General features: G+C 67.4%; 41 protein-coding genes and 2 tRNA genes. 21 read left to right on the top strand and 22 right to left on the bottom strand.

The features are described 5' to 3' along the window. Nucleotides 1-152 precede the first annotated feature (152 nt). Together L1280_RS15485 and L1280_RS15480 are read right to left on the bottom strand one after the other, a co-directional pair. Complete coding sequence (locus L1280_RS15485; RefSeq protein ID WP_253583297.1) at nucleotides 153-656, bottom strand: CarD family transcriptional regulator; 504 nt, start codon at nucleotides 654-656, stop codon at nucleotides 153-155. A gap of 146 nt (nucleotides 657-802) precedes the next feature. Beyond that, nucleotides 803-1546 (bottom strand): HesA/MoeB/ThiF family protein, encoded by a 744-nt coding sequence (locus L1280_RS15480; RefSeq protein WP_253583295.1) that lies wholly within the window; start codon nucleotides 1544-1546, stop codon nucleotides 803-805. A 69-nt stretch (nucleotides 1547-1615) separates the two neighbouring features. Here L1280_RS15480 and L1280_RS15475 point away from each other — a divergent pair, with 69 nt between their 5' ends. Genes L1280_RS15475 through L1280_RS15465 form a run of 3 tightly spaced genes read left to right on the top strand, consistent with a single transcriptional unit; the run spans nucleotide 1616 to nucleotide 6088 of the window. Further along, nucleotides 1616-2182: a glycerol-3-phosphate acyltransferase gene (locus L1280_RS15475; RefSeq protein ID WP_253583293.1), complete on the top strand. Its 567-nt coding sequence runs from the start codon at nucleotides 1616-1618 to the stop codon at nucleotides 2180-2182. Beyond that, entirely contained in the window at nucleotides 2179-4272 is a 2094-nt protein-coding gene (locus L1280_RS15470; protein WP_253583292.1) for a hypothetical protein, read from the top strand. The genes L1280_RS15475 and L1280_RS15470 overlap by 4 nt, the downstream gene beginning before the upstream one ends. Before the next feature lie 49 nt (nucleotides 4273-4321). After that, the gene (locus L1280_RS15465; protein ID WP_253583290.1) at nucleotides 4322-6088 is read left to right on the top strand and encodes a stalk domain-containing protein; all 1767 of its coding nucleotides are present in this window, start codon (nucleotides 4322-4324) and stop codon (nucleotides 6086-6088) included. Nucleotides 6089-6187: 99 nt separating this feature from the next. Here the strand turns inward: L1280_RS15465 and L1280_RS15460 are convergent, their stop codons facing one another. The 3 genes from L1280_RS15460 to L1280_RS15450 are packed head-to-tail and all read right to left on the bottom strand — an operon-like array spanning nucleotide 6188 to nucleotide 8270. Continuing rightward, the gene (locus L1280_RS15460) at nucleotides 6188-7033 is read right to left on the bottom strand and encodes a 4-(cytidine 5'-diphospho)-2-C-methyl-D-erythritol kinase (RefSeq protein ID WP_253583288.1); all 846 of its coding nucleotides are present in this window, start codon (nucleotides 7031-7033) and stop codon (nucleotides 6188-6190) included. Next, nucleotides 7030-7707 (bottom strand): 2-C-methyl-D-erythritol 4-phosphate cytidylyltransferase, encoded by a 678-nt coding sequence (gene ispD / locus L1280_RS15455; RefSeq protein WP_253583286.1) that lies wholly within the window; start codon nucleotides 7705-7707, stop codon nucleotides 7030-7032. Before ispD ends, L1280_RS15460 begins: the two co-directional genes overlap by 4 nt. After that, nucleotides 7704-8270, bottom strand: coding sequence for a UbiX family flavin prenyltransferase (locus L1280_RS15450; RefSeq protein ID WP_253583285.1), 567 nt, complete (start codon nucleotides 8268-8270; stop codon nucleotides 7704-7706). Before L1280_RS15450 ends, ispD begins: the two co-directional genes overlap by 4 nt. Before the next feature lie 112 nt (nucleotides 8271-8382). Here L1280_RS15450 and L1280_RS15445 point away from each other — a divergent pair, with 112 nt between their 5' ends. From L1280_RS15445 to L1280_RS15420, 6 genes are all read left to right on the top strand, one after another. Next, a complete protein-coding gene (locus tag L1280_RS15445) occupies nucleotides 8383-9609 on the top strand; it encodes a cytochrome P450 (protein WP_253583284.1) in 1227 nt (408 codons plus the stop codon). 6 nt (nucleotides 9610-9615) lie between these two features. Then, on the top strand, nucleotides 9616-10779 hold the full coding sequence (locus L1280_RS15440; protein ID WP_253583282.1) for a YbfB/YjiJ family MFS transporter: 1164 nt from the start codon (nucleotides 9616-9618) through the stop codon (nucleotides 10777-10779). 11 nt (nucleotides 10780-10790) lie between these two features. After that, complete coding sequence (locus L1280_RS15435) at nucleotides 10791-11393, top strand: single-stranded DNA-binding protein (protein ID WP_253583281.1); 603 nt, start codon at nucleotides 10791-10793, stop codon at nucleotides 11391-11393. A gap of 4 nt (nucleotides 11394-11397) precedes the next feature. Then, a complete protein-coding gene (locus L1280_RS15430; protein ID WP_253583279.1) occupies nucleotides 11398-12159 on the top strand; it encodes a metallophosphoesterase in 762 nt (253 codons plus the stop codon). A 100-nt stretch (nucleotides 12160-12259) separates the two neighbouring features. After that, a tRNA-Asp gene (locus L1280_RS15425) sits at nucleotides 12260-12335 on the top strand. A 3-nt stretch (nucleotides 12336-12338) separates the two neighbouring features. After that, nucleotides 12339-12414, top strand: a tRNA-Phe gene (locus L1280_RS15420). Between the two features lie 58 nt (nucleotides 12415-12472). On the opposite strand, the gene L1280_RS15415 is transcribed toward L1280_RS15420, so the two are convergent. The 10 genes from L1280_RS15415 to L1280_RS15375 all read right to left on the bottom strand — a co-directional run bounded on the left by L1280_RS15415 (nucleotide 12473) and on the right by L1280_RS15375 (nucleotide 23461). After that, complete coding sequence (locus L1280_RS15415; RefSeq protein WP_253583278.1) at nucleotides 12473-13711, bottom strand: site-specific integrase; 1239 nt, start codon at nucleotides 13709-13711, stop codon at nucleotides 12473-12475. Between the two features lie 143 nt (nucleotides 13712-13854). Then, nucleotides 13855-14031 carry an excisionase family DNA-binding protein gene (locus L1280_RS15410; RefSeq protein WP_253583277.1) on the bottom strand — a complete coding sequence of 59 codons (177 nt, stop codon included), beginning with the start codon at nucleotides 14029-14031 and terminating at the stop codon, nucleotides 13855-13857. Between the two features lie 410 nt (nucleotides 14032-14441). Further along, nucleotides 14442-14579: a hypothetical protein gene (locus L1280_RS15855; RefSeq protein WP_371922926.1), complete on the bottom strand. Its 138-nt coding sequence runs from the start codon at nucleotides 14577-14579 to the stop codon at nucleotides 14442-14444. Next, complete coding sequence (locus L1280_RS15405; protein WP_253583275.1) at nucleotides 14576-15301, bottom strand: hypothetical protein; 726 nt, start codon at nucleotides 15299-15301, stop codon at nucleotides 14576-14578. The genes L1280_RS15855 and L1280_RS15405 overlap by 4 nt, the downstream gene beginning before the upstream one ends. After that, nucleotides 15298-16401: a transposase gene (locus L1280_RS15400; RefSeq protein WP_253583274.1), complete on the bottom strand. Its 1104-nt coding sequence runs from the start codon at nucleotides 16399-16401 to the stop codon at nucleotides 15298-15300. Before L1280_RS15400 ends, L1280_RS15405 begins: the two co-directional genes overlap by 4 nt. Nucleotides 16402-16656: 255 nt before the next feature. Beyond that, nucleotides 16657-20058 (bottom strand): DEAD/DEAH box helicase family protein, encoded by a 3402-nt coding sequence (locus tag L1280_RS15395; protein WP_253583272.1) that lies wholly within the window; start codon nucleotides 20056-20058, stop codon nucleotides 16657-16659. Between the two features lie 33 nt (nucleotides 20059-20091). Continuing rightward, complete coding sequence (locus tag L1280_RS15390) at nucleotides 20092-21309, bottom strand: restriction endonuclease subunit S (protein WP_253583270.1); 1218 nt, start codon at nucleotides 21307-21309, stop codon at nucleotides 20092-20094. Nucleotides 21310-21324: 15 nt separating this feature from the next. Next, on the bottom strand, nucleotides 21325-21681 hold the full coding sequence (locus L1280_RS15385) for a DUF86 domain-containing protein (RefSeq protein ID WP_253583269.1): 357 nt from the start codon (nucleotides 21679-21681) through the stop codon (nucleotides 21325-21327). Then, complete coding sequence (locus tag L1280_RS15380) at nucleotides 21671-21985, bottom strand: nucleotidyltransferase family protein (RefSeq protein WP_253583267.1); 315 nt, start codon at nucleotides 21983-21985, stop codon at nucleotides 21671-21673. Before L1280_RS15380 ends, L1280_RS15385 begins: the two co-directional genes overlap by 11 nt. Before the next feature lie 9 nt (nucleotides 21986-21994). Further along, nucleotides 21995-23461, bottom strand: a complete 1467-nt coding sequence (locus L1280_RS15375; RefSeq protein ID WP_253583265.1) for a class I SAM-dependent DNA methyltransferase — start codon at nucleotides 23459-23461, stop codon at nucleotides 21995-21997. Between the two features lie 317 nt (nucleotides 23462-23778). Here L1280_RS15375 and L1280_RS15370 point away from each other — a divergent pair, with 317 nt between their 5' ends. Genes L1280_RS15370 through L1280_RS15355 form a run of 4 tightly spaced genes read left to right on the top strand, consistent with a single transcriptional unit; the run spans nucleotide 23779 to nucleotide 27400 of the window. Continuing rightward, the gene (locus L1280_RS15370; RefSeq protein ID WP_253583264.1) at nucleotides 23779-24477 is read left to right on the top strand and encodes a hypothetical protein; all 699 of its coding nucleotides are present in this window, start codon (nucleotides 23779-23781) and stop codon (nucleotides 24475-24477) included. Nucleotides 24478-24502: 25 nt separating this feature from the next. Continuing rightward, nucleotides 24503-24910, top strand: coding sequence for a TerB family tellurite resistance protein (locus tag L1280_RS15365; RefSeq protein WP_253583262.1), 408 nt, complete (start codon nucleotides 24503-24505; stop codon nucleotides 24908-24910). Continuing rightward, nucleotides 24910-26832 carry a WD40 repeat domain-containing protein gene (locus L1280_RS15360; RefSeq protein ID WP_253583260.1) on the top strand — a complete coding sequence of 641 codons (1923 nt, stop codon included), beginning with the start codon at nucleotides 24910-24912 and terminating at the stop codon, nucleotides 26830-26832. The genes L1280_RS15365 and L1280_RS15360 overlap by 1 nt, the downstream gene beginning before the upstream one ends. A gap of 13 nt (nucleotides 26833-26845) precedes the next feature. After that, a complete protein-coding gene (locus L1280_RS15355; protein WP_253583259.1) occupies nucleotides 26846-27400 on the top strand; it encodes a hypothetical protein in 555 nt (184 codons plus the stop codon). A gap of 43 nt (nucleotides 27401-27443) precedes the next feature. Here L1280_RS15355 and L1280_RS15350 read toward each other — a convergent pair whose 3' ends face one another. Genes L1280_RS15350 through L1280_RS15340 form a run of 3 tightly spaced genes read right to left on the bottom strand, consistent with a single transcriptional unit; the run spans nucleotide 27444 to nucleotide 38534 of the window. Further along, on the bottom strand, nucleotides 27444-28535 hold the full coding sequence (locus L1280_RS15350) for a hypothetical protein (RefSeq protein ID WP_253583257.1): 1092 nt from the start codon (nucleotides 28533-28535) through the stop codon (nucleotides 27444-27446). Nucleotides 28536-28542: 7 nt separating this feature from the next. Beyond that, nucleotides 28543-31173, bottom strand: a complete 2631-nt coding sequence (locus L1280_RS15345) for a DEAD/DEAH box helicase (protein ID WP_253583256.1) — start codon at nucleotides 31171-31173, stop codon at nucleotides 28543-28545. Beyond that, the gene (locus tag L1280_RS15340; protein WP_253583254.1) at nucleotides 31170-38534 is read right to left on the bottom strand and encodes a sacsin N-terminal ATP-binding-like domain-containing protein; all 7365 of its coding nucleotides are present in this window, start codon (nucleotides 38532-38534) and stop codon (nucleotides 31170-31172) included. Before L1280_RS15340 ends, L1280_RS15345 begins: the two co-directional genes overlap by 4 nt. Nucleotides 38535-38931: 397 nt before the next feature. Between L1280_RS15340 and L1280_RS15335 the strand changes: the two genes are divergently transcribed. Next, nucleotides 38932-43776: a RecQ family ATP-dependent DNA helicase gene (locus L1280_RS15335; protein ID WP_253583253.1), complete on the top strand. Its 4845-nt coding sequence runs from the start codon at nucleotides 38932-38934 to the stop codon at nucleotides 43774-43776. A 41-nt stretch (nucleotides 43777-43817) separates the two neighbouring features. On the opposite strand, the gene L1280_RS15330 is transcribed toward L1280_RS15335, so the two are convergent. Then, the gene (locus L1280_RS15330; protein ID WP_253583251.1) at nucleotides 43818-44390 is read right to left on the bottom strand and encodes a hypothetical protein; all 573 of its coding nucleotides are present in this window, start codon (nucleotides 44388-44390) and stop codon (nucleotides 43818-43820) included. Between the two features lie 320 nt (nucleotides 44391-44710). On the opposite strand from L1280_RS15330, the gene L1280_RS15325 reads away from it, so the two are divergent. From L1280_RS15325 to L1280_RS15310, 4 genes are all read left to right on the top strand, one after another. Then, a complete protein-coding gene (locus L1280_RS15325) occupies nucleotides 44711-45328 on the top strand; it encodes a hypothetical protein (protein ID WP_253583249.1) in 618 nt (205 codons plus the stop codon). 155 nt (nucleotides 45329-45483) lie between these two features. After that, entirely contained in the window at nucleotides 45484-45975 is a 492-nt protein-coding gene (locus L1280_RS15320) for a hypothetical protein (protein WP_253583248.1), read from the top strand. Nucleotides 45976-46311: 336 nt separating this feature from the next. Beyond that, the gene (locus L1280_RS15315) at nucleotides 46312-47202 is read left to right on the top strand and encodes a hypothetical protein (protein WP_253583246.1); all 891 of its coding nucleotides are present in this window, start codon (nucleotides 46312-46314) and stop codon (nucleotides 47200-47202) included. Nucleotides 47203-47788: 586 nt separating this feature from the next. Continuing rightward, a complete protein-coding gene (locus L1280_RS15310) occupies nucleotides 47789-48118 on the top strand; it encodes an OB-fold nucleic acid binding domain-containing protein (RefSeq protein WP_253583244.1) in 330 nt (109 codons plus the stop codon). Nucleotides 48119-48359: 241 nt separating this feature from the next. On the opposite strand, the gene L1280_RS15305 is transcribed toward L1280_RS15310, so the two are convergent. Both L1280_RS15305 and L1280_RS15300 read right to left on the bottom strand, forming a co-directional pair. After that, nucleotides 48360-49607 carry an adenylate/guanylate cyclase domain-containing protein gene (locus L1280_RS15305; RefSeq protein ID WP_253583243.1) on the bottom strand — a complete coding sequence of 416 codons (1248 nt, stop codon included), beginning with the start codon at nucleotides 49605-49607 and terminating at the stop codon, nucleotides 48360-48362. 3 nt (nucleotides 49608-49610) lie between these two features. Continuing rightward, nucleotides 49611-50318 carry a hypothetical protein gene (locus tag L1280_RS15300; RefSeq protein WP_253583241.1) on the bottom strand — a complete coding sequence of 236 codons (708 nt, stop codon included), beginning with the start codon at nucleotides 50316-50318 and terminating at the stop codon, nucleotides 49611-49613. A gap of 540 nt (nucleotides 50319-50858) precedes the next feature. Between L1280_RS15300 and L1280_RS15295 the strand changes: the two genes are divergently transcribed. From L1280_RS15295 to L1280_RS15285, 3 genes are all read left to right on the top strand, one after another. Beyond that, entirely contained in the window at nucleotides 50859-52382 is a 1524-nt protein-coding gene (locus L1280_RS15295; protein ID WP_253583240.1) for a hypothetical protein, read from the top strand. Nucleotides 52383-53142: 760 nt separating this feature from the next. Then, nucleotides 53143-54063, top strand: coding sequence for a tyrosine-type recombinase/integrase (locus L1280_RS15290; protein ID WP_253583239.1), 921 nt, complete (start codon nucleotides 53143-53145; stop codon nucleotides 54061-54063). Next, nucleotides 54060-54653, top strand: coding sequence for a hypothetical protein (locus L1280_RS15285; RefSeq protein WP_253583237.1), 594 nt, complete (start codon nucleotides 54060-54062; stop codon nucleotides 54651-54653). The genes L1280_RS15290 and L1280_RS15285 overlap by 4 nt, the downstream gene beginning before the upstream one ends. Here L1280_RS15285 and L1280_RS15280 read toward each other — a convergent pair. Beyond that, nucleotides 54562-55125: a helix-turn-helix domain-containing protein gene (locus tag L1280_RS15280; RefSeq protein ID WP_253583236.1), complete on the bottom strand. Its 564-nt coding sequence runs from the start codon at nucleotides 55123-55125 to the stop codon at nucleotides 54562-54564. The two genes, L1280_RS15285 and L1280_RS15280, sit on opposite strands and share 92 nt — an antisense overlap. Nucleotides 55126-55731 lie beyond the last annotated feature (606 nt).

Genomic DNA, 55731 nt, shown 5'->3' with positions numbered 1-55731 from the left:
GTCGTAACAAGGTAACTGTACCGGAAGGTGCGGTTGGATCACCTCCTTTCTACACGCTCCGCTCCTCTTCCCACCCCCCTGGCCTCACCGCCAGATCAATCCACGCTGACCTCGTCCCCCCGGCTCCACCGGGGGGACGCGCCTTTTGGGTGTCAGTGAGGGGTCTCGGTCCAGGCGTGGTCGAGAAGAGAACGAACGTCGCAGGCATAGGGGTCTTCCAGGCCACGCACCTCCTGCTCCAGCAGCCGAATCGCGCGGCGCAGGGCTTGCCGGTCGAGGTCGGGCAGGCCGCGCTCGACATTCCAGCGCCGCAACTCGCAGGTCAGGGTGGCGAGTTCGTAGGGATCACCGCCCGCCAGAATCTCGGTCACGCGGCGGTGCCGCGCCGCCCACTGCCGGGGCAGATTGAGGGTCTGACTGTCTTGCAGGTGCCCCAGCAGCGTGGGGAGTTCGGCGGTGGTCAGCGCCGCGCGGAGGCCCGCACTCCGGGGCGAGTCGACGGGCACATACGCCTGACTCGCCGTATTGGGAAACTCGATGCGGTAGTAGGCCAGCAGCTCGCCCGCGACCGGGCGCTGGCAGGTGTCCCGCACGACCCCCAGGCCGTAGGGCGGGAGGACGACACGGTCACCGGGCTGAAAGGACGCTGTCTTCAAGGCGAATCACCCCTGGTCGGAGAGGACGCGGCGCCCCCGGCCACCGCAGCAGACAAAACCCAGCGCAGGGCTGGGCGGGGGGTTCAGGTTGGGCACAGGTGGCTGCCGGGCCGAGGCCCGAAGACAGTCACGCAGCGAAGCATGGGTCACAGTTTAGCAGAGGACGGCGCCCCTTCCTGACGCAGCCCCAGGGTCCGCACCCCCGCCGTCAGGCCGTCGAAGGTCCACAGGCGCCCCCGCAGCGGCTCGCCGACTCCGCCCAGCACCTTGAGCACTTCGAGCGCCATGACGTGCCCAACGACGGCGGGCACCGGACCGAGAACCCCCGCTTCCGCGCAGGAGAGGGCGTCGGCCGGGTCGGGGAAGATGTCGCGCAGGCCCAGGGAAGGGCCAAAGACGCTGACCAGCCCCGAGGTGCCGCTCGCCGCACCCCAGACCCACTCGCGCCCCTGCGCCGTGCAGGTGTCCGCGATGAGATACCGCGTATCGAAGTTGTCGGTGGCGTCCACCACGAGGTCGGCCCCCGCGATCAGGGCGGCGGCATTGGCCTCGTCCAGGGCGGGAACGGTCTCCACCTGCACCCAGGAGTTGAGGGCCTGAAGTCGCTCGGCGGCAGCCTGCGCCTTGGGGCGTCCCAGGTCGTGACTGCAAAAGTGCGTCTGGCGGTGCAGGTTGCTGAGGTCCACCGTGTCCCCGTCCGAGACCACCAGACGCCCCACCCCCGACCCGGCAAGGTGGAGCAGCACCGGCCCCCCCAGCCCCCCCGCGCCCACGACGAGCACGCGGGCCGCCTTCAGGCGTTCCTGCGCTCCCGCCTCCAGCCATTCGGGCACCAGCAGGGGACGCGAGTAGCGGCGCAGTTCCTCGCGGGTGAGGGGGTCCGGGGTCATGGATAGAGTCTAGAGGGCCGGGCCTGGGGCGGCACCGCGAGTGCTCGCCGCACTAGACTGCCCGCTGACATGTCGTTCCTCGTCCTCGTGCTGTCTTATCTGCTCGGCTCTTTGGTGGCCGGGGTGCTGTATTCGCGGGCGCGGGGGGAGGACATCCGGGACCGCGACTTGCCGGGCGGCAGCGGCACCTTCCGGCAGTACGGGCCACGGGCGGCCCTGCTCGTGGGCGTCCTCGACGTGCTCAAGGGGGTTGCCGCGGGCGTGCTCGCGCGGGCGCTGCTGCCGGAGGCGACCTGGGTGGGCACCCTCGGGGTGGTGCTGGGGCACTGCTATCCGGTCTTCTTCCGGTTTCGGGGTGGGGGCGGCATCGCGCCGCTGCTGGGAGCGCTCGCGGTGGTCGCGCCCGTGACCCTGGGTGGCACCCTGCTCGCCGCACTGGTTCTCATCCCGCTGTACCGGGCCACCCTGCAACGCCGGGTGGGGCTGAATGCCGTGCCGGTGGCGACGGCGCTCACCCTGCCGCTGGGCCTGTGGCTGGCGACCCGGACGGGGGGCCTGGCCGACCTGCTCGCCGGGGGCAGCGTGATGGCGCTGCGGGCCGCGCACCTGCTGGCCGGGCGGGGAGGGCGCGGGTGAGGGGGACAGGGCGCGTCCTGCTGCTCGCCCTCGCCCTGCTGGGGAGTGGGGCGGGGGCCGAGCCGGTCGTGGAGGGCCGCACCCTGCGCGAAGAGGACGGGGCCACCCTGCGTTGGGCGCGGAGTTTTCCCGAGGCGCTGGGGGAACTCAGCGTTCCCGCGAGCCTTGGGGACACGGTGTACCTGGGGGTGGGTCCCGTCGTGTACGCCTTCGGGCCGCAGGGACAGACGCTGGCCCGCTACGACCTGCCCGCCCCGGTCAGCACCCTGGACTCGTCCGGGGGCAGCCTGAGGGTCAGCGTGCGCGGCGACGGGTACGAGGAACGCTTCACCCTGACGCCCGTGCAGGGCGGCGGCGGAGTGCAGGAGCGGGTGGTGTTTCCGCCGGACCCCGCGGTGACGGGCTGGCTGCGCCGGGCGGCGGCCCTCCCCCCCGAGGAGGCGCTGGCGCAGGCGGTCGCGGAAGACCCCCTCAACCCCTTTTTGGCGCTGCGCGAGGCGCGGGCGGCACGGGGCAACCGCCTCGCGGAACTGCGGGCGGTGCGGCGGGCGCTCTCGGTGGAACTGCCCTTTCCGGCGTGGGTGCAGCTCGCCGCCGACCTCGACGCATTGGGGTTTCCGGCCGCCGCCGACGTGGCCCTCGACCGGGCGCGGCGGGACGCGGCGGCGCGGGGCTATGACCCGGAAGTGCGGGTGGGCCGGGGGGCACTGGGGGCCTACGGCAATCCCAGCGGCTATGTGGGCACCCTGCTGGCGCAGGGGCGGCTGGCGCGGGCGGACGTGTGGCTGCGCTACCTGCGCGACCTGCACCCCCGCTTCGAGGGCGGCGACGCGCTGTACGCCCGCTACGCTGACCTGCTCGAGGCCCAGGGCCGGGGCGGCGAGGCCGAGGAATGGCGGCAGTTTCGCCGGGAGCTGCGGGCGGGGACCCTCTACAACCTGGGGCCGCAGGCTCCCGACCTCGTGCGGGCGGCCACCCGCACCCTGACCCTGGCGCTGCTGCTCGCGCTGGGGGCGGCCCTGCTCGCCCTGACCGCGCGGGCGTGGCGGGCGCAGGGTGTCCAGACCCGCCCGCTGGGAGGGCGCTGGCGCGGCTGGCGGCGACCCCTGCTGCGGCTGCGGCACACCTCCGTCCTGTACGCGACCTGGACCGAACGGCTGGGACTGACCGTGCTGGCGGCCGGGCTGGCGCTCGCGCTGGCCGCCTGGGGCTGGGCGAACGCGACGGCGGCGCAGCTTCAGGAGCCCGCCCTGAATGCGGGCACCTACGGGGGCGGGTGGGGCGCGGCCCGGCTGGGCGACCTGGGGTTGCGCCCCGGCCCCGACGCCGCGCTGCTCTCGGGCCTCGCCGCGCAGCTGGACGGGGACGACACGGCCGCCCGCGCACGCTACGCCCAGGCGGCGGGGGACCCCTGTGCCCGCAACAACCTCGCGGTGATCGCGCAGGCGCGGGGGGACGCCCCGCAGGCCCGCGAGGGGTACCGCGCCGCCTTGGCCGAGCGCCCCGACCTCGCCGCCGCCGCCTACAACCTGGGGCTGGACCCCGGCACCCCCGGCACCGACTTTCAGCGGGCGCTGCGGCCGGGGCAGCCCCGGCCATGTTTCCCCGACGACCGCAGCCTGGCCCGCGCGGTGAGCGGCGACCTCGGCGTGACGCTGGGCCGCCTCGCCCGTGAGCCGCTGGCCGCCGGGCAGACGCTGGGCAGCTCCCGGCTGGGCGGGACCTTCCTCGCCGCGCTGCTGCTGGTGGGTGCCCTCGCGCTGAGCCTGCTGGTGCCGCGCCCGGCGGTGGCTGCCCGGCAGGGGCGCCCCCCCCTTTACCGACTCGCCGCGCTGCTGCTGCCGGGGGCCGCGCTGCTGGACAGTCCCTGGGGCGCGGTGCTGCTGCTCGCCTGGGGCGGCGCGGTGGCAACGCTGCTGCCTCTCGCCGGGTTGACCCGCTTCGCCCCGCCGCTGGACCTGACCGACCCGGCGGTGCGGGCCGCGCTGCTGGCCGTGCTGGCGGCGACCTACGCCCTGAACACGCTCGCCTTCGTGGGGGCCGAGCTGCGCCACGCCCGTGCCCGCCGCCGCGCCGCGCAGGCGGGGTAGGGACCCCCGCCCGCAGACAGGAGTCAGCCTCGCCCGCCATACTGCCCGGATGTTTAGCCGAGAAGGTCTTGCCCGCCCCCTGATCCCAGGCCGCCGCCGAAGTTCGCGGACCCTCCTGACCACCCTGCTGCTGGGCTTCGCCCCACTGGCCTGGGCGCAGGGCGCGGCGCAGCTCACTGTGACCACCGACCAGACGGTCGCCTACGTCAATGGCGTGGCGGCCCCCTTTCCCGCCGCGCCCCGCTTGATCGGCGGGCGCACGCTGGTGCCCCTGCGCGAGACGGCGGCGCTGCTGGGCCAGCCCGTGGCCGAGGTGGGCGGGCAGCTTCAGGTGGGCCGCCTGAACGTGGACCCGGCGCGGTCGGCGGCGTTCCTGGCGGGGGCCGCGCAGCCCTCCGGCAGCGTGGTGGACGTGGGGGGCATCGTGTACGTGCCTGTGCGCCTGCTGGCCGACGCGCTGAACGCAAACCTCAGCGTGGGCGCCGACGGCCGGACCCTGACCCTGTCGGCGCTGGCGCAGGGGGTGAGTCCCCTGGCGCCGCAGGCCCGCTTCTCCACCGACAAGACGACCTACGCGCCCGGCGAGCGGGTGGTGTACACCGAGTACGCCTTCGACCCCGACGGCGCCGACCTCACCGCGCGGCGCTGGAGCGGGCGGCAGGAGGTGTTCTTCCAGCCCGGCACCTACACGGTCACCCTGCAAGTCACCAACAGCCGGGGCCTCCAGAGTGCGCCCTTCTCGCGGACCATCCGGGTGGAGGGGCAGCCTGTGGATACCCCACTGACCTACGCCCTGCGCTACGCCGAGCCGGGCGACCGCTTCCCGGACCCGCAGATTCGCGGCTACCCGCTGGCACCCACCCAGCCCACCTTCCGCGAGAACCACCCCCTGATCTTCAGCAACAGCCCCGAGGTGCCCACCCAGAGTGGTGTTCTGTACCAGGACAGCGTGTCCGGGCGGGTGCGGCTGCTGGGGTATCACCTCAACGGCCTGAAGACGGGAGCGCGGCTGCACATCCTGGCCCGCAACCTGGAGGCCAGCCCGGTGGAACTCCGCACCGAGCGCCAGGGCGAGACGGCGCCCACCCGCATCGAGACGTTGCTGGGGCAGGTCACGCTGCTGGACTACTTCGCCAACACGGGCGGCCCCACCCTGACCTTGCCGCCCGGCGAGACGGTGCCGGTGTACGCCAGCCCCACCCTGACCCCCGGCACCGGCGTGAACGTGATGCAGGACCTCGTGGCGTCGGGGCGGGTGGAGCTGACCTTCCTGATGCTGGAAGAGGGGCTGCCCGCCACCGCGCAGGTGGCCCAGCAGCTTCCCTACCTCCCGCACGACGGCAAGCACCAGCGCGGCACCTTCGAGAACGCGGTGCGCGGCCTGCGCGTGAACCTCACCAGCCTGCCCGCCCGGTTGGTCATCGGGGACGGACAGGTGGACCCCGCGATCACCGGGGTGGACAAGCTGACCGGGCAGCCCCAGCGCCTGATGGGAAACTACGGGGTGCGCTACCACCTGGAGGTCTACGGGGCGGGCGGTACGGCGGTGGCCTTTAGCCCGCGCGGCGGCCTCTACCGGGGCGCGATGCATGTACAGGACGGCCCCCTCGCCCAGACCATCAAGCTGCCGCGCACGGGCAACGCCATCGAACCCGACCAGCCCGTGCTGCTGTGGCGCACCCAGAGTGACCGCCTCGACCTCGACCTGGTGCCCGCGAGCGGGAGCAATCTGCCCGTCAGCCTGATCTTTTACAGGGCAAACGGGGTGGGAACGGGCGTGGGGTACGGGGGGCTGTTCAAGCCGTATCAGCCGTAGGGCAGGTGGGTCGAGAAGTCCAGCCGTCGAGGGGTCGAGGGAAGTCGGGGGTGCTCGACCCCTCGACCTTTCGACTCCTCAATGGACGCGTCAACGCCCCTACAGCGTCCGCGTTGCGGCCACCCACCAGCCCGGATGCCGTGCCCGCAGAACGGCTGCCGCCGCGTGCGCCGCGTCGTCGTTCGGGGCGAGGGCAAAGCAGGTCGCGCCGCTGCCGCTCATGAGAGGAGCGCGGAGGCCCGCCGCCGTCAGCGCCTCCAGCGCCTCGCGGATGGGGGCGTGCCGGGCGGCGACGGGGCCTTGCAGGGCGTTGAAGTAGGGCACCGGCCCAGTCCCCGCCAGCCCGGTCAGGATGCCCTCCACATCGAGTTCCGGGGTGAATTCCTCCTCCCCGTCTAGCCAGGCGTAGGCGTCGCGGGCGCTGACCTCCACGCCGGGGTTAACGAGGACCAGCGGAACCTTCGGCACCGGCAGCGGTGTGAGGACCTCGCCCACGCCCTCGGCGAGCGCGGCCTGGCCCAGCAGGAAGAAGGGCACGTCGGCCCCCAACGAGAGGGCCAGCTCCGGCAGCCGCACCCCCGCCGGGTAGAGCCGCGCGAGCGCCATCAGGGTGGTCGCCGCGTCGCTGCTGCCTCCCCCCAGCCCGGAGGCGAGGGGCAGCGTCTTGTGCAGGGTGATCGCAGCGCCGCCCGGCGCTCCGGCGGCGTCCAGATAGGCCCGCGCCGCCCGGTACACGAGGTTGCGCTCGTCGGCGGGCAGCCCGGCGGTCCCCTCCACCCGCAGGGTCAGCTCCGGCGCGGGCGCGATCTCCAGCTCGTCCCCCACCCCCAGCGGCACCATCACCGTGTGCAGGTCGTGGTAGCCCCCCTGCCGCAGCCCGCGCACGCTGAGGCCGAGGTTGACTTTGGCGGGGGCGAGGTAAGTCGTCGTGACCGGGGCGCTCATTGTCCCCCAGCATCCCATACGCGGGCCAACGCTTCGGCCAGGGCGAGGTCGCCCGGCGTCGTCACCTTGAACAGCTGCGCGTCGCCAGGCACCAGCCGCACGGGGAAACCCAGCCGCGCGACGAGCCCAGCGTCGTCGGTGGCCGCGACCCCCTGTGCCCGCGCGTCCGCGTGTGCCCGCAGCAGCAGCTCGCGCCGGAACGCCTGTGGGGTCTGGACCCCCCACAGCCCCTCGCGGGGGACACCCCCGGCCCATAGCCCACCCTCGCCACGCACCAGGGTGTCCGCGACGGGCAGGGCTGCCGTCGCCGCCCCCGTCTCGGCCACCGCCTCCAGCAGCGCCCCCACCACCGCCCCCGGCAGGAAGGGCCGCGCCGCGTCGTGAACGAGGACCACGTCCGCGTCGGTGGCGGCGAGGAGCCGGGCCACGCTTTCCTGCCGCGTCTCTCCGCCCTCGACGGCACGGGCAGGGAGGCCGGGGGGCAGGTCCATTCCGGCGGGCAGCGCGACCAGCACCTCGTCTACCAGGGGCGCGAGCGCGGCCACGCTGCGGACCAGCAGGCTCACGCCCGCGACGTCCACGAACGCCTTCGGCCCCCGCCCCAGCCGGGTGCCCGACCCGGCGGCGGGAATCAGGGCAGCGGTGCGGCCCGCGAGGAGGCAGGCGCCCGTCACGCCTCCGAGTCCTTCCAGCGCCGGAAGCCCGGCACGTCCAGCCCGAACTGGTCCAGCACCCGCGCCGTGACGAAGTGCAGCAGTTCCTCCACCGTCTCCGGCGCGTGGTAGAAGCCCGGCGAGGCGGTCATCAGGGTGGCCCCCGCGTCATGGGCGGCGAGCATGTTCGTCAGCATGGGCCGGGGGAGCGGGTCCTCGCGCAGCACCAGCACCAGCGGCCGCCGTTCCTTGAGGGTGACGTGCGCCGCCCGCGAGAGCAGGTTGTCCGCGAAGCCGCCCGCCACCTTCGCCAGCGTGCCCGCGCTGCACGGCACGACCAGCATGCCGCCCATGCGGTAGGACCCGCTCGCCACGCTCGCCGCGAGGTCGCGGTCGTCGTAGACGGTGTGCGCGAGCGCCGTGAGGTCGGCCAGCGTGGGGCCGCCCGCTTCCGCCGTCATCACCCGTTTGGCCCCGCTCGTCACGATCAGGTGCGTCTCCACGCCGAGCGCGTGCAGCGCCCGCAGGATGCTCCCGGCATACGGAATCCCGCTGCCCCCACTCACGCCGACGACCAGCCGCATGGGGGAGAGGGTAGCAGGGGAGGCGCCGGGAACAGCGGGCGGAAAGCCACGGACAGAGGGCGGCCCCCCCGCTTACCCCGCGCACCCCCCGGCCCATGCTCTAGCCTGACCCATGACCCCCCCCGTGACCGCCGCCACCCTCCTCCAGGGCTACTGGCAGGGCGCCCACTTCGCGGACCCACCCCCCTACCTCGACCGGGCGCGGGCGATGTCCCCCGTCCTGTACGACCCCCCCAGCGGCATGGCCCTCCTGACCGGCCATTCGGCGGCGGGCGCGGCCCTCAAAAGTCCCCACGTCCGGACGGGCAAGTACGCCGCCGACCCCAGTTTCGCCAGCAGCGAGGCCGCCCGACTGATGGCCCCGATGATGCTCTTTCACGACGGGGCCTCGCACACGCGGCTGCGGTCGCTCGCGCAGCGGGCCTTCACGCCCAGGGTGCTGGAGGAAAGCCGCGAATTCGTCAGCGGCCTGACCGACACTCTGCTGGACGAGGCCACGCGACAGGCCGCGCAGAACGGCGGGGAGGTGGACGCCGTGGCTGCCCTCGCGGTGCCGCTGCCCGTCGCCGTGATCGTGGAAATGCTGGGGCTGTCGGGCACCGACGCCGACCGCTTCAAGACCTGGGCGGGCAGCGTGGCCGACCTGATCGGCGGGCTGAACGTGCCCCCGGAGCGCTGGGCACAGGTGGAGGCCGACGCGGGGGCGATGCGCTCCTACTTCCGTACCCTCGCGGACGACCTGCGTGCCCATCCCCGCCCCGGCCTGCTCTCGGCCCTCGCGGCGGCCGAGGACGAGGGGGGACGCCTCAGCGGGGACGAACTGCTCGCCAACGCGGTATTGCTGCTCGTCGCGGGCCACGAAACGACCTCCAACCTGCTGTCGGGCAGCCTGCTGGCCCTGTACGAGTGGCCGGGGGAGCGGGCCTGGCTGGCGGAGGACCCTGAGGCACGGGTGGGCAGCGCGGTGGAGGAACTGCTGCGCTTCCTCTCGCCCGTGCAGGGCACCGCCCGCTTCACGACCGCGCCGCTGACGCTGGAGGGGGTCGCGCTGCCGCCGGGCCTGCCGATGCTCGTCAGCCTCGCGGGGGCAAACCGGGACCCCGCCGCATACCCGGAGCCCCACACCCTGCGCCTCTCGCGGGAGAACGCCCGGACGCACCTCGCCTTTGCGTCCGGGGCGCACTACTGCCTGGGGGCGGGGCTGGCACGGATGGAGGCGGCGGTGTTCCTGACGCGCTTTCTGGCCCGCTTTCCGGGGTACCGGGTGCCCCAGCAGCCGCTGAGCTACCTCCCCAACCTGACCCTGCGGGGCCTGCGGGCGCTGCGCGTTACGCTGTAGCCCGCCGTGACCCCCGAGCCGTTCGCGCACACGCTGGGGCGGATGGTCCGCCTGTCGCTGGGCGGCGCCGTCGCGCTGGGGTTCGCCCGCTTCGCCTACGCGCTGATCCTGCCCGCCATGCGGGCGGACCTGGGCTGGTCCTTCACGCTGGCGGGGGCGCTGAATGCCGCCAACGCCGCCGGGTACCTCGTGGGGGCGCTCGCCGCGACCCGTGTGGCCGGGCGCCTGGGGCTGCCACTCACCTTCGCGGGCGGGATGGTCCTGACCGCGCTCGCGCTGCTCCTGACGGCGCTGGTGGGGGCCCCCGCTGCCGTCCTTACCTTGCGCCTCGCGGCGGGGGTGGGCGGGGCGCTGGTGTTCGTGTCGGGCGGGTCGCTGGCCGCGCTCGCGGTGCGGGCGCATCCAGCCCGCAGCGCCCTGCTGCTGGGCGTCTTTTACGGAGGCGCGGGGCTGGGCATCCTGCTCTCGGCGCTGGGGCTGCCGCCGCTGCTGGCTGCCGGGGACTGGCGGGCGGCTTGGGCGGGACTGGGGGCCGCGTCCCTCCTCGCGCTGGGGGTCGCCTGGCCCGCGCTGCGGGGGGAGGGCGGAGTGGGAGGAGCCGCCCGGTCCTCGGCCCCCGCTCCCCTCGCCCCGCTGGGATGGGCCTTGGCCGCCTATGCCTGCTTCGGGGTGGGGTACATCGCGTACATGACCTTCGTGGTGGCGTTCCTGCGCTCGGTGGGGGAGGAGCACCTCGTCACGGTGTTCTGGGCGGTGCTGGGCCTCGCCGTGATCGTCAGCCCGGCAGTGTGGGGCCGCCCGGCAACTGTGCTGCCGGGCGCGAGGGCGATGGGCGTGCAACTGCTCACGCTGGCGGTGGGGGCCACGCTCCCGCTGCTCTCCACCCACCCCGCCGCCCTGCTGCTCTCGGGCCTGCTGTTCGGCGGCAGCTTTCTGGCGGTGGTGACCTTCACGACCGTGCTGACGCGCCGGGTGCTGCCGGAGGGAGCCTGGGGCGCGGGCATCGCGGCCTTCACGGTGGTCTTCGCGGCGGGGCAGACGCTGGGGCCGCTGCTGACCGGGGCGCTCTCGGACACGGCGGGGGGGTTGCGGCTGGGGTTGGGAGCCTCGGCAGCGGTGCTGGGGCTGGGGGCCGTATTGGCGTGGCGGCAGCCGGGCGCGGCCGGGTAGACTCGGGACCTATGGCCGACCCCAACCGCACCCGTGAAGCCCTGCGAGCCGCCATGACCGCCTGGGCGGTCGCGGAGGTGCGCGGCGACCAGGCCCGCGTGACCCTGGCGCCCCACCCCCAGAGCCTCGCCCGGCACCTCGAAGCGGTGGACCCCGCCTGGGCGCTCGCCTGGGCCTGCGACAGCGTGACGCCGCCCGTGGTTCGCGCCCGCCTGACCGTGGGCGGCGCCACCCGCGAGGGCCTCGCCACCGGCCACACCCTCCCCGACGCCCGGCTGCGGGCGCTCGCCGATGCGGCCCGCTTCTTCGGCCTGGAATTGCCCGAGGAAGCGCAGTGGGTCGAGTACGACCCGGAGGACGGCCCCAACACGACCGACCTCGACGCCGAGGTGGAGGAGGGGGCAGCCCCCGCCCCCCGCGCCGCCGTGCCCCCCGCCCCCCCCCGCGACCCCCAGATGGAAAAGGCTCGGCAGCATATCCAGGACCTGATCGAGCAGCTCAAGGCGGCGGGCAAGGCGAAGGAGGCGGCCCAGGCCCTGATGCGCGGCTACGGCGAGTCGCTGGAGGAAAGCCGCGCGATCTACAAGGACCTTCAGGCCATCTTGCGCGGTTAGCGGCATGCTCAAGGTCATCGCGGTGGGGGACGTGCACGCCGACTGGCCCGCGCTGTGGGCGGCGCTGCGGGCGGCGAGCTGTGTGGACGCGGCCGGGCGGCCCACGCCCCCGGTGCTGGCGGGGCTGTATCAGGTGGTCCTGATCGGCGACCTCGTCCACCCCAAGAACGAGCGGGCCTACGAGCGCCTGACCGGGCTGCACCGCTTCGACGTGCATAACCGTGACCACCTGCTGCTGGCCGCCCGCGAGCAGGTGCGCGAGCTGGAGCGCCTGCGTGAGTATCACGCGGCTGCCCCCCACGCAGTCCACCCCATCCTCGGCAACCACGACGCGGCGGTCCTGAACCTCGACCACGTGCTGGGCACCGGGAGCGGCCTCGTCCACATCGAATTCGACCCGAATCGGGGCGGCACCATCCTCCCCGAGGGGCTGCGGCGCTGGATGGAGGGTTTCCTGCGCGAGGTGCGCCTGGGCAGCGTGCAGTTCGCCCACGTCTCGCCCCTGCCCGCCCACGCGATCTACGACGACCTTTTCTACAGCGACCCTAGCTCCAAACGCTGGTTTCGCGACACGCCCGAGTACGTGCGGCAGGCGGGCCTGAGCCTCGGCATCTACGGGCACACCCAGATGCCTACGGGCATCCGGATTGACCGGGAGGCGGGGCTGTGCCTGATCGACGCCCTCCACGCCCGGCAATACCTGGAGCTGCTGCTCGATCCTGCCGCGCATGACCCGGTGCAGGGGGTCCGGGCCATGCCGTTTTGACCTAGGGGTGGCCCTCAGCTCAGGCCGAACTGTGGCCGTGTTGACAGGGAGGGGGGTGACCGCTATCCTTGACCCCGCTGCTTTTGCGGCAGCGCGGAGTGGTCCGGTAGTGTAGCGGTTAGCATAACTGCCTGTCACGCAGTAGGTCGCGGGTTCAAATCCCGTCCGGACCGCCACCCGGCTAGGTAGCTCAGCTGGTAGAGCAAACGACTGAAAATCGTTGGGTCGCCGGTTCAAGTCCGGCCCTGGCCACCAAGAAAACCCCGTCTATGACGGGGTTTTGCTTTTGTGTTTGTCGGGGTAGGCGGGTCTTCTACTCGGCCGTGCCCATTTCGTGCCCATCTCCAGTTTCGGGGCCCTGTTGGTGCTGCTTGTCGGCGATGGACAGGTCGAGGGTCAGGTCGGCGCGCTCCTCCGGGCTGACCGTGCGGTACACCCGCTGCGTAAACGCCGGATCGGTGTGTCCCACCTGATCACTGATCAGGCGGCCGTCCGTGCGCCTACGGAACTGGAGGGTCACATAGGTGTGGCGCAGGACGTGGGTGCCCCGGTACGGCACATTTGCCCTTTCGCACAGCGTGGTCATCGGCCTGTACACGGTGTCTGGCAGAATGAAGTTCCCCCGGGTATTGACGAAAACCGCGTCCGTTTCGACGTACTGCTCGGGATAGGCCTCGCGCGCCAGCCGCCGCTGCCCGCGCTGCTCCTTGAGGATCTCCAGTGCGTCGCCGGAGACGCGGATGACCCGGTCGGACTCGGCCGTCTTGACCGGTCCGTGCGCTCGGTGACCGTTACGGCTCTGCAACGTCTCCTCGATCCGGATGATGCCGGTGTCGAGGTCCACGTTCCCCCACCGCAACCCGAGCACCTCGCCGATCCGCATTCCCGTGGCCAACTGGAAGCAGAAGGCCCGCCCCAGCCAGTTGCGCCGTGCTGCGGCGTAGAACCGAGACGCTTCTTCCTCGGTCCAGGCCTTGGGGATCGTGCCCTTGGGCCTGCCCCGTTCCTGCATAGCGCGGGTGTGTCGCGGCTTAATCACCTCCGCCGGGTTCCTGGCCACCAAGCCGTGCTTCACCGCGTCTTCGAGCAACATCTTCGTCAGCGTGCTGAGCTGTTTACGCATGCTCGTGCTCAGCTCCTTCCCCTTGCGCTTAGGGTTGCGCTCGTCCTGCTGCCGCGCTTCGAGGTAGAGCCGCTCGATGTCGTACGGCGTCAGGGTATGCAACTTGCGAGCACCCAGAGCGGGCTTGATGTGCATCTGGTACATCGAACGCTGGCCCCGCACATACGACCAGGAGTACAGCGCCTCCCGGGCGTTCAGCCAGCGGGTCGCGTACTCGTCGAGGGTCGTGTCCGTGCTGGGCGTGTAGAGCTGGCGCTGGGCGTCGACGCGCGCCTGCTCGCGCTGGCGGCTCGCTTCAGTCACCGTGGCGGCCGTCCCCGTTACCCGCTGCCGCGTGCCGTTCGGAAGGTTCACCACGGTACGCCACTGGTAGTGCCCGCTGCCGAGTTGTCGAATGCCTATTGGGAGTTTCTTACGTTTTTTGGTCATTTGAGGCCTATTGAAATCGTCACTTCCTATCGGAAAGAAGTGGGAAGAGGGAACGAGGTCTTATAGTCGTGTGAGCCTTTAATCGCAATCAGTCTCGTTTAAATACAAGAGATCAGAACTTTAAGCGGCTCCGACCTCTTTCGCTACTGCCGGGACAGGAACTCTTTGAGTGCCCACACCGGCACGATCTGTTTGCGGCCCACCTGGATGGCGTACAGCGAGCCGCCCTTGATCAGTTTCCGCACCGCTCTCACCTTGAGGTTGAGGCGTTCAGCGACCTCCTCGACGCTGAACGCGAGCCGGTCCTTGTACAGATTCACGTCGGTTGTCATTGAAACCCCCGTTTTTTGCAGCTAGCTAGGCCAGGCACGGGAGTCTTTACACTGGGTTTGGCGTGAGTAGCTAATTCAAAACGTCAATGGAGTCATTTCGACTCCATTGACGTGGCCGCCTGAGTGTTAGTTGCTCTAGAGAATACGCCTTATGCCATGACGCTGAGGCGACACGCAATAACATGCAACTGCCACCTGCAAATTTTCTCTGAACAACCTATATGCGCTTACGCGCGGACAGCCGCGATCCGGCTGCCATGTTAGAGGTCCGCCTGGGGCGGGACTTTCATACCAAATTCAGCGTAGCGCACATGCTGGCGACCTGCAACATGAGTCGCTTGCTTTCTGCTGACGCATTCAGAGCAGGAGGCGTTGAAACCAACGGCGTAGCCCAGGGGTCAGCCACCCTGCCCCTTGATGCGCCGTGCCGCCTCAAGCGTCCTCTGCCCGTAGGTCTGTCCTCCGTGCTGGGCGTCCCACTTGGGCCTGTACCGCGCCGACTGCCTGAAGAGCACATCGAGGTCCGAGTCGGTCATCCCAGACCCCCCCAGTACAGGAGCATCAGCAGCAGCCGGAGGTCACCTTCCGAGGCGCTCGGCGCGGCATCCGGCTCGGCGTCCCAGAGGGCCCGGAAGGCTGGTCCACTCCCTGCGGCCCTGGCCCGCTGGAGCAGGTGTTCGTGGGAAACGCTCAGGCCTGGCAGAGCGGGCCGGGCTGCAAGGTAGGACTTCGTTCTTTCCCGGTGCCACTGCCCCAGCACTCCGGTCAGATCGGGCCAGGGGTCTGGAGCGTGCTGCACCACGTTCCCCGTGACCGTGAGAAAGCCGGAGCTGATCAGCTCCACCCCCGGTTGCCTGCGCCAGCCGCCAGGCACGAGCCCGCGCACCAGGGCATGGAGGCCCTGCCCGCTCGGGCTGCGCTCGACATAGGCTCCCGAGCCGAGCGGCTGGAGGACAGCGTGTGCGTGGGGTATCAGCTCACCGCTGGGCGAGAAGCAGTCGTCCAGGTCGAGCCCCGTCACCCCGAGCGCATCGTCAAGCGCGATGCCGATGCCGTCCGCCTGCCCGCTCCTCACGAGGGCCAGGGCGTCTTCCAAGTGAAGCCAGGAGGTAGGCCGGAGGGGATCGCACGGCCGCAGCTCGCCCCCCCTGTACATCTGGGGCACCTTGCCGAGCTTGCCGTTGGGTCTGGGAACCCGCCGCCAGGGCAGGAACCGCTGGGCTTCCCGCAGTCTGGCAGGCAATGGGGGAACGTTCACGCCTTCGCCTCCCTCCCCTCCCGTGTCCACGGTGCCGTGCGGCGGGCCTCGGCCATGAGTTCGGCCAGCCCCAGCCGTTGGATGACCTGTGCGGCGTTGACGTGCGCGTGTACCGGGCCGTGAACCGGGCAGACGAAGACGCCGCCATGCCCGGGTCGGTCTCCCCAGCGGTAGCAGCGGGCACAGCGCAGGCTGGTGTAGGCCGGGTCCACGCGGACGACGGGGACCCCGACCTCATAGCAGGTCTGCGGCAGCCAGCTCAGCAGGAAGTCGGCGATGCCCAGTTCGGTGGACGCCCACCGGAAGCGGCTCTGCATGTCCGGCAGGGTCAGCTGCTCGACGCACACCACCGACGCACGTGGGAGCTGATCGGCCATCAGCGTCTCCCACTGCCGCCTCGCCTCACCGTAGATCAGCAGGTGATGCAGCCGCCGGGCGAGGTGCCGGGAGCGATCATCCCGGAAGGCTGTCTCGAGGCGGCGGTCGCTGGGCCGCAGCAGCTTGGTCGCGTAGAGGGCCAGATGTTCGTGGCCCGCACAGGCCGCCAGCGGCCGGACGCCCACGTCGATGCCCACGGCGGTGTCGCGGGGTGCATCGTCGGACAGCTGGGTATGCACCTCGAACGCCAGCGTGACCGTCCACCCGCCGCCCTGGGTCCTGCTGAATACCGTGCGGTCGGGGAACCAGACGGCGTGCTGGAGCAGGGGAGACTGCACGTGGGCCAACCCGCGGGTGAGCCGTGGGCCAGCGCGGACGGCCTCGAACAGCTGGGCCCACCACGCGTGGCGGTCAGGGTCGTCGGCGCGCAGGGCCTGGGCGAGGGCCACCACGTCATGCTGGCGGAAGCGGGGGGAGGCGAACAGCAGCGCCCGGTAGGCGGCGGTGGGGAGCCGGAAGAGGTTGACCTGAAGGAGGGTGCCAGCTAGTTCGGCCCCGAAATCATCGATGATCTGCCAATCATCTGGCGTCCGCAGGGTGTACGCGGGGCCTCGGCAGCCCGAGGGTGATTCAGCGGCGGGGCGGAGGGCCCCCGTCCGGATCAGGCGCTGCATGTGGGCGGTGGGGTGACCGAGAATCGGCAGGTTGTACGTCGCGAGCATGGGAAGCCTCGCCGGGAAACCACGCCCGGCAGGGAGAGAACGAACACGTCACGGGGACGCCGGGAGTCAGGCGGCGCGGGCATGAGGTCAAGGGATTATTCACTTGATTGCGGGTTGTTCTTGCCGGTCGTGGGCGCAGCCCCGACCGGCAGGTCCCCTGAGGCCCATCGGGGTCAGCGGAAATGAAAAAGGCCTCCCAGGAGGGAAGCCCAAGGGGTTGCTGGCTGTTTGAGCGAGGTGGGGTCGCGCGGACCCTCAGGCCTGGGCTGGGAAGGTGGCCCGCGCCAGCCTCCGGACCAGGGTGACAAGCCCATCTGCGTCGGCGGCTTGGAAGACTCCATCGACACCCTGGGGATGGGCATTTGTAAACGGAGGTTCGTAGAGGGCGGAAACAGAAACGCTGCCCCTCCGGGTGAGCATCTCGACGAGGTTCTCGACGAAGCGGATTTGCTTGGCATTGAACACCTGGGTGTCGAGGTAGTGAGCGAACGCCTGCCGGGCGGCTTGCCGGTCAAGACCCACAAGACTGCGGATAAAGGTCGCGAGGTTGTCCTGCTGGCCGTAGACCTCCTCGAAGACCTCGCGCGACTCGATCTCGCTGGCCTCGAACAGCAGCACTTCCAAGGCCTCGAGGTCCGCCGCCGTCAGGGGCTCGGCATGCCGGACCTTGCGGACGACGGGGTGCTCCTGCTGCCCGCGCAAGAACGCCTCGACCTTCTTGCGATACTGCGCCTCGTTGACCTGCCCGGCGAGGTCGGGAAAGACCGTGAGGCTGCTGCCGACGATCTCGTCCTGGAAGTCGGTGTAGATCGCGGTGCGGTTCTCCCGGTCGAGGAGGGTGACCAGGCCCCGCACCCGCTCGCGCATGTCTTCCAGCGCGGAGGGCGTCAAGCTGGCCCAGGTCGCCTCGTCCTGAAGGCGGCCCAGCAGCCCGGCCTGGGCCGCTACATCGGGAATGCTGGTCTTTGGGGCGAGGCCCCCCGCAATCTGCTGGACCTGGCGTTGCAGGCGTGCGGCGTCCTTGCCGTCCGTCAACCGGGCGAGATGCAGCTTCGCGACGAGGCCGTCGAAGCGGCGTGCGCCCTCATCCCCGGTCTGCACGCCCGACGGCAGCCCGCTCACGTGGCGGCCCAGGTCGAGGAGGTCCACCTCCGTCAGCGCGTCCCACCGCGCCCGGTCGAGATAGGGCTCCACCAGGTCGCGCACCTGACGCACCATGAAGCTCTCCAGCGGGATGCCCCTGACCCGCTCGTGGAGGACGTCCGCCGTCCTCGTGTAGAGCTGCCGGGCCTCCTCGTCGGTCGCGCGCAAGGGGGCGAGCACCCGCAGCAGGTCGAGCTGCACCTTGAACGTCCGCTGGAGGACCGGCTCGGCGACCTTACTCTCCACCCCGTCCGGATTCAGGGAGAAGAACTGGAGGTTGCCGCAGTAGTCCAGCACGGTGAAGTGCGTCTTGTCCTGTCCGGGGCCGAAGAGGTCAGGGCGGAGGCGGGTGCCGCGCCCCACCATCTGCATGAACTTAGTTTTGGAGCGCACGACCTTGAACAGCACGAGGTTGACCACTTCAGGCACGTCGATCCCGGTGTCGAGCATGTCCACACTCACGGCGATGGTGGGTTGCCCTGACGGTTTGGAGAAGTCGTCGATCAGCGTGCCCGCGTAGCGGTCGTAGTTGTCGATCACCCGCGCGAAGTTGTGCAGATGCGGAAAGTTGGCCTCGAAGCGTTCGACGATGTACAGGGCGTGCTTGTGGTTCGCCGCGAAGACGATGGTCTTGCCCAGCACGTCCCCGCCCTGCACCTTGAGGCCCAGGGTCATCAGGTCTTTGAGCACCTCGTCCACCGTACTCTGGTTGAACAGCCACTGGTTGATCTCCGCCGCTGCGATCTCCTCGCGCCTGCCGCCCACCTCGTCCCACTCCAGCGCGTCAAACTCGTCCTTCTCTTCCTCGCTGAGGTCGGCGTAGCGGATGCCGCGTTGCAGAAACCGGGGCGTGCGGTCCTGCCCGCGCGGGGGCACCAGGTACCCGCCCTGCACCGCTTCCTCGAGGCCGTAGGAGAACAGGGGCACGCCGTCTTCCATGTTGAAGAGGCGGTAGGTGTTGCGGTCCACCTCGTCCTTGGGGGTGGCGGTCAGGCCCAGCAGGTAGGCATCGAAGTAGGAAAAGATCGCACCGAACTTGCGGTACACGCTGCGGTGCGCCTCGTCCACGATCACGAGGTCGAAGTGCCCTGGCCCGAACACCTTCTCGCCGCTGCTGAGCTGTCCGGACTCGATCATGCCGAGCATGGTCTGGTACGTGCTGACGACGACGCGGGCCGTCTCCGCCCCCTCCTTGTCCCCCAGCAGGTTGTGGACGCCGCCGGGAATGAACTTGCCGAACACCCCGACCGTCTGCTTGACGAGGGCCTGCCGGTCGGCCAGGAACAGCACCCGCTTGACCCACCCCGCCCGCATGAGCAGTTCGATGATGGCCGCCGCCGTGCGGGTCTTGCCCGTGCCCGTCGCCATCACGATCAAGCCCCGGCGCTGCCGCCCGGTGAGGCGCTCGGTGAAGGCCCGCACCGCGAGATGCTGATAGGGCCGCTCCACGATCTCGTTCTGGATGGCGTGGTCGGCCAGGGGCAGGCGCGTCTGCCGCCGCCCTATGGCCAGCTCCAGCTCGTCCGCCGTGTAGAACCCGGCGACTTCTCGCGGGGGGTAACCGCCCTGTGGGGCGAAGGCCGCATCGTCCCACAGGAACGTCCGGGTGCCGTTGGTGTAGAAGATGACGGGCCGCCGCCCGAACTGCGCTTCTAAGCGGTCGGCGTACAGCTTGGCCTGCTGGCGGCCGTCCTCGGCGTTCACGCTGGTCTTCTTGGCCTCCACGACCGCGAGGGGTCGCCCGTCCACGCCCCACAGCACGTAATCCACGTAGCCGTTGCCGCTGGCCGTGGGCATCCCCGTCACGGGATACTCGCGGACGTTGTCCTCGTCCGGCTCCCACCCGGCCTCGCGCAGGAGCACGTCGATCAACCGCTCGCGGGTGGCCTTCTCGCTGGTCGCCAGGGAAACGGGGCGGCCCGCGTTGCGGCCCTTGCGGGCGCGGACCTGCACCCGCAGCGTACCCAGTTCGGCCTCGTACCCTTCCACCTGACGGCGCAACTCCTCCCGCTCGGTCTGCTCGCGGGCGAGGCGGCCTTCCAGGTCTTCCAGTTGCTTGCGCGACAGCCGGGACGCATCCGCTGCGGGCAGGGGCACCAGCGCCTCGTTGAAGTCGTCGGGCAGCGTGGCCGTCTCGTCGGCCCCGTAGTTCCAGGCGAACCAGCGGGCGACATACCACAGGTCGCGCACGGTGCCCATCGCCTGCCCCGAAGTGACCTCCCGCGCCCCGTGGACCGCCTGATTGCCCTCGCGCCGCACGAGATCCGCGTGGGGCTGCACCTGCGAGGGCACCAGCCGGGTAAACGCGTCCGAGCGCAGCAGGGCGTTCAGGCTGTTGTCGTAGGGCTTCGGGCTGAATTCCGGGTCGTTGGTGAACAGCCACCCGACCAGCCCCTCCAGCGCCCGCCGCGCATGGAAGCTCGCCGTGCGCGGGTCGCTGCGGACATAGCCCTCGGCCAGCGCCGCCGCCTGAAACAGTTCGGGCCACTCCTGCAAGAACGCGAAATTCGACAAGGAAGCACCTCGGGGGAGATGGGGAAGGGGAGGCTAGCTCAGGGTGAGTTCTCGCAGGTTAAGCTTGCCGGAGAAGGCGCGGGTTTGGAGCGAGGAGAGCAAAACACCCTCGGTTTGTCTTGCGTGTAGTGCCGCATCGGTCAAGGAATCAATCTCAGCAAAGACCGTCTGAAGTTTACGTTGCTCAGATACTTCAGGAAGGTCGAACTCCAAAGCAGAGATGATGCCCATGTTGAGACCGTCCATAATCGCCCCTCGTGCAGATGCCCCCATTTGCTTTAGGACAGAAGGGTTGTATATCAGCGTAGCGTGAAGGTATTCGGGTAGGCACTGTTCATTTAAAGACATTGCACAAAGGTGCTTTGTATTGATAGCGGTCGGGATGTTACTTGGAACAATGGCGACCCTGCCGCAGGTTCCCATGATTGTTACTAGAACATCTCCTGGATGAACGGTGTAACGTCTAAGTCCTTCGTACTTCTCTGGTGTGATATATCGCTCGCCGGTATAGCGGAAACGATTCTTGACAGCATTATCGATGCCTAGCACCATAATTCCGCTGGGGTCATCAACAAACTCTGAGTGGAGCAGTTGACTACCGAATGGCCCAGTCCGCATTCCGCCTCTGTGAGGGTCTATAAGGTCACTGACCCTCACTCGCACACTCGAAGCTTGGCTCTCTGCTAAATGATGGATGTAGGCAGATTCTCGAAGTGCTTCCAACCCCTCGATACTCCGCTCCCGCTTTTGCCGAAGCGCGTCCACTTCATCCAGCACCGCCGCAATCCGCTGCTGGACGGGGAGGGGGGGGAGGGGAATTTCAATGTCCTCAACGATAGTTTTGGACACTTCTTTGAAAGTAGCCCCACGCCCAAGACTGTTTAGATAGGATGTTTGTGATTTTAACCAGTGGTAAAGATAGCTAGCGTCCAGGGCTCCTTGCTTCGGGATTAAGCTCTTGAAGCCTTGGTTCGTTGCCATTGGAATGGCGTTGATGGCAACGTGTCCTATCGGAGCACGTGAACTTAGTAGTACGGAGTTGGGCGGTAGCAATATTGTTGAACAACTCTTATATCCCTTCTCTGTAATATAAGATTCTGTCTCAGAAATATATTTTCTTCCTAGTCCGCTCAAGTCTTTAGGCGTTGCCCAGGCAATATCTCCATCCCAATACTCATCTACGCCTGTTTTCGGAGTGGCACCAGAAACAACAGTGGCAATATCCCCAAGCCTCACCCTCTCCCACGTCATGCCAGCATCTCCCATCTACTCCTTGGTCGTCTCACGGTTCAATTGCTCCAGCCAGGCCTGAGCCTCGGCGCTCAGCACGGGCAGATGGTCATGGATCACCGTCCACACCACGGCGTTGCTGACGCGGGCGTAATTGTGAATCAGGATGTTGCGAAAACCGACGATCTGCCGGGCCGCGCCCAGCGGGGCCTGCGGCTCGACCTTCAGCACCTGCGCGACCGCCTCGCCCACGATGCCCAGTTGCCGCTCGACGGCGGAGGACCGCAGCACGTCGTCCTGGTACTGCTCGTAACTCAGGCCGTCCACGAACTGCCCGATCAGCCTGCTCGCCTTGACGATGTCGTGCAGCCAGGTGCGGAGGTCAACGGGCATAGAGGTTCACACGCTCGCGCCGGACCCGCGCCTCGAAATACGGGTTGTCCAGCGCCTCAGCCTCGATCAGGTCCACCGGAGCGGCGAGCGTGTCCTGAAGGGCGGCCAGCAGCGACAGGTAGGCCCGCCCGTGCTCCAGCGGCGGCAGCGGCTCGAACTCGACCAGAAAGTCGTAGTCGTGGGCGTCCGCCGCGCCACGCGCCACGCTGCCGAACAGGTCGAGCCGCCGGACCCGGTGCGCCCGCGCCAGGTCGCGCAGGTGCTCCAGCCGTGGCCCGCTGGGGAACGTGGGGGAGGCCGCCATAGCCATACTTTAGGCCAGCATCTCCCGCAGCCGCTTCAGCCCGGCCTGAATCTCGGCTTCCAGCGCATCGAGGTCGTCCAGAATCTTCTCAGGCGCGTCGTACTCCACCGCCTCGTGCTGCGTCTCCTTGTACCGGTTGATGCTCAGGTCGTACCCGTTGGCCTTGATCTCCGCCTTGGGCACGAAGAAGCTCTGGTCGGTGCGCTGCCGCGTCCGTTCCTCATCCCGGTGGTGCCAGCGGTGAACGATGTCGGGGATGTCGTTCTCGGCGGTGGGGTTGCGCTTGTCGTCCAGCGTGTAGCCGTCGGCCTTCATGTCGTAGAACCACACGTCACCCGTGCCGCCGCGTCCCGTCTTGGTAAAGATCATGATCGCGGTGGACACGCCCGCGTAGGGCCGGAACACGCCGCTCGGCAGGCTGATGATGCCGTCGAGCTTGTGCCCTTCCACGAGGGTTTCCCGAATCTGCCGGTGCGCCTTGCTGCTGCCGAACAGCACGCCGTCGGGCACGATCACGGCGGCCCGCCCACCCGGCTTGAGCAGTCGCAAGAACAGGGCCAGGAACAGCAGTTCGGTCTTCTTCGTCTTGACGATGCTGGTGAGGTCCTTGGCGACGCTGTTCTCGTCCAGGCTGCCCTTGAAGGGCGGGTTGGCGAGAATCAAGGTGTAGAGGTCGCTGTCCTCGCTGTGGTCGCTGCTCAAGGAATCCTTGTTGCGGATGTCCGGGTTGGGAATGCCGTGCAGCAGCATGTTCATGGCCGCCACGCGCAGCATGGTGTGGTCGAAGTCGAAGCCGTGGAAGGCGGCGTTCTCGAAGTGCTGTTTCAGCGCGGGGTCGCTGTAGATCTCGGTCTCGTAATGCTCGCGCAGGTATTCCTCGCTGCCCACCAGAAAGCCCGCTGTGCCGCAGGCCGGGTCGCAGATGGTGTCCTGCGGCTTGGGGCGCATCAGGTCCACCATCATCCGGATAATGTGCCGGGGCGTGCGGAATTGACCGTTCTGCCCGGCGGTGGCGAGTTTGCTCAGCAGGTACTCGTACAGGTCACCTTTGGTGTCCCGGTCCTGCATGGGAATCTTGTCGAGGCCGTCCACCACCCGGGCCAGCACCCCCGCCTTCTCGGGCGGCAGGGTAAAGCGGGCGTCCCGCATGTGCTTGGCAAACGCGCTGTGCTCGCCGCCGAGCTGCCGCATCCAGGGAAAGATCGTCTCGGTGAGCACCCGGTACATGGCCGGTGCCCCGAGGTGCTTGAAGTTCTTCCAGCGGTACTCGTGCATCTGATCGGTGAAGACGGGATTTTCGATCGGCTCCCCGAGGCGGGTGGCGCGGGCCTCGCGGGCGGTGTGCGTCTCGTCCAGGCCCTTAAGGAACAGCAGGTAGGTAAGTTGCTCGACCACTTCCAGAGGGTTGCTGATGCCGCCCGCCCAGAACGCGTTCCAGACGGCATCGACCTTGTTCTTAACTTCGCCGGTGATCATTGCCCTCCAGGGTAGTGCGAACAGGGGGGAGGCGGGCCCCAAGTTGCGACGTTGCCGTTTGCTAGGGCAGGCGACGAGCCACTGACACTGAACGCGCAGGCAGGTGGCCCTCATGGTTTGAGAACCTCAGGCCCGAGCCAAGCCTGAGCTACTTGCTCCCGCTACCCCATCAACCTCAGAGATGGGTACAGCCCCCCTACCTGGGGGTGCAGAACCCACCACAAATGCGGCACAGATGAGGGCGCCGGGGGGAGAAACTGGGGGCACGGCAGGACGTCCCAGCTTTGCCCTCTACGCATCCCCTCAGGAGAGTCACCATGAGCAGCCCCACAGATCACCGCATCGCCACAGCGCAGCAGCTCCTCGGCACCCTGAACTCCTTGAGTGGCATGGGCGTCCAACTGGCCAGCCGTCTGGCCACGGAGGAAGACCGTCGGCACTTTCTCGAGGAAGCCCAGCGAGGAGCGATCCAAAAGGTGCTGGAGGCGGCCCAGTCCGCCGTGGCGGTCAACCCAGATGCTCCGGCGGAGGTCGACTCCCCAGACCTTCAGGTGCAAGACGTGCGGCCGCGGGCAGATGGACCTCCCTCCGGCAACGTCGATCTGGTGAGTCTTGGCGTGGGGATGTTCACGGGCGGTGCTGGAGGCGCAGTCACCGCTCAGGCAGCGCTGGCCGCCGCTCAACACATCAGTGAAGCCTTCGTGGACTACGCCAAGACGGCCCAGGTGGAAGCCACCAAGCGTGCCCACATTGATGCCTGGCGTCAGGCCACCGTCGAGCAGATCACCTCGACGCGGCGAGTGATGGAGATCTACCTGGAACGGACCTTTGACGAGCGCCGGGAGAACTTTGATCGGATGTTTGATGCCCTCGACGCCGCGCAGGAACGTGGGGACCTCAAGGGCATGCAACTGATGCTGTCGGGAATTCTCGATCTGGCCAAATCCAGTCCCTTCAAGGATTTGGCCGAGTTCCAGCAGCAGCTTAACAACCCGGATTTCGTGCTCGAGCTCTGACGTCACCCCATTCCAGGAGCCAACCATGTTTGCAGACCTGCTCGATTCAGCGCAGAAACACACCCTCGTCCAAGTCCTTTGTGAAGTCGCGGCCGCAGACGGCCAGATCCTCGAGGTGGAGCGCGAACTGATCCACCGCTACGCATTGTCCCTCGGGCTATCGGCAGAGGCCTTGGAGGGCACGCTGGTGCAGCCGCAGCGCCCGGACACCTTGGAGGACTACCCTGACGCCGCCAAGAGAATCATCTACCTCGAAGCAGCCACTCTGGCGATGCTCGATGCGGAACTGGCGGACAAAGAGGTTCAGACGCTGGAGCGGCTCGCAGACCGCCTGGGCCTGAGCCGGACGATGGCCCAGCGCCTCGAGCAGCATGTGCAGCAGGGCTTCGACTGGAACGCGGCAGGCTTGCGCTTGGTCGAGGAAGGCTGCTGATGCCGTTGCCCTTGATTTGGGCGGTGGGAGCGCTCGCCGCAGGAGCAGTCAAGAAGGGGATTGATGGGGGGTTGGCCCTCAAGGAAGCCAAGGAAACGCAGGAACTCGCCACTGCCCGGGCCAAGGCGGCAGAGCGGAAATTTGAGTTGCGGCTCTTGGCGGTGAAGCAGCACGCTCAGGAACTGGAAGAGCAGAAGATCGCCGTGCTGGGGGGCGTGATTGCCGACTTCGTACGGTTGTGGGAGCGTCAGAAGCAGCGCGCCAACGTCACGGACAAAGACTTTACCCTCAGGCTGAACATGACGCCCGAGAGCTTGGAGGAGTTCCGTGGAATTGGGACGACCAGCCTCGAGGTCGCCAGTGGGGTCATGAAGGCTGGTGCAGCGGGGGTCGGCGCAGGCGTCGGTGTCGTGGGTGCGGTGTCCGCTCTCGGGGCGGCCAGCACAGGGGCAGCCATTAGTGGCTTGAGTGGTGCGGCGGCCAACAGTGCCCTGTTGGCGTGGCTGGGGGGAGGCACCCTTGCATCCGGCGGCGGGGGCATGGCGCTGGGAGCAGTTGTGGCTGGCGGCCTTTTCGTGGCGCCTGCGGCCCTGGTGGGGTCTCTGATCGTCGCGAAGAAGGGTGAGGAAGCGAAGACGGCCGCCCATAAGTATGCCGCTGATGTAGAGATTTATAGAGAGGACGTCAAGCGCCGCTGCACAGAACTCAATGGCATTGAGATGCGCATGGATGAGGTGGCTCACGTCATCTCGGAACTGGTCCGCCGCCTCAGGGCAGCCATTCGGCAGTGTGAGGCTGACGAGGCGGCCATGAACGGCAACGTCGTCTTGGAGCACTTCTATAGGGCAGCCAGTCTGGCCAAGACGCTGTCGGCCTTGTTGACCGTGCCGATCATTGACGAGCAGGTCAGTGCTTCGGAAGAGTCGGATCAGGTCGTGAGGGACGCGCAAAACGCAATCGGTCAGGCCCCCACCCCTTCCTCCGGGGAGGCGCCTCCCGCTTCACGGCAGCCTGAGGTGACTTCCACAGTTCACTCCCGTGCCAGCCGCATCCAACTGACGATCAAAAATGAACATCCGATTCACCGGGAGGGCAACCAAGTGATTGCTTTTGCCGGTTCCTCGGTCGTCGTCGCCTCTGACCAGGACATTGAGGTTCTTGGCCGTACCAGTGGGCGCCAGCAGGGCCTTCTGGAGGGCCATACACGGACGGTCTCGGACCTGTGTGCGGCTCCCAGTGAAGGCCTCCTCGCTTCTGGGTCCCGGGACCGGACGGCACGGGTATGGCGTCTGTCGGATGGCACCACCGTGCAGACCTTCAGCTGGAATGATCGTTACGCTCAGGCGGTGGCATTTTCTCCAGACGCTGCCCGAGTGGCGGTGGCGTATGGCGGTGGCGTCACGAAACTTTATGAGGTCCAGACCGGGAAGGAACTGGTTTCTGCCGAAGGGCCTGACAGTGAAATCGTGGCGCTGTCATTCAGTCCAGATGGACAGGGTCTGGCGACAGCGTTTGCCGAGGGCATAGTCCACGTCTACGACACCACGTCTGGGACAAGCCGTAAGACGTTGCAACACGGAGGACTACTCACGGACGTGACCTTTAGTCCCGACGGGAGGTACCTCGCGACGGCATCGGAAGACCGGACTGCCCGTGTCTGGAACACCGAGACCTGGGGCGAGGAACACAGCTTTGAGTGGAACAGGCGCTATGTGTACGCCGTCGCTTTCCACCCCACCTTGCCGGTGTTGGCGACCGCCTTCGCCGATGGTGTGGTCAAGCTGTGGCACCTGCCGACCGGGGAGGAACTGCTGGAAGTCGGAGAGCCCGGAGAGGGAGCCTTCACGTTGGCCTTTAATGGGGAAGGCACCAACTTAATGGTTGGCCGACACGACCGCATCAGCCGTTACCGCTTTGCCTGACAAGGGAGGTTGTATGACCGCCCCCGACGATTTGGCGTATTACGATCTCGAGCGCTACCTCTTTGAAACCGTCTCCCGCAAGTTCGCTGAGGGCGAGGAGGTCACGACCTTCGACTTTTTCTGCATCGTGGTGTGGAAATCCAACCGGGCCAAGTCGAGGGTCGCGGCACGGCTGATGAACAGGAACGCCGACCTTGACGCGGCGGTGCGGCAGCTGGTCGGGGAAGTCCGGGAGGCTGAGGGCAACAGGGCCAGACTGAAAGTGCTCCTTCAGGCCTGGCAGCTGCGGCTGCCGATGGCGACGGCCATTCTCACGGTCTTCTGCCCTGAAGACTTCACCATCTACGATTACCGCGCCTGCGAGCAACTGGGGGACTTCGCTGACCTCGCCGACCGCACCGACTTCGACCGGCTGTGGGAGGGCTACGAGCGATTCGTCGCGGCGGTCCACGCCGCCGTCCCCGGCGAGCTGAGCCTGCGGGACAAGGACCGCGCGCTGTGGGGGCGCTCCTTCAGCCAGCAATTGAAACGCGATATAGAGCGCTGGTCGGCCCTCGGGCACAGCTAAGGACGTCCCGAGGCTCTCCCGTCAGGGGCAGGAGCATGTTCCTTTACGCGCTGTCTTCTTGGAAAGCCTGAGGAAAGTGTTTGGCGAGGGCTTCGAGGGTGCCCTGATCTCGCAGGCGGCAAACGATGTACTGATTGCTGAAGAGGGAGCTGCCGGTCAGGGCATCACTCTTGGGCACCGTTTGTTGCCACTCGACGCCCACCAGCCATTCCGAAAGCTCCGGGTCATCGAAATCATGGAGAGCTTCGGGGGCACTGAAGGGCAGTGAGGAGACGGGACGCACATCGCCGCCCACCTTGAAAACGAAGTCCTTGATCGGCGTTGCGACGGTCGTGACCGTGCCAACCCCGACATACCCCACCCTCGGGATGTAGGCCGAGACTCGGCGTCCTGGCTGCAACGCCTCCAGGGTGCGGCTGTACTTGCGGCCCTTCCCTGCGCTCAGGAACCCGTACCTTACGGCGTCGTCCCAGTGGCGCAGGGTGCTCTCTCCGAACACCACGTAGTAGTCCTGGCCGTTCCAGGGCTGCTGCTTTTTCTGACTGTCCCGTCGCTCCACCTGCTCAGCCGCTTCATCGGGGTCGATCAGCCACGTCCGCACCAGGAATTCGTCCTGCCCAACGGCGAAGTGCCGGAAGAACACCACATTGATCGGCACGCCGTAGTCCACGAGGTACTGAACGATGCGCTCGGTGGACGGGTCAATGTCCGACGCGACGATGGTGAGCTGATGCGAGGCATTCAATGTCTCGGGCAACGCCGCATCAAAAGAGTCGCGAAACCCGTCGTCGAATCCCTTCCCGTCATGGTTCTCGGCGTAGATGCGCTGCACGTCCTCGCGGCCGAGCTTTCGCACCCAGGCGGCGTAGTCCAGAGCCTGCGCCACCACGTCCCGGGGCGTCAGCCCCCGCTTGAGTTCGATGACGTGCAGGTGGCCTTCGCTGTCCACAGCGAGCAGGTCAATGAACTTGTTGTTCTCGGTGCGGACCTGCCGCCCGACGAGCATGAGACCGGGGTCGGGGATCTCCAGGTTCTGCTCCAAGGCCGCTTGCAGCTTGCTTTCCAGAGCCAGGGGGATGAAAGGAACCTTCTCGACGGTCTGGCCGAGTTTCCAGATAGAGCTTTCAACAGGCATGGGTTCCTTACTGGGGGAGGGGAGCGAAAATGGCATAGGGCTCGACCAAGGGCGCGGCGTAGTCGAGATTGAGATCCGGGAGCTGTTCGGTCAGGGCGTGCGTTTCGTCTTCGAGCATGTCGGCGAGGGCCTGCATCAAACCGGGGTCTGCCGCCGCGTCCGGGCCGGCCTTGAGCTCGTTGAGCAGTTGCAGCAGTTCCCAGTCCCGCAGCCAGCGGGGTTCCCCGCTCATCAGCCGACCGATGAAGGTGCGGCGGGCACCGGGGCCGGTGGTCACCCGGTCCGCCACCCGGAACACGTAGAGGGGAGCCTCGAGCCCGGCCCACTGCGTCAGTGCCACGTTGGCTTGCAAACCGCGGCTTTGGTGCAGGGCCGCGTCCACGACCTTGTGCCCGACCCCAGCGACGTCCCCCCGGTCGCCCCCCCGGAAGAAGGCGAGGTTTTTGTACTCCCGCAGCACCCCGATGCCCATCCAGTCCTCCGGGGTCTTGAAGTTCACGAGGTCGCCCTCCTCGCGCAGCAGGCGGCTGTTGTGGCGCAGCGCGAGCCGGAAGAAGGGGAGCAGGTCCGGCAGGTCGACCCGGGGAATCAGGGAGCTGGCCTGCTGGTAGTCGAAGCTCGCGCTGTGCCCGATCAGGTCACGCACCGTCTTGAGCACGTCCTGACCGCCGAACTGCGCGGTCTGTCGGTCGAACCAGTCACTCATCTGGTCCCGCCCCACACGCTGCCCTTCGCTGAACAGCCGGTCGAAGAGTCGCGGCGAGGTCATGCCCAGCACCAGTTGCAGCAGGTCTTCAGGCTCATCCATGACCGCGTCGAAGGCACGCATGATGTTCTGAAGTTTCGCGTTGAGCTTGTCCCAGATCAGGGCCTCGACGGTGCCGGGGTTGCGCAGGGACAGCACCTCGACGCGGCGGGTCTGGCCGTAGCGGTTGAGCCGTCCGACCCGCTGGTGCAGCCGCATGGGGTTCCAGGGCAGGTCGACGTGAATCAGCGTGTGGCAGCTGCGCTGGAGGTCGATGCCCTCACCGGCGGCTTCCGTGGACACGAGGAAGCGCACCTTCCCGCTGTTGAAGTCCTCGGCGGCCTGGGCGCGGGTCACCGTGATGGACTGCCCCAGCACGTCGTCGGCGCGGCCGTCCCCGTTGATGAAGCTGACCCCGTTCCGACCGTACTGCCGAATCAGGGCACTCAGCAGCAGGCTCTGGGTCGCCTTGTACTCCGTGAAGAACAGGACCGAGCGGCCCGCGAAGCGTGTCTCGAGCGCGTCCATCACCGTCTGGATCTTCGTCTCCTGCGTGACGCGGTCGGCCAGCTCCAGCAGTTCCTGGAGGCGCTGGCGCTCGTTCGTCATCAGCCGTAGCCCACCGCCCCACTCCCCGACCTGCTCCTCGAGTGCGCTGGCGGCGTCAACCTCACCGTTGCTCAGCAGGTCCTCGTAGGCCTGCGCGGCCTCCTCGGCGTTGCGGATCAGGTTGTCGACCTTCGCGGCCCGGCCCCGCAGGGCGCGCCGGACGGCGGCGACGGAGCTGGAGGCCAGCTTTTGCAGGGCGATCAGCACCAGCCAGATCACGCTCTGGTCGCGGGCGCTGGTCAGGGTCGCGGCGTAAGCCTGTCCAGTCGCGATGAACTCCGTGAGCTTGGTGTAGAACTCGGTCTCCTCGGGGGAGTAGGCGTACTCCTCGCTGCTCACCAGGGGGGGCTCGAACAGCCGCCGCCCCTGCAAGTCGGTGACCGTCTGCTTGTTGTTGCGGATCACGGCCTGCGGAAACTTCGTGAGTTGAGCGCTGAGGTCGACCTCTGTGCTGAAGAGGTCGGGGCGCAGCAACTCGAGCAGGGCCGCGAAGCCGTGGTCCTTGCCCCGGTGCGGCGTCGCCGTGAACAGCAGCAGCCCCCCGATCTTGCCGTGCTCCTGAAGCTTTTCGAGGAGCTGGTAGCTCAGGGTCGCGCCGGTCGCCTCATCCACGTTGAGGTGGTGCGCCTCGTCCACAATCACGAGGTCCCAGGGTTCGGCCTCCAGCAGGCGGTCGTGCCGCCCTTTGCGGTCATCCCGCAGGGTCTGCATGGAGGCGATGACCTGCTGGTGGATGTCCCAGTAGGTCGCCCCAGCCTTGGCGGTGGGCTGGTCCTGCTCCGGGCTGTACACCGTGAGGCGAATGTCGAACATCCGCTTCATGCGGTCCTGCCACTGCCCCGTCAGCGAGGCGGGCGCGAGAATCAGCAGCCGGGTCACCTGACGGCGGCTCAGGAGCGGCCACAGGATCAGGCCCGCCTCAACGGTCTTGCCGAGGCCGACGTCGTCCGCGATGAGCCAGCGCGGAGGCCAGGTGTTCAGCACCCGGTGGCAGACCCAGAGCTGGTGCGGGAGCAGGGCGATTCTCGACCGGGAGAAGACGCCCCAGGCCTCGTTCAGGCTGGTGATCAGCTCCGCCTGCACCCGGAGCTGCGCCTCCACCGGGGAGGAGAGTCGCCCGGCCCGCAGGGCCTGAAGGGCTGTGATCCGGCTCCGAAGCTCGGTGAGCAGCACCTCCTGAAGGCCATTGTCGAACCGCACGACCGCCGTGGGGTCGTCGACCATCACCACGGTGCCCACGCCGTAATCGCCGTGAGAGACCTGGTCGCCCTTCCTCAAGGTCATTCGGAACCTCCGAACAGCGCACGGCCCAAAACCCGCTGTTGCAGGGCCAGGGCCGTGGTGTCGTCCCGGCCGCTGCCAAGGAGGATGTGCAGCGGCAGGTCGTACTGACCCCCGAAGGTGGCCTGAGCTTCACCCAGCGTCTGCGCCAGATGGGTGTGGATGCAGCGCGAGGCCGCCTCCACATCATCCTGGGGAAGCGGGCGGCGCATCAACTCGGACATCAGCAGGCGCACCCGGCGGGTGGGGACGTACGCCAGGGGGGCCAGCTTGGGGTTGCGGAGGGCGCCGCCCCGCAGCAGTTCACGGACGACAAACGGCGCCCCCATTCCCAGCGTGCGCGTGAGGGGTGGGGCGTCGATGCCGCTGCCCTGCAAGTCGGGATTCACATTGGGGGCCAGCAGCAGCCGCAGCGACCGCGGCTGGGCATACTCCAGCTGGAGCAGCACCTCCACGTACGTGTCGAGCCAGTGCCCAAGCTGGTAAAACCCCACGAAGCCGCGCATCCACTGGTAGTACTTGAGCACCTCCGCGTCCCCGGTGAGGTAGGTGCGCAGCGAGTCCATCCAGCGCTCGTCAGGTGCGTCCGGGGCACTGAAGGCGTCCAGCCACCCCTTCTCGGCGCACAGGGCCAGGAAGTTGCGGTGGGCCTCGGGCAGCGTGCGTCCCATGCTCTGAAGGCTGCCCAGCATCAGCAGCGAGAGCCACGCCCGGCGGCGCCCGGGGCAGTTACTGTCGTAGTCTGGCCCGGTCACGAAGGGGACGCCGCTGGGATAGAGGCGCTCGTTGTACCGCTGCGTCTCGGCGGTGCCCTCCTGCCGCCACCAGGCCACCAGGCGGTGGAGGAAATCGGGGGGGAGGCGCAGCGCCTGCTCACTCTCCTCGTCCTCGTCGGTGGCCTGGGTCGGCGGCGGTGGGGGCAGGGCGGCGAACACCTCCTTGGTCTGGCGCAGGGCGTTGAGCACATCCCGCTGCTGCGCCTCGTCGAGCTGGGCCCACTCGGGCAGCCCGACCAGCTGCGTGTGTTCGAGCCAGCTTCCAGTCAGTCTCAGGCGCAGCGCGGTCAGGACAGCACCGCTCGGCACCTGGTTGGCGATGTACTTCAGGGCAGCGAGTCGCGCCCTGGCCTTGGCGGCGAGCAGCCAGCCCACCGTCTGGTGCTGGTGGGCTTCCCCGCGCAGACGGCGGAAGAGAACGATCCCCGCGGCGTCGTAGGCGTCCGCCAGTTGGGCGTTGGCAGGCGCGAAGGGGAAGCGTTCCGCCTCGTCCCCGTCCTTGGCGGCCATCAACAGCTCCACGGGGCGGGCATACCCCCCGGCCCGTGTCCGGAAGGTCAGGGCATCCAGCCAGTCGGAGACGGCCTCGTCCTCCCGAAGCTCCTCGACGACGTCCTCGCTGAGCACCGGCGCGAGCCAGGAGGCCTGCTCGGGGCCCACCCGCCGGTCGGGCAGCAGCGTCTTGAGCACCTCCGGCAGGGTCAGTTCGGCCTGCGGAACCGGAAGCCCCAGCCGCTGCAAGACCCGCGCCGTGTCCGGGCTCAGCAGCCCCTGGGCCGGGTAGGCCCTGCGAAATTCCGCCTGCTTGCCCAACTGCGCGAGCAGCGCCGGAGGGAAGTCGAGCGTCCGTGTCCCAGCCTGCCCGGCCTTGACGGTCGCTGCATGACCCTCGGGAAGGCCGTTGGGTATTAGGGCCCGCCGGAGGGTCAGGGCCCCGTAAGCCCCCTGCTCGCCCCAGAGCAGGTCGCGCAGAAGTCCGAAGGCCGGGTTGCTGTCCTCCCGGCTCAGGGGAAGCGCGAGCGCCTGCCAGAGAAGTGCAGGCAAGTCGATTTTGGCCTTTGCAGGCCAGCCGAGCCGCTCGTTCAGGCCACCCTTCGTCTCGAGGTCGAGGAGGGTTTCCAGGGCGGCTTGGAGTCCGGGGCGAAGCCGCTCGACGAGTTCGGAGAGGCCAGCCTCGTTGCGGGCCAGCTGGGCGCGTCCCGTGTCCAGCGGAAAGGAAGCATGCAGCAAGAAGGGCAGCCCCAGCCGTTCGGCGGTAGGTGCGGTGACCCACAGGTTGGGAACCTCGCTGTCCAACTTGCCGAGCCCCAGCGGTCCCAACGGGAGGAGAAGCTTGAAGTCGGGAGAATGCAGGGCCAACCCCCGCCAGTTCTCTCCCGCGCCCTGGAGGGTCATTACTGCTACGCCGGGCGCGACGATCTGCTCCTTCCACTCGTGGTGCCGCGTTCCCTTCGCGTCTCGCAACTGCAATCGCCGCAGGGCGCGGGTGAACGCCAGAGCAAATGGAGCGAGTTTCGAGAAGTGCTCGAAGGTGGCTGCCGCGACCTCTTGGTCGACCAGGGGGAGCTCGACCAGGGTGGCGTCTTGCAATTCGGCGGGCACCACCCGTTCGAGGTAGCGCCGCATCTTCTGCACGTGCTGCTCGTCGGGGGTCACGGGGTACACGCCGCCCTTGACGGTGAAGGCCAGCCGGCCGCTTTTCACGGTGGGCCGGTCGCTGAGCAGGAATACACTCTTGAAGCCCAGCCCGAATTTCCCGGTGACGCCCGCCCCCTTGTCCGAGGACATCAGGGTGAGCATCTTCTCGAGGTCACCGTCGAAGCCACGCCCACGACCGTCGAATTCCCCGTAGGAGAAGAAGTTGACCGGGCGGCCGTGGTGGATAAAGCGCAGGGCGTCCTGGCCCAGATCTGCGTGGAAGGTGCGGCGCACGTCATCGGCGCGCCCGGTCATCTCCTCCCACTCGCTGAGGGCGTCGTCCGCGTTCTGAAGCAGCTCGAACGGCACGCTGCCCGGCGTGTACTGCATGTCGGTGATCTTGCCCCTGACTCCCTGGAGCAGCGCCTGCTGCGTCGCCCGGTCCTCCTCGACAAGCTGCTTGAGCTGGCTCTGAAGTTGCCGGATGCGGGCCTCGGCCTGCGCCTGCACCTGCTTGGCCCCCTGATCGCGGGCCTGTTCGGCGCTGCGGTCGGCGGTCTCGATTTGTTGGAGAAGGTCACGGATGGCGCTGCCACGCGCGACCCCAAGCTGGCGCCCCCAGGTCTGCGAAGCCACCTTGATCAGGCGGTTCTGAGTCGCGGCCACCGTGGCCTGGTTGCTGTTGACGACCTTGTCGAACTCCTCGCGCAGGTGGGGCGGCGTCACCTTGAGGTAATGGTTCAGCACCCAGTGTAGGGACTGGAAGAGGAGGGCCGGGTAGTCGATGTCGGGGGCGCGGAGGTTGATGACCTTGAACTCGACCGGATAGACGAAGTGGGCTCCGTGCCGAAAGGGGCGCTGTCCGGCAGCGGGAGTGAAGAGGCTGGTGATCTTCTGGTCGTCCTGGAAGGCCACCTCGAGCGGCTCTCCGAGGAGGTTGAGCACCCGCGTCGTCTGCCCCTTGTGGAGGGTCACGAGCAGGCGAATCTGGTCGTGCATGGCCTGGTACGACTTGAAATCGCGGGGCAGGGCCGCCGAGGGCACGTCCCGGAACGCGTTCTCCCGCAACACGCCCAGGTCGAACGTCACGAGGTAGGGCTGCGCCGCGTGGTGGAGGACCGGATTGCCGTCCAGCAGGCCAAGAAAGGCCCCGAGCTGCTCGCGCGGCACGGAGGTCTGCTCCCACTCGCCCAGGTGACGTCGCAGGTCCTGCGCCCCGTTTTTCAGGCGGAGGTCCACCGACACGTCCCCCTCGGCATGGCCCCGCACAGGGAGGTCGTGCTCGGCTTTTTTCTCTCCGCCGTAAAGCGCTTCCGCTTGCAGTGTATTCAGGACAGCCTTCGGATCGAACTGTGGCCCAAACGCCACGAGGTCCTCGGCCTTGCACCACTGCCCGGCCTCATTCAGGAAGTGCAGGCGGCTGAGCGCCTTGGCGGGGACGTGCTGGAGGCGCAAGTCAGCCAGCAGGCTGGGGTAGACCCGCTCCACGGCAGGCTGAACGTCCTTACCCTTGGTGCGGACCTGCTCGTGCAGGCGTTCCAGCATCCACAGCAGGCGTTCGGAGGTCACAGGTTGGGCCGCCGCGCTCAGCAGAGCCGCCTGCATGTCGCGCGACTGGCCGAAGGCCTCGAGCAAGCCGACCACCGGGAGGTCGTCGTGGCTGACTCCCTCAAACGCCTTGAGCCAGACCTCGGAAGGCTCGGCCACGCTTCCGACGTGGTACCCCCGCGCCCGCCGGACGAGGCCGAGGAGGGTCTCCCGCTGCTTGTCCTCAGGGGCGGTCAGGCGCAGCAGTCCTGGGAAGAACTGCCGGTTGAAGTCAGCGCTCAAGTCCTCCTGTACCGGCACCTTGATGTCGCCCGCATCCCTCAGGCGCCGAATCTCCTCGCGGCTCTCCTGATGCGCAAAGAGTAGGACATCTTTGGGCGCCACGCCGCCCCCTGCTTGCAACGGCCACCACGGCAGTTCACCGGCACGTTGCGGCTGGGCTGTTCCCATCTGGCGCAGGGCCTCGGACAGCACCGGCCAGTGGTGCCACGGCTCCGGATCGTTCAGGACGAAGTCCCAGACACTCCGGTGGGAGAGTGGAGGAGCCAGCTTGGCGAGCCGGGCATGAAGGGCCTTCTGCTCCGGCTTCCTGAGCAGGGTCATGCGCCCCACGAGGGTGTCCGCCTGGAGGCCCCCCTCGAGGTAAACGCCTTGACCGATGGCCGTGAGTTGACGGTCCACGGTCGTGAAGATGGGCAGGCGTTGAAGCAGGGCGTCGTCGGTGAGCTGGAGGATTAGCTCCTCACGCTCCGCCGCCGTGAGCTGGTGGCCGGGGAAGTTCGCGGCCGCTGCGTGCAGCAGGGGCACGACGGTCTGCACGTCCGCCTCGACCACGCCCAAGCGCTTCATGTCTTTGGGTGACAGGAAGTCCACCTTCGGCTGAACGACCGTCCAGTCGAGGGGAGAGTGTTCTCCCGCTAGCCGAGCGATTTTGCCCCAGAGGCCCTTGGGGTCGCTGGTCACGAGCAGCGTTTGGTCTACGTCCGTGGCATGTTCCGGGCGGCCGTGCAGCAGCAACCGGAGGACACCGCGGTTCTCGAGGGCGTCGCTGACCGACGGGGCATCGGTCAGGATGCGGTGCAGCAACTTCAGGCGGTGCGTGTCCTCACCGAGACTGCGGGCGCCCCTGAGGGTGTCGAGCACCGCCTTGATAGAGAGGCGGGGAATGACCGCCTGATCCACCTCTAGTGCGGTCAGGACGCTGCCGGGAACGAAGTGCAGGGAGGTTTCGCCAAGAACGTCGCGCAGATGGGTGAGCAGCACGCTCTCCTCGCGCTGTTGACGGAAGATGCGCGACTCCTGGGCCAGCGTCAAGGCTTCACGCAGGCTCAGCCAACGTCCGACCCCCTGCGAGCCCTGATTGGTGGGCAGGAGGGGGCGGTCCAAGACGAGCTGCTCGAAGTCGAGGGCCGTGTGCAGGTGGCGTTTGACAAAGCGCAGCAGCGGGGCAATGTCGTCCACCTCCTGGATCATGTCGAGGAGGGCGTTGGCCTGGTTCGCGTCTAAGCTCCCCACCTGCTGACGGGAGGCAAAGCCGTCCGGCACCAGGATGACGTTGATGTCCAGCCCCATCAGGCGGTCTGTCAGCTCCTTGCTCATGCCCTCGGCGGGAAGGCTCAGGACCTGCGACCCGAGGTAGCGGCTTAGCAGTGAGGCCACCTCTTCCCGCTGTTTGCCCAGCGCGGCGAAGCCGACCTCCAGCAGGGCGGTGCGGAAGCGCTGCACGAGGGAACGGCGATGCTCGGCGACGGGCAGATACGGGCCGAGGGCCAGCAGGAGCCGGGTCCTTTCCGGGTCGAGCAGGACGGACTGGAGGTTGTACCTCTCCAGGAGAGCGTCAAGCAGCGACGTAGGCCAGACCCGCCGCTCCTCACGCAGGAAGGCAGGGCTGCCCACATCTCGCAGGAGCAGCGGGGCGGTCAGCGTCTCGAGGGCAGCGGCGTGCGCGGTGGTTTCCGGCGTCTGCGCGAGCGGGAGGACGGCCGCGTCCACGGGCAGCAGGCTCCACTGGAAGTGACCATCGCGGACGACCCGGGCCCACTGGTGGTGCGCCGTGAGACTGTGGCGGTAGCCCTGACCCAGCCGGGAGTCCACCAGGGCCTGGGTCAGGGCGCCCAGCACCGCCTCGTCTGCGGTGCTCGTGATGTCGGCCAGCCCCTTCAGGACGTGGGGAAGCACGGCCGTCTCTGCGAGGCGGCCATTCCACTGCTCGCGGACCCATTCCTCGCTCTCCGTGTTCACGGCCGCCTGGCGGTGCAGGCCGTAGATGGACTTGCGGTCGGGACGCAGGAAGAAATAGCCGTGAAGGGTCAGGGCGTAGCTGTCCGGTCCGGGGAGGGGGACCGTCTGGCCGAGCGCGTCCTCGACCGGCAGGAAGACCGACCAGGTGGCCTGGAGCTGCGGTGAGTTCGATGGCGTGCGTTGCCAGACGACGGCCCCGTGAGGCACGGAGGGGTCCTTGCGGAATTCCTCGCCGTACGCGGTCGCCACCTCGGTCGTCGGCCAGTACTTCCCGCCGCTGAGGTCGAGCAGGTCACGGTTCGGGCTCAGCACCTCCGCGCCCACGTACAGGGAAGTCGTGGGCCCCGGGAGATCCTGAATGCCGCCCCCGAAGCTCTTCGTAAAGGAGGTGCCCTCCCCAAGCCGGGTGGTGCGTCCAGTCCCCACCCTCTTGAACAGGCGCACGGGTGCGGCGGGCCCGGGCGACGCCTTGAGACCGATCTCGCAGACGTGTCCCATCATCGGCAGCATCCTCCCGATCTCGCCCTGGATGCGGTCGGGAATGGCGAAGGGCTTATCTCCGGGGTAGTGCCGGACCACGATGGCGGGCCGCTCTTCACCGGCTTTCAGGCAGTCCGTCTCGCGCCGCAGTGGGATCCACACGATGAACCCGTCGGGGAGCCCCAGCGAACCCAGATGTTCGAGGATCAGCCGCCGGTCGTCCGGGGTGAACTTCACCCAGTCGGGCCGGTAGGGCTCATCCCCACCCACCCACGGGCTAAGCACGTCGAAGTGGGGTTTGCGCCAGACCTCCTCCGGGTCCAGGCGACTGTCCATGAAGAAGAGCGCCTCTGCCAGGTAGAAGGCGCTCTTGAGCCCGAGCCCGAATTTGCCCACGGTGCTCGCATCCCCCCCCTTGGTGCTCAGGCCCAGGGTGATGATGGCGCGGGCGTCTTCCGGACGAAACGGGCCGTCATTGACGGAGAACAGGGCAGGTCCACGCAGCAGCGGGTGTGCGGCCTGGGGAAGCCCGTCACTACACCCAATCACGACCCGGGTCGCCCCGCTGTCGTCGGCGTTTTGCAACAACTCCTTGATGATGAGCAGCTCGTCCGTCTGGTCGTTGAACAGGTTGCGCAAGAATTTGAGGACGGTCGCTGAACTCTGCTCGATGCCTGCCAAGGGAACTTCCTCCGGGGGTGAGACGCTGACCCCCGCCGTGCACTGGGACAGCCCTCAGGGATTGCTGGGGGGTTGGAACTGCCCAGAGTCTACGGGAGGGGCAGCGGGTCGGCATGCAGATTTGCCGCGCTGGGCAAGCGGTCAGCGCGCCTGGTAGGGGGCTCACCTGAGAGCTTGCTCCCCATCGCCTGAAGTCTGGCGAGGGTCGCCCCTCCCCGGTGCCCACGCCGCCGCGTCACGCGGCCAGTCTCCTCGTCCACGTCCCGGCGCCCGACCAGCCGAACGACGGGCCCTGTCCTGCGGAACCTCTGGTGGATGCGCCGATGCCGCGGAAGTCAGCCTTATGGGCACGCAGGTTTTGGCGGCGCTCCTTCGGGGGCGCCGCTATCCTGACCCTGTGAGCGTTCCCGCCTGGCCCGAGGGCCTTCCGCCTGAAGCTGTGGTGCTGGACCTGGAGCTTCAGGGCGAGGGCTTGCGGGTCGGGGCGATGGTCAGCGGTGGCCAGCCGTGGGTGTTCACGGCGGAGCATCTGACCCAGGTGGGCCTGGTCGTCCCCCGCATCCCGCTGCTGGTGGGGCACAACATCCGGCGCTTCGACCTGCCGCGGCTGGAGCGCCTGATCGGGGCGCTTCCCGCTGACTTCGACCGCCGGGTGGTGGATACCCTGGAACTCGCCAGTCTCGCTTTTCCGGGCGAGCCGTCCCAGGCGCTGGACAAGCTGTACCGCGAGCACGCGCTTCAGAGCGACCCCGTCGAGGACTGCTGCGAGAGTGCGCGGCTCTACACCCGTTGCCTCCCGGCCCTCGCTGGCCTGCCGCCCCTCGTCCGCGCGGTGGCCCGCCGCCTGCTGCCTGCGGGGGCCACCCGGGAGCTCATTCCCGAAGGGGAAATGGAGTGGACGGCGCTGCACGCCCTGCCTATTCAGGGCGAGTGGGCCGCCCTGCGGGCCTATCTCGAGGCACGGCCCCCCGGGGACTGGGCCAACCTTGGAGCGGTGGTGTACCTGCACTGGCTGCTGCGGACCGGGGATCCGGCCTGCCGCCGTCCGGCCTGGGTCTCACAGGAGTTCCCGTCGTTCATGGAGGCCGAGCGCACGGCGTTTCCATCGGCCTGGAGTGACGGGCGACTGCGGGCGGAACTCCAATCGTTCTACGGCGAGGGGTACGACTTCCGCGAGGGCCAACTCGAGATCGTGCGCGCCACTCTGGCAGGGGAGGTCGTGCCCCTGGGCCTGCTCCCCACCGGCGGTGGGAAGAGCCTCTGCTTCCAGTTCCCCGCGCTCCTGCTCAGCAAGTACCACCGGGCGCTGACGGTGGTGGTCTCGCCCCTCCAGGCCCTGATGGAAGACCAGGTGATGAACCTGCGCCTGGCCCTGCCCGGGTGGGGAGAGCGGGCCACCTACCTCGCCTCCTCGCAGAGCCCGCTGGAGCAGCGCAAGGTGCTCGAGGACGTGTGGGCAGGCCGGGCCGATCTGCTGTACGTCAGCCCCGAGCGGCTGCGGAACGCCGGGGTGCAGCGCCTGCTGCGCCACCGCAGGCCCGCGCTGTGGGTTCTGGATGAGGCCCACACCCTCAGCCAGTGGGGCCTGGACTTCCGCCCGGACTTCCTGCGCATTCCCCAGGCCCTTCGCGAGGTTCACGCGGGCGGTGACCCGCCCCTGGTGGGCTTCGTGACCGCGACGGCGACCGTCAAGGTGATTGAGGACCTTGAGACGCACTTCGTGGAGACGCTGCGGGACGTGCTGGGGCGCCCGATGAAGCGGGTGCCGGAGCTTCCGGCCTTTCAGGGGCGCCCGGAAATCGCGACCGAGGTGCGGGAAGTGCCCCAGGGCGAGCGGCTGAGCGTCATCGCCCGCCTGCTCACCGAGCGGCGCGGTCAGGGCGTCGCCATCGTGTATGTCCGCAGCCGGGCGCTGTGCGAGAGCCACGCCGAGGCGCTGGAGCGCGCGGGCCTGCGCGCCGCCCCCTACCACGCCCGCATCCCGGCGGCGGAGAAGCTGCGTGTCTTGCAAGCGTTCAAGGACGGCGCACTCGATGTGGTCGTCGCGACGAACGCCTTCGGAATGGGCATCGACCGACCGGGCATTCACACCGTTATTCACGCCGGGCCCCCGAGTGCGCCGGAGTCGTACCTCCAGGAGATCGGCCGGGTGGCCCGGCAACCCGGGGAGCGCGGGCACGCGCTGATGCTGTGGGAGGAACGGGACTTCGTGAACGCCTTCCGCCTGGAGTCGCAGTCACGGGTGGGCGGCCCCAAGGCCCTCAAGGACTGCTGGGACCTCGTTAAGAAGCGCTTCGAATTGCCGCCCAGCGCCCACTGGGTCTCCAGCCTGGAATTTGCCAGCATCCTCTCCAAGGAAGACCCGGAGGAACTCACCACCCAGGCGCGGGTGGCCCTCTTCGCCCTGGAGGCCTACCGCCTGCTCCACGAGGGGGAGCGCCAGCCGGCCCGGCTGCGCCTGCGGCTGCTGCACAGCGACGCCGCGCCCGGAGTGGAGGCCCTACCCCTGCTGGCCCTGCTGCGGGCCCGCGGGCACCAGCCTGGAGAGGAGCTGGAACTGGACGTGCGTGAGACGGCGCTGCTGGCCGGGCTGCGCCTGCCGAAGGTCGTCACGGCGGCGCGCCAGCTCGTGCGCAGCGGCCATGCCAGTTGGAGCTACCCGGTGGCCCTGCGGGCCCGCCGGGGTGCCCGCGGCCGTCTGGACGCCTGCGCGGCCAGCCTGCGGGCGTTCGCCGCACACCTGCGGGACCACCTAGAGGCGGACCTCACGCACCTCAACCTGCACCCCGTCGACGCGGACGTGCGGCGCCGGCACCGTCAGGCCGATTTCCTCACCGCGCTGCGGGTGCTGCACGCGCTGGACGTCGCACGCCACCGCCGGGCCACCTTCCACGTCCACTTGACGCCCGTGCAGGAAGGGGCGCGGCTCCCCGACTGGCTCGCCGACGCCGAGGAGCGTTTCGCGGGCGTCCGGGCGCTGGCCGATGACCTCATCACGCGCCTCGCGGCCCTGCCGCCCGGCGAGACGCTGGAACTCAACGCCGCTGACCTCGACGCCCGCTTCGAGGCGGAACTCGGTGGCCTGGACGCTCTGGAAGCCCTCTACGCGGTGCAGTACCTGGGGCTGGCGAATGTGGCCCGTGGGGAGAGCGAGACCGGGGGGGTCTTCTACCTGAAGCGTGGACAGCAGCCCCGGTACAACAAGGCCGCTTTCCGCCCCCTGGAAACGCACTACGCGGACCGGGCGCGGCGCCTGCACGCCATGCGGCACCTCCTTCAGCAGCCGGACGAGGCAGACCGGGTGGAGTTGCTGCGCGCCTACTTCACGCTGCCCCTCGAGGCGTTCTGCCAGCGCCACCTGCCCCATCCCGAAGCGGCGGCCACACCCCAGATTCCGGAGTATCGCGAGCGAATCCTGGGTGGACTGAGCGAGGCGCAGCGCCGCGTCGTGACGGACGACGAGAGCCGGGCCATCCTGGTGCTGGCTGGACCGGGCAGCGGCAAGACCCGGACCATCGTGCACCGGGTCGCCAACCTGGTGGCCCTGCGGGACGTGAACCCCGAGCGCGTGCTGGTGCTCGCCTACAACCGGACGGCGGTCGCCGAGGTGCGCGAGCGTTTGGCCGCCCTGATCGGCGGGAGCGGACTGCACGTGGACGTCCTGACCTTTCACGCCCTTGCCCGCAAGTTGACCAACCTCAGCGAGCGGGACGCACCCCGGGAGGTGCAGGCGGAGGGGCGCTTCGACTGGCTGATCGGGCAGGCGGTGGCCCACCTGCGGGAGAACCCGGCGCCCTACCAGTACGTGCTGGTGGACGAGTACCAGGACATCGGGGGCGCGGAGTACGAACTGGTGACCCTGCTGGCCTCCTTCGACCGGGAAGGTGGCCCGGCGGGCGGGGAAGAGGACGACCGGGAACAGCCCGGCTACCTCGTCGCGGTGGGAGACGACGACCAGAACCTGTACACCTTCCAGGGCGCGAGCATCGAGTTCATCCACCGCTTCCGGCAGGACTACGACATCCCCGCGGAGAAGGTCGTGCCGCTGCTGCCCAACTACCGCAGCCGCCCCCGCATCGTGCAGGCCGCCAATACCTTTATCGAGGCGGCGCTGCCGGCCGACGCCCGGTTGAAGGAGGCGGACCAGCGGGTCGTGAGTGTCCGCGAGGGAGAAGGTCAGGTGCGGATCGGGCGCTACGGGCATCGCTATCACGCGGCCCTGGGCATCGCGCGGGAGACGGCGTCCCTGATCGCGGGGGGGAGTGTCCCCCATGAGATCGCCGTCCTGGCCCGTGAATGGTCGCAGCTGGGCGAGGTCCAACATGCCCTGCGCGAGGCGGGCGTGCCCTACCAGCTCTACAACGTGCACGACCAGTTGCGGCCGTCGGGGAGTCTGCTCGGGAGCGCCCTACGCGACGCGCTGACACGGCAGCCGGACGCCCTCGCGCCCGAGGCTCATGCCACGCTGGAGGGGCTGCGCCGTGACCTGGGCCTGAGCGCCCAGGACCGGGCCTGGTCAGCGATCCTGCACGCCACCGACGGCCTGAAGGACGTGACCTGGGGCACGCTGGCCCTGCGCCTCGAAGCGGCGAGGCCGCTGGCACGAGGGGGGGTGGTGCTGAGCACCTACCACAGCGCCAAGGGCAGCGAGTTCGACCACGTCTTCGTCCTGAGTGAAGGCATGCGCCGCCACGGCGTGCGGCCGCCCCCCGACGAGACCCGCGCCCTGTACGTGGCTCTGACCCGTGCTCGGGAGAGCGTGACCCTGCTGCGCCGCGAGGGTGACTGCCATCCCACCCTGCTCGACCCGACCTACCAGGCGGCCCTTCAGGCTCTGGGTGTGGAGGGCCTGAGCCTGCCCACCGACGCGCCCCTTCCGCCTTCCATCCGCTACCGGTTGGAGCCCGACCCAGGGGACCTCTATGTCAGCGCGCCGGAAGTGCTGTGCGCAGAGGGGCGGGACGCCGTCACGCGCTATGCCCGCGAGTGGGGCGACCTGCGCCTGGATGGGCTGCTGCTGCACAGTCCCGGGGGGGCGGTGGCACGCCTGAGCCGCAACGGGCGGCTGACGCAGCGCCTGCGCCGGGTAAGCCGCCAGGGGAACGTGCGCGCCGTAGGACGCACAGTGCTGCGGTGCGAGCGAGACGACGAGTGGTACGCCATCGCGGGATACGAGGGGGAGGCCACCCATCACCACCTCGTGCTGCCGGAGTTCGAGATCCAGGAGCCGCTGAACAGCTGATGGCCCTCACGGCTCAGCCGGAGGGCCACCTCTGAAGGGGGTTAAGGGGTCAGGGGGTGCAGCTGGTCGGCCCCCATCTCCCACAGCCACAGATTCATGTAGGCGAAGACTCCGGGTCCAGGGGGCGCGAGGTTGAAACGCGCCCACAGCAGGCCGTGGGATGTGAGGTAAGGCGGGGTGAGTTCGAGATCGAGGGGGACGGGACCGTGGGAGTCAGCCGTGACCCGCAGGTCCCCTGGCACGCCCGGCAGCCACAGGCGGTCCCCTCCCACCGACCAGTGGATGAGGTCGTGGCCGACCGCCGCGTAGTAGGTGGTGTCCAAGTCCAGCACGGCCTGTGCCCGAGGGTCGTTGCGGTGGTCCTGCGCCCAGCGGGCCGCTGCAAGCACCGGACGGTAGGTAGGGCGGGTCGCTGGGATGTAGGCCTCCAGAGTGGCTGCGGTATGCGGGGACGGTTCGGTGGCCGCCGGCAGTGCGACCAGCCACACCTCGTTGATGGCCTCGACGGCCACCCACTGATCGGAGGTCAGCGTGACCGTCAGGCGGCGAGAGGGCGGCAGGCTGCTCAAGGGCAGGGCGAGGAGGGAGGTGGGGGCGGGTGCAGATGGGTTCATGGGACTCCTTTGTGGGAGGAGGAATTTATGTCTAGACATGCCCCTCTCCCGTGGCCACTTTTTCGCGGGCCGTGGGCGTCAGCCCCGGCCCGCGTGGGCATGGATGTTCGTCTGGAATTCGCGTCTGGAAGCTGATTTCTTAGGCTGTCAACGAAAACAAGGGCGTTTGATCCTATTTTTCGTTTCGCGGTCGTTAAATGCAATTAGCGTCCTGCTGTTTCATTTGGTGTGCCTTCGCGTAAATTAAGACTTCACTTGCTTTAATTTAGCAAAGGCTATATGAATAAAAAGCGGTGCTAATTGAGCCGCAGAGGAGGTAGATGAACCCACACTTCGAATTGCTGCCGCAGGATTTGCAGAAGCTGACACGTATCCTGCTACTCACGTCGTCTGTGCGCGCGGATTACCGCTCGTACGCTCCCGCTAACATTGCTGTCGGCGTAGCCAGCCGACTGCTGCACGTACAGACGGTGGCGTACGGCGGGCAGGACGTAAAGCTGTACACGCCCGGCTCCAGGTTCAACGTTTTTAGCGGCGAGCGCCGGACACCCCCGGTGCCTCAGCGTGCGCTGGAGCTGGCTTTGTTGCTCGAGCTGGCGGCTGTGAGGACCGATGGTGCCGAAGACGCCCTGTTTTCCCGGCAGCGGCACGCGCTCGTGGTCCGCGCCGGGGAGCATCAGGGCGAGGTGCACATGGTGCGTGTCGAGCCACCTGACGTTAAAAGTGTCCGGCGAGCCCTGCACGATCTGCTGGGTGGGGACCACCACGACGCCCGGCTGGGGCCGCGGAATGACTACTCCGGTGGTGTGGCCCGGCACGTCGTCGTGCACGCCCCGCCTAATCACGTGGACAAGCTCCGCGTGGGCCTCGCCCCGCTCCTCGAGCGAGGTGGTCTGAGCCTAGCCCCTGTGCTCCTGAGTGAATGGCCCCCGCAGTGAGCCGTCGCGCAGTGGACCAGGCTGTCCTCGCTGCTACCGCGGACCTGCCCATGCAGCTCAAGGCGGACCGAGTGACCGGTCTGGCCACGTTGTGCCAGCGCTACCGCCTGGACCGACCGACCATGCTGGCCGCAGTCTATGGCCACGGTGCTCACGTGTCGGTTATCAACGTGGAGGCGGTCCGGGGACGCCCCAGCACCTATGGGCAATACCTCGTGGTCCACATGCACCACAGCCCCGTGTCGTCCCACCACACCACCCTGGCCCACTACGCCGGAACGGCCGCAATGCGCCTCCTGATTGGCGCGGAGCCGGAGCACTGGCGGCATGCCGGTACGGGCGGCGACCAAGCAACCAAACCCGACAGCTACTGGCATCAGCCTGGCGGCCGCGAGTGGGACGTGGAATTCGACCGCGGAACGTACAAACCAGGCAAGGTGAAGGACAAGCTCCGGGCCAGCATCGTGCTGAGCCGCCCGGTGGTGTGGGGGGCACCCATCGACTGGCGGCTCCTGGCAGTTGGGCGGCAAGCGGCGCGGCTGAACGCGGAGGTCGCGGCGGAGCGGCAGCGGCACGGGCTGTACGTGGGGGGGCCGGTCGAGGTGCGGCTGCTGATGACCTACTGGCACGTGGGGAGCGAGGCGTGATGGGCGGGCAGGGGTATGACACTGTCGCTGTTTTGACAAGGTTTGCCCGCGCCCCCCTGACCCTGGGTTATATCGCCAGCGATTCGCCACGCGTGCCTGACCCGACAACAGCTCGTTCGCCTGTGTTTCCCACTTGGACAGGGGGAAGGGCCAACTTCAGTTTCCTGAACATTCGCCTGCGTTTCCGCTTGCGCGGCCATGACAGGACGACTGGTCTGCATGGGTTGCTCTGTTCGCTTGGTGCCGGGCCGCCGGATGAGGCGACTGGCCTACCGCCGTAGACGCCGTGCTCGCCCCCTCCCCCGAAGAACCACTGCAAACATTGGAGGCATCGCATTGTTCCAAGACATCACCATGGATCAACTCGCTGAGGAGACTGGTCGCCAGTACAAGCAGGTTGCCAAGCTCGTGGCAGAGTACAGACGCGTTGCCGGGGTCGAATTCGAGGGCGACGGCAGCCGCAAGTTAATTCCTCGCGAGGTGGCCGACGTGCTGGTCGCCGTAGTCTCGAAGGTGGGCCCTGAGGGACGTCTGTCCTACCGGATGGCCATCGAGGAGACGCAGATCGAAGCCGACCGGGCACGCATCCTGGCTCAGCCCGCCGACATCCTGAGGACCATCCGCGCGGTTGAGATCAGCGTGAATGCTCTAGAGCGGCTGCTCGCGAGGGAACAACTCCAGCGACCCGACATCGATCTCATTGACGCCCAGTTCATGCGCATTGCCCGTCGCTTGCGCCACCTGCTCGCCGAATGCGATGGCCTGATCTTGGAGGACAGCGTATCCACGCAGGTGCAGGTCGAACTGCTCCACGTCGTGCGCGAGCTTGCGGCCCTCTTCAGGCGCATTAGCCTCTTCGACGCGACCCTCGCCACCCTGCGTGCCTCTTGGCGGGAACGCGACGACTCGGCTTACGCCGAGTTTCAGGCCTTCGTAGCCGCTCGGGCCCAACCGCCGTTCCTGCCGGATGCATCGCCGACCGAGGCGTCTAAGGGCGTCGAGGCACTGGCAGCCCCAGGGTACGAAACGGGTGTCGCAACGTCCACGAACTCGGAGGTTGCGGCTCAGGGCACGTTTCCGTTCGTCGGCAATGACGCCCAGGTGTTCTTGGACTCTTGGTGTGACCGGTATCCGGACCTGAATAGCGGCCTCTTTAAGGGGGATCAGCCGCAACCTGCATGCTTAATGTGGGAGGCCCGAAACAACTGGATCCCCCCCATCGGGTGATGCCCACCCCCACAGCGAGATTTATTAAGGCACCCCCTAGCCTGCCTGCCTGATGCAGAATCAAGAGCAAGGCATTCCTCCCAAGCCCCCACGCTGGCCCCTGCTGGCGTGGGGTGCCGCTCTGCTGATGGCTGGGATCTGGGTCAGTGACCTGCTGGCCCAGCGCAATACGCCCGTTCAGGCACAAGTGCGAGCGGCAACGCAAGTTTCGACTCCAACCGGACAAGAGGTGCAGCCCCCATCCGCCATCATCCCCTCTTCGGGCCAACCGTCGTCCACACCTACCCCGCTCGTCACTCCCGAGCCAGAGACGGCTTCAGCGGTTTCTGCTCAAGCTCCGGCTAGCACGAGCGAGCAAGCAGAGGCTCCACCTGCTGCCAAGGTAGAGATGATCGCCACACGGGGGCAGGTGCAGAAGATTCTTCGAAGCGAACGTGGCTTCCTTAGAATCGTCGTTGCTCAGGAGAACGGGGACGAGATTACCCTGACCGCTATGCCTTCACTGGGCGTCCTTGACCCGATGCCGGGGTTGGGGGACACCATCGAGGCCACGGGCCTCCCGACCACTTACCGAGGACAACCCCAGGTGAAACTTGAAGACCGGCACGCCATCACGGTGCTCGCTCAGGCCTCGACGATGGACAGTTCGGCTGCCGCGGCGCAGCAGGGGCCGGTGCAGGTTGACGGCCGCATCACCTCGCACCGCGAGTACGAGGCCAGCAACGGGCCGATGCTGCTGTTCACCCTTGACAACACGTTGAAGGGAGTGATGTTCGCCAGCGTCTGGTCTCAGGCCGACCGCGCGGAAATCCTGAGGCTGGCAGAGGAGGGGGGTACCGTCCGCATCGAGGGCAAGATGACGACGTACAGGGGCGAGCCCTCGCTTCAGGCGCAGTCCATCGTGGCTGTCCCATGATCACGCTCGCCCTTGACGCGCGCCTGAGCGCTCCGTCTGAAACGAGCATGGTCGAAATCCTGGGGTCCCTTGGGTTGAGTCTGCTTGCGGGAACCGTGGCGTACCTCGTTCGGACGACGGCCGCACACCGACGAGGGTGAGAGGAGCAACTCGTACTGGAGTGCACCCCTGGGGCGTGACCGCGTAAACAGCGTGGCTTGAAAGCTGCGTCAAGGGGCGCCTACCCGGACGGCTTTGGAGGTCAGCCGATGAGCACGCGGCGCAAAGCGCGGGCAACGGGAACGCCGTTCTTCTTGATGGTGCATACCATCAGGTGCGTCCCGCGGTAACGGGTGGACTCCATGTTCACGGCCTGTCCATGGTTACGTCGCCAGTAAGTCTGCCCCGCCCCGTAAGCTTCCCCGCCGTTGTTCACGACCTCCCACTCAACCTCGAAGGGCGGGGGCACAGTGTGCTCGACCTTAAACCGCAGGTGCCAGCCTTTCGGAAGTTTGCGCAGGCTGTTGTACTTCAACTTCCACGGTCCACCTTCCCGAGCGGCCACGTGTGTCACCAGCCGGATGCTGTGCGCGGCGATGGGCAGCAGTTCGTTCGCGCGGGGGTTCGTGTACTCCCCGCGGGGCTCCCAACCCGGGTAGGCGGACCCCATGTTCTCCAGGGTGGCCTCATCCTCGGAGTCGATGAACGACACCCAGTCGAACACGTACGACTTCTTAACCCGGACCTCGTTCTTATACTGGCGCCGGTACTCCGCACCGCGCCGGAGGATGAAGTCGTCTGGGATGGATAGCAGGTCCACAATGCCCTCGCCGAGGCCCAGTTCATCCGCACCGACGCTCTGCTGTACCTTGGCGGCGAAGTCTACTGGGAAGCCCGTGGCTTTCACCTCGGAGGTCCCGAGGACCCCGTACTGCCCCCATAGGGCGGTGCCGTACTCGATGCCCACCCGCATCTTCACCGGGGCGTCGAAGATGCCCTGCTCCATCAGGAAAGTGCTGACATCATCACGGATTAGGGTGAGGAGATATGCGCCCGCACGCAGGGCCCGCGTGGCCCCCAGGCGGGGGTCCTCGCCCGGCGCGCCGAAGAAGGCCATCACCCCATCGCCTGGAATGTTGTGGACGTGCCCGTCGAACGCGTGTACCGTGTCCACGGCCGTCTTGATCACACGTGCTTTGATCTCCCGCACCTGGTCGAGGGGGAGGAACAGCGCGTACTTCGTGAAGTTGCGCAGGTCCGCGAACATGGTCGTGACGGGCGCCTCGCGGGTCTCGTCGGGGCGCGGGTCGAAGCCAGGGTGTCCCCCAAGCGTGCGCACGGCGGACAGCAGCCCGGCCTCCCGCAGGAGGGTGATGGTCGGCTCGGCGTACGAGCGGATGCCTGACGAGCCGCCAGGCTGTACGGACTTGGCAATGGTGCGGCCGCGGCTGAGGTCTTGCAGGTTGTCTCGCGCCACGGCACGCAGCGCCTCACGAACAGTTCTTGCCATCGATCAGCCTCCCAGGTTGAATAGGGCTTTGAGGTAGAAGAGGACCAGGCCCAGCCCGAAGGCGAAGAGGGCATGACGGACGAACCGCAGGGCGCGGGTGACGCGTTGCGTCTTGACGGTGCGGATGTAACTGAGGAGCAGTAGTTCCTTCATCAGCCGCTGGTTGAGGTCCTCCTCGTGCGCGGCGCCCAGCGTGGAGGCGTACTGCGGCAGGGAGACGCACAGCCTGACGTCGGGATGGGGGTTTCGGAGGAGTTCGCCGAGGGTGAGGCGGCGTGACAGGCCGTCTGGGAAGAACAGCTGCCGCTGCGTGTCGTCGAGTTCGAAGGCGTCTGCGCCGTCAATGTGCTGGACGGGTTGACTGACCGGCACGACGGCCTTGGCGGCCATGAACACGGCGAGGGCGACCAGGACCGCTGAGGTGAGGAAGGCGGCTTCCGCTCCCAGTTTCAGCCACAGGCCGGCCGCGGTCACGCCTGGGCCTGGTGTGGTGAACGCCTGCTGCACGGTGGTCCGCAGCACCTGTCCCCCGATGACGTCCCCCACCTTCGGGTACGCGGCCAGGGCGGAGGCGGCGATGGTCAGCACCACGGCGATCACGCCCGCCTTGGACTCCGTGAAGCGAAGGGTCTCCTGAACGTCACTGATGGCCGCTAAAAGAAATTCCCGTTTCTCCGAGTGGAGTGCGGGTGGTGAGGGAGAAATCGTCATCCGGTTCATTATACCTGGGGCATAACCACGCCCCGTGGTTCGTGAAATGGCTTATTGACAGTTCATTCGACGTTCCTCTGGGCGGCCGAATCTCTGTGTGCAGTAAATGCTGTAGTTGGTGATGTCACTTGCAGCGAACGTGCGGCCTAGGCGTGTCGACCTGGGTCCATAAGGTTCGCGTAGTGGCTGGAGGTGCCGGGCAAGCTTCTCACAGCGAGTCCCGCTTTATTCGGACCATGCGAGGGGCCTTCGCTGTACGCGCCATTGAAGTTGATAGCGTGAGGACGCGCACTCACGTCCATCCCGTCGTGCGGGTCGGTCTGCTCTATGAAGCTTGGGGCTGCCTGGCGTTGGACGTACCGCTGTGCCGCCACAAACGGGCGGCGAGGTGAGGCTAGCTGCGGGACAGGCGCGTAACATGTTCCTCGCAGGTCGCGCCGTGTGCGCGGGCGACGGTCGCCGCGGCCACAAGAAGGCGCTCTTCCGAAGAGCGAAAAACTACGCGCTGTCGAAGACCTCTTGTGCTCTCCTATGAGGCGTATGGGCGTCGACATCTACTTCAGCGACCACTTCAAAATTAGTCCTGATGTACTGGAGGAGTACGGCGCGCTGGACATCTCCCTCATTAACGACCTGCCGATGTTCGTGGACCCGTTCCTGCTCTTCGAGAGCGACTCACCCGAACTGAACCAGCTGCACGAGGACATCGTCCGGTACGTGAAGTACCTCCGCGACCTTGTGAACGGCCCCAAGCCCCTGTCGGCTCCCACTGTGGAGCGGTTGTTCTACTTCCCTGAGGTGAAACAGAACTGGTTGGGGTTCAGCAAAACGGGGAACAGTGGCGCTGGGCTGGGAAAAGCGTTCGCGCAGTCGATGGTCAGGAGTATGCGGGGGGCGCTGAAGAACTTCGGTGAGGAGGGCATTTCCGAGTCGGCGCACATCGAGAAGTTCGCGCTAATCAAGGACGGGGTGGGCCGCGACCTGATCAGCGACTTCACCGTGAACCTCATCAAGCGGTACCTGCTGGAATACACGCAGACGTTCGCCCAACGGCACCTCCAGCCGTCCCAGTGCCGGACGTTCGGCGTGAACAAGGTGGAGTTCGACTACGAGAAGCAGGTGTGGACACGCCGGACCTTCGTGCTGCCCGTCTACAAGCGTGACTTCGTCCTCCTGACACCCAAGGCCATCCTCACGCGCGACGAGACGTGGATCAACCGCCCGGACATGCTGGAACGGTTCCTCGACATCGTCGTCGCCATGCGGGACACGCAGTTGCGTCAGGCGCTCGCCGACCTGCTCCTCGACGCCGTGGTCGAGAAGCGCGGCATAAGCAAGTCGGACATCGGCGAACTCGGGACCACCCTGCTGGAGCGGTACCCGCAGATCCTCGACGAGTACATCAAACTCAAGGAGGACAACGGCGAGGGCGCCGTGTCCGTGAGCGCCGAGAAAGTCCAGCGGGTCGAAGCGCAGTTCATCCTCGCCATCCGCGAGATCGTCGAGAAGCTGGCGGAGCTGGGCTTCTACGCCATCCCCTCTCTGCCGAACAAGATCGGGGCGAACTCCTACGAGGAAGCGATGCAGCGCGTCACCTACCTGCGGTCCGTGATCGAGGACAAGGACGGGTATCGCATCTTCTTCAAGGACGGGCAGCGCAGCGTCAAGGAGGACGACATCCAGATCATGTTCCGCCTGACCTGGCTGGGGTCCCCTTTCGACGTGAACCGCGAGGTGAACAATGGGCGCGGGCCAGCGGACTTCGTGGTCTCCCGCGGTGCGGCGGACAAGACCATCGTGGAGTTCAAGCTGGGGTCGAGCACCAGCCTGAAGCGCAACTTGCAACATCAGACGGACGTGTACGAGAAAGCCGGGGACGCGCAGAGGAGCATCAAGGTGGTGCTGTGCTTAAACCCGTCGGAAATCGCCAAGGTGAAGGGGGTCCTGCGGGAGCTGAAGCGTGAGGGGGACGAGTCGGTGGTCATCATCGACGCCACGCCCAACAAATCGTCCGGGTCGAAGGCCGACGGAAGCTCTCCGACAACGGAAGGGAACGCCTCCTGATGGGCGAGGGTCAACAAGCGAACGCGAGTAGGAAGGTCCTGGATTAGTTTCTAGCGCTTCCCGGGCCATGCGTGTATAGGTGAATCTGCGGCGTGAACTTCCCAGCTCAGGATGATTCAGACGCTCTCAGGGTGATAGCAAAACCTGGCCGTTTCCATCTGCTTCAACCGGTGCTTGTCCGCTCAAGACGATCTCGGCGCCAAGTGCAAGTAGCGATACTGAGCATCACCTGCACAGGCTGCTGACGCGGAGGCGCCGGCCTGTGGGATGCCTAACGTCAAGACGGCAAGGGCTCGATCTAAGGTCAACTGATGGGCTGAGAACGAGCCCCAGGCGGCCTGCCCCTCTTAGTCTGACGCTGGCATTGTTTCCCCAGGCCCTGCCACAGCGTGCCCAATTTGTGCCCAAACCCTTGGGTATAATTGGCTTCGACCTGGTCGCGCGTCGAATTTAAGCAGACGTACGGTTACAGAAAAAACGTGTCTGGAACGGCTTCCTTGAGCGCGAGGTGTGTCGAAGCGGTGCGTATAGCAACGTTGGCCCAGTCGGCTGAAAATCGTTGGGTCGCCGGTTCAAGTCCGGCCCTGGCCACCAACCCAGAAAATGCCCGTCTAGGACGGGCATTTTCGTTTTGGACTCGTCACAATGAGCGACATGAGAATCGCGGGATAGTGTGCTTCCCATAGCGAAGTTCCAGAGCAAACGATTCGGATTCTCTGCTCACTGAAGCCCAGAACAGATGCCGTCGAAAGGAGCAGCCATGCACCTCGACGAACTCTGGCAGCGGCATACCCGGCACCTCAAGCTCCGCAGGCGCAGCCCCTACACCCTGACGTACTACGACGCCACCGCCAGGGCTTTGCGGGCCTACCTGGAAACCCAGGAGCACTGCCTGCGGGCCGAGGCCGTCACCGTGGGAGACCTTCGCGGCTTCATGGAACACCTTGAAGCGAAGGGTCTGGCCGAAGGGGGGATTGACGCGCACTACCGGGCGCTCAAGGGCCTCTTCGAGTGGGCCGTGAAAGACGAACTCCTGGACCGCAATCCCACCACCCGTCTGGAACGCATCAAGAGGCCCCAGAGGCTGATGGTGACGCTGAGCGGCGAGGAGTACCGCCGAATGCTGGCCGTCGCCCGAAAGAGCCCTTTCCGTGACCGGGAGACAGCCATCGTCGTCACCCTGTTCGATACCGGGCTCCGGCTGGCCGAAGTGGCAAGCCTGACCGTGGAGGACGTGCGCTTCACTGATGGCCTCATCCGGGTCATCGGCAAGGGAAACAAGGAGCGGGTGGTCCCCCTGGGGCAGATGGCCTCCGAGGCACTGGACCGCTACATCCGCAAGAGCCGCAAGCCGCGCCACGCCTTCACCCAGCACGTCTTCCTGGGCCGGGTGGGCACGCCGCTGACCCGCTCTGGGGTCTCGCAGGTGCTGGCCGACCTCGCCCAGCAGGCCAAGGTTCCCAGGGCACACGCGGCCCCCCATGCCTTCCGGCGGGCCTTCGCCGTGAACTACCTGCGGAATGGGGGGGACGTGTTCTCGCTCCAGCATGTGATGGGCCACTCCAACCTGGACATGACCCGCCGCTACGTGAACCTGCTTCCCGAAGACCTGACCAGGGTTCACGCCCAGGTGTCGCCTGCCGACCGCATGGACGCTGCCAAGACTGGGGGCCGCCGATGAGCGACCGCCAAACGCGAGAGGGCACCTTCAGCGAGGAGCAGCGGACCCGGTTCACGACGCTGGCTGTTCGGCGGAATCTGAGCCATGTCCGCTGGCGGGAGGTGAACCCCTACGGCATCACCAATCCCGTCTCTGTGGGGCTCCAGCTTGCCGCGACGCTGCTGCTCTGGATAGCCACCAGTCCCTTGGAGCAGGCCATGAACGAGCTGGACGGTGACCCGTTCAACCCGAAACTCAAGCGGCACTGGGGCGAGCCAGACTTCCAGCCGGACCATCCAGAGGGGCTGCGGGCCAACCTGCCCCGCTGGCGGGAAGCCATCGCGCAAGGTAAGGTCGAGATGGTGCTGGGTGGGGACGGCTGGCACGTCATCGGGCTGCGGGCGCGGCTGGGTGAGCCGGGTGGGGACAGCCCCGTGTGGGAGATGACCCTGGACCGGGAGCGCCTGGAGTTCATCGTGGACACCCTGGCCTGGGCACTGCCCTTCTGGCGTACTCCCATCACGCTGCCAGCGCCATCCGCAGCAGATGCAGGACATTCCGAAAAGACGCGTAAGGGCAAAAAGGGGAATCCGGCTGAACCCAGAGATTAGGCTTCCACAGCGCCGTCGGAATGCAGTACAGATGCTGGAGTTCTCCACCTTCCTCAATGACGAGCACCAGGAAGTCGGAGTCTGCGTGGAAGTCCTTGGTGTACCGGTACCGGGCATGGTTTGAGCTGCGCTTCGTGTTCAGCCGGAAACGGTAGCGCCCTGCCTGGGGCTTCTCTGAGGTCTTGACCTCCAGGCGCAGCGAACCGGACTGGAGGTCGAAGGGATGACCGTGGGGCATGACCACCGCAGGTAGACCTCCCCGGCGGAGGGCTTCGGCCACAAGCTGCTCGCCCCGTCTGCCGAGGGTATTGCGGTGGTCGTTGCTCCCCAGGCCGAGTTGCTTCTTGTACCGCTTGACCTGGGCGAGGCTGACGCCAAGTCGGTCGGCAAGAGCCTGGTTCTTCAACCCCTGGGCGTGGCTTTCCAGCAACAGGGCTGTCATCGATGGGGTGAGATAGGACTTTCTGGACATAGGGACCTCCGGAAAAGGAAGCCGCCCAGCAGAAACTGGGCGGTCGAGATGTTTGGGTGGAATGGCGGAGAAGAAGAATTTGGATTCAAGAGAAATCTATTGGCTGAGAAAAGAGTTGCCCCTTGTGGCCGCGTCCGCGAAGGCGACATTTGCCCGGTTCGGAAGACGTGGTGAAGCCCCTTCCACACGTTTGACGCACCCGTTGCGGGGGACTTCGCAGTATTTCTCCACGCAGATGGGTGGATAACGCGGAGGTGTCCCCTTTCATGGGCAATCCGGCTGCGCAGCAGCCCCGGCGAAGCCGGAGACTGCGCGGCAAAGCGGGAATAGCCGGACAGGAATCTCGATTCAGTGGGGTTGAGGGGCGGGGGGGGGACCCGCAACCCTGCCGCCTGTCCGTGTTGGGGGGCTCGTCGAATTAGGGGAGGGGGGGAGGGTCCGGAGAGCGAAAAGCAACCGTGGGGCCGCCTATTTTTAGGGGAAGGACTTGGTTCCTGCTCAATCCAACTACTACAGCGTTCATTTAATACGAATGGCTTCGTAGTGCCGTCCTAGCGTCCGGCGGGCGACCTGGGTGGAGAACTGCCAGTTGAGGGTGACGCCCGC

The organism is Deinococcus sp. HSC-46F16 (assembly GCF_024171495.1).
In the GTDB taxonomy this organism is placed as follows: Bacteria; Deinococcota; Deinococci; order Deinococcales; family Deinococcaceae; genus Deinococcus.
This window is presented reverse-complemented; position numbering and strand designations above follow the sequence as displayed.

What these genes read in the sequence shown, in the direction of transcription:
- L1280_RS15330 (WP_253583251.1), bottom strand. Translation starts at nt 44,390, where the DNA reads ATGAACCCATCTGCACCCGCCCCCACCTCCCTCCTCGCCCTGCCCTTG.
- L1280_RS15375 (WP_253583265.1), bottom strand. Translation starts at nt 23,461, where the DNA reads ATGATCACCGGCGAAGTTAAGAACAAGGTCGATGCCGTCTGGAACGCG.
- L1280_RS15350 (WP_253583257.1), bottom strand. Translation starts at nt 28,535, where the DNA reads ATGCCTGTTGAAAGCTCTATCTGGAAACTCGGCCAGACCGTCGAGAAG.
- L1280_RS15345 (WP_253583256.1), bottom strand. Translation starts at nt 31,173, where the DNA reads ATGACCTTGAGGAAGGGCGACCAGGTCTCTCACGGCGATTACGGCGTG.
- L1280_RS15305 (WP_253583243.1), bottom strand. Translation starts at nt 49,607, where the DNA reads ATGGCAAGAACTGTTCGTGAGGCGCTGCGTGCCGTGGCGCGAGACAAC.
- L1280_RS15475 (WP_253583293.1), top strand. Translation starts at nt 1,616, where the DNA reads ATGTCGTTCCTCGTCCTCGTGCTGTCTTATCTGCTCGGCTCTTTGGTG.
- L1280_RS15435 (WP_253583281.1), top strand. Translation starts at nt 10,791, where the DNA reads ATGGCCGACCCCAACCGCACCCGTGAAGCCCTGCGAGCCGCCATGACC.
- L1280_RS15355 (WP_253583259.1), top strand. Translation starts at nt 26,846, where the DNA reads ATGACCGCCCCCGACGATTTGGCGTATTACGATCTCGAGCGCTACCTC.
- L1280_RS15415 (WP_253583278.1), bottom strand. Translation starts at nt 13,711, where the DNA reads ATGACCAAAAAACGTAAGAAACTCCCAATAGGCATTCGACAACTCGGC.
- L1280_RS15450 (WP_253583285.1), bottom strand. Translation starts at nt 8,270, where the DNA reads ATGCGGCTGGTCGTCGGCGTGAGTGGGGGCAGCGGGATTCCGTATGCC.
- L1280_RS15390 (WP_253583270.1), bottom strand. Translation starts at nt 21,309, where the DNA reads ATGACGTGGGAGAGGGTGAGGCTTGGGGATATTGCCACTGTTGTTTCT.
- L1280_RS15480 (WP_253583295.1), bottom strand. Translation starts at nt 1,546, where the DNA reads ATGACCCCGGACCCCCTCACCCGCGAGGAACTGCGCCGCTACTCGCGT.
- L1280_RS15365 (WP_253583262.1), top strand. Translation starts at nt 24,503, where the DNA reads ATGTTTGCAGACCTGCTCGATTCAGCGCAGAAACACACCCTCGTCCAA.
- L1280_RS15280 (WP_253583236.1), bottom strand. Translation starts at nt 55,125, where the DNA reads ATGTCCAGAAAGTCCTATCTCACCCCATCGATGACAGCCCTGTTGCTG.
- L1280_RS15445 (WP_253583284.1), top strand. Translation starts at nt 8,383, where the DNA reads ATGACCCCCCCCGTGACCGCCGCCACCCTCCTCCAGGGCTACTGGCAG.
- L1280_RS15380 (WP_253583267.1), bottom strand. Translation starts at nt 21,985, where the DNA reads ATGGCGGCCTCCCCCACGTTCCCCAGCGGGCCACGGCTGGAGCACCTG.
- L1280_RS15290 (WP_253583239.1), top strand. Translation starts at nt 53,143, where the DNA reads ATGCACCTCGACGAACTCTGGCAGCGGCATACCCGGCACCTCAAGCTC.
- L1280_RS15465 (WP_253583290.1), top strand. Translation starts at nt 4,322, where the DNA reads ATGTTTAGCCGAGAAGGTCTTGCCCGCCCCCTGATCCCAGGCCGCCGC.
- L1280_RS15460 (WP_253583288.1), bottom strand. Translation starts at nt 7,033, where the DNA reads ATGAGCGCCCCGGTCACGACGACTTACCTCGCCCCCGCCAAAGTCAAC.
- L1280_RS15360 (WP_253583260.1), top strand. Translation starts at nt 24,910, where the DNA reads ATGCCGTTGCCCTTGATTTGGGCGGTGGGAGCGCTCGCCGCAGGAGCA.
- L1280_RS15400 (WP_253583274.1), bottom strand. Translation starts at nt 16,401, where the DNA reads ATGCTCGCGACGTACAACCTGCCGATTCTCGGTCACCCCACCGCCCAC.
- L1280_RS15385 (WP_253583269.1), bottom strand. Translation starts at nt 21,681, where the DNA reads ATGCCCGTTGACCTCCGCACCTGGCTGCACGACATCGTCAAGGCGAGC.
- L1280_RS15325 (WP_253583249.1), top strand. Translation starts at nt 44,711, where the DNA reads ATGAACCCACACTTCGAATTGCTGCCGCAGGATTTGCAGAAGCTGACA.
- L1280_RS15285 (WP_253583237.1), top strand. Translation starts at nt 54,060, where the DNA reads ATGAGCGACCGCCAAACGCGAGAGGGCACCTTCAGCGAGGAGCAGCGG.
- L1280_RS15370 (WP_253583264.1), top strand. Translation starts at nt 23,779, where the DNA reads ATGAGCAGCCCCACAGATCACCGCATCGCCACAGCGCAGCAGCTCCTC.
- L1280_RS15300 (WP_253583241.1), bottom strand. Translation starts at nt 50,318, where the DNA reads ATGACGATTTCTCCCTCACCACCCGCACTCCACTCGGAGAAACGGGAA.
- L1280_RS15855 (WP_371922926.1), bottom strand. Translation starts at nt 14,579, where the DNA reads ATGACCGACTCGGACCTCGATGTGCTCTTCAGGCAGTCGGCGCGGTAC.
- L1280_RS15430 (WP_253583279.1), top strand. Translation starts at nt 11,398, where the DNA reads ATGCTCAAGGTCATCGCGGTGGGGGACGTGCACGCCGACTGGCCCGCG.
- L1280_RS15295 (WP_253583240.1), top strand. Translation starts at nt 50,859, where the DNA reads ATGGGCGTCGACATCTACTTCAGCGACCACTTCAAAATTAGTCCTGAT.